We start from the raw sequence: 48,949 nt of genomic DNA, 5'->3' as shown, positions 1-48,949 counted from the left end.
AACTGGAGCTCGGTCTCGATGACAATCGAGACACCTTGATCTCACCCCAGCAGCTGCAGCGGGATCTGGCCTTCTGGATCGAGGGCTACTACAACCGGGAACGGCGCCATTCAACGATCGGTTACCTAAGTCCGATCGACTACGAGCAGCAGTTCATCACTGCCCGTACACTCACTCCTGTGAACCCCTGATCAGTGTCCACGGAATCGGGGGAACCCCAAGTGGTATTCGAAGGGCGGTTCAAGGCTGGTGGATGGAGCGGTGACCAATCGCCGTCCATACAGCTCAGGGTGTTGGTTGGAGAAGGCAATTAGGCGTTCATCCTCTGAGCGGTAGTGCCAGGACAGAGTCCGGACACCTTGTCCAGGTAAGACCGCCTTGACGGCTTCGAGCAGCGACTCCGCTTCATCGACGGCGTCAAAGGAATCGTCCTCTGGGTCATCGTTAGTTGCGATCTCATCCTCGTCCTCTTTTATCGCGAAGAACGAGGTGCTGGTTGGGGAAAGCTGTTTGGAGTCACCCGCGACGATCGTTTGCTTCCCGCGGAGAATTGAGGTGACTGCCTCAAAGGGAACGATCTGACTGGCCTCGTCAAAGATGACGACATCGAAAAAGGCCTTATCTGGAGGGAGTAACTCAGAGACCACAAGGGGACTCATTGCCCAGCACGGTTTTAGTGCTTTGAGTAATTCGGGTATCTCAGCGAAGAGCCGTCTAGCAGATTTACGCTTACGTCTCCTCTTGTGCTGGGTTTCGATTAAGTCGGCCTGCTCAGGATGTGCGTTCCGTACGGCATGAGCCCGCTCAGCGCAGAGACGGCGTATGCGCGATCCATTTGTGCGTATATGATCTGCATCCCGTTCTCTGAAGTCCTCGATGTTTCGATCGAGGTACTGACGCCCAGAGTTACGTAAGGCTGGCGACTGGATGCGAATGGCTTCTTCGACGTAGTTCGACCACTCTTTCTTCAGGCCATCACAAATCGGCTTCGCGGGTTCACCCGCACAAAGTTGGTCGAGCAGCTGATTAAATAATTCCCTTGAGCCAGCGACAAGCTGCTCGAGAACCTCGAGCTTACGATGTAGGTCAGGGGCATAAGGCAATTGAGTTCGAATCCCTTCAACACGGCTGATAACTGCATCGACCTCTTCGATTGAGCAGCTGTCAGGTATCAAGTCCTCGATCAAAGAGTTGAGTCGCGACAACTCCTCAAAGAAATTCGTCAGGGTGTCTCTGAGATCTTCCGGATATGTTCTCGCTTCTGCCTGCAAACCCACTGCATGAAGGGAGCTAAGAGCAGTTATGGCTCGGCAAGCAGCTCGAAGAGTTGCTGCTGATGGCTGCACGCCCTCTTGCAACGCCGACTTCAGGCCAGCCAGTGAATCTCGGTAACTCTTGTCAAAGAGGTATTTGAAGCACCTCAGTAGAAACGGTTGAGCCAGGTCCTTTTTCAGGCGCCTGAGCTGAGCAGCGGCAGGAAGCTTGCGAGGGTCAGGAGCAATGAGTTCCAGGTTTTCGCTGATGACATCGAAGTTGTCAAGGATTGGCTGGATTTGATGAGGCTCTGTATCAACACCTCTTCGCCTCTTAATCGGGCCTTGGCTTCCACCTCTTGGAGCCAGTCTTTGATTGAGCGTTGTGCTCCTTTGAGCTTGTCCACAGCTTCAAGAGCACTGCGGATTGATTGAGGTGTTTGAAGTTGGCCGTTTCTGATCGCCTTTGCTAAAGGTGATCTGCTGGAGAGCAGGTCTTGAGCTGCAAGAGAAATCAGCTCTGCCAAGCACTTCTCGGTGCATCTGATCTGGTCAAGGGTGATCGCATCCAGGCATGACGTACCTAGATCGAAGCCTTGAGACGGTTCATGGCCAGCCTCCATCGCTAGATTCAGAACCTCTATGTAGGAGCAGTTCCAGGGTTCCTGCTTTGTCTGAATGGCTGCGCTTCGGTCAACAAGCTTTTGCCGAATCTCCTCAAGCTCTAGTTGTTGTGCGCTGAAGTCTCTATCGGGGACTGACTTGATTTCTTTGAGAGCTGAGACGAAGGGCTCAGTAGGCCTTTTTCGAACTGCCTCTGAGGAGTGCACATCGAAGAAGCAATCCCCTAGCCCAACACTGTCAATCCGCTTCTTAACTGCATTGATTGCTGCTCGCTTGTCCGCGACGAAGAGAACACTCTTCCCGACTGCGATGTAGCTTGCGATCAAGTTGGCGATCGTCTGGCTTTTTCCTGTGCCAGGTGGCCCCTCAATGATAAGGTTTTGTCCCTGCAGCGCGGAGTTGATCGCCCACTGCTGACTGGAGTCAGCATCGAGTACTAGGAACTCCTGTTTGGGGGGGATGAAATTTGGTGCGTCCTGCCTCGCGTCACTGATGTCCTCCCTTAGGGCGTCCTTGCTGTCAGCGTCTCCAGCGAGTGCTGCGATCAGCGTGTTCTCTTCAAGCGACTCAGTCGCGTTCTGCAGGTCTGCAACCATTGGCAGGTTGGGGTACTTGAGGTTTTTGATCGCATTACCATCAAGCCTTTGAACTTCGAGGTCTGCAGGACACTGCGCTTCAAACAGCTCCCATAGCTTCTCCTCTGTGGGGTCTTCCAGGTCTTCAAGGCACTCGTCCTTGATGCCTACCGCCATCCGGCGTTGCAGGTGGAGGATCAATACGGGGTTGATCTCCGGTTCAGTGTCGACAAGCCTGAGCTTGGTATTGATGAGTGCGCCTCCTTCGTTCTCCAGTTCGATTGAGTAGAGAAATAACGGCGCGTTGGCTTTGCTGATCTTGTCGGTCTTCCAGGTGGCGAATCCAGAAGCAAGCTTGAGCACTTCGATGCCGCGTTGCTCCTTGAACTCGATGGCCATCTTGATGGCGCCCTTCACTGGCTTGATCTGATCGGGATCAGTGAGGTCGCATAGATCTGTGATCGCGACTGTGTCTCCGTTCAGCAGCTTGGAGAGCCCTTTGGGGGCAGGAAGGATCGTTGATGTCTTAGTGAACTTGAAGTTGATCAGGTCGTTTCTCGCCGTGAGGTCAACGAGCTCGTCAGCCCATCGTTGGAAGCGCTCCTGCAGGTCACTCATTTCAGCTGTTTGGGGTTCCCCCGATTTCGTGGACAGAGGTCAGGGGTTCACACGGTTGAGCGTACGGGTAGCGATCAACTGCTGCTCCGTAGTCGATCGGGCTAAGGAAACCGATCGTTGAATGGCGGCGTTCGCGGTTGTAGTAACCCTCGATCCAGAAAGCCAGATCCCGCTGCAGCTGCTGGGGGGAGATCAAGGTGTCTCGATTGTCATCGAGGTCGAGCTCCAGTTTCAGGGTGGAGAAGAAGCCCTCCGCTACAGCGTTGTCCCAGCAGCAGCCCTTGGCGGACCTGCTGCAGACGACCTTCTGCTCCTTCAGCAGATCGCGGTAGTCACTCGCACGGTACTGGCTGGCCTGATCCGCGTGCAGCAGCAGCTGCGTCGGCTCTACCTGACGGTGGCCGAGAGCCCAATTGAGGGCCTCGATCACCAGAACGGCATCCATCCGCTAAATGCGCATCCAGTCGACCATACGGCGGCTTACCAGGTCAATCCAGACAGCCAGGTACCGCCAACAGGCCGTGGTGCGGACATGCGTGATGTCGTCCGCCCTGAAGCGGTTTGGAGCCGGGGGCGGGAAGCCCTGCTGGAGGGCCATGTTCGCCACCATCACAACGGCTCATCTGCTGCCCCCGGAGCAGGGCCTGAACGGCTTGCGAGCCCTGGCCTTGAGCTCAGCCCGTTGCATGAGGCGAGCGACGCGGTGACGACCGGCCTGGAGGCTCGGAGCTCCTGGTGGATCCGGGGGGAGCCGTAGAAGCCTCGGTACTCGCCATACACCACTTGGATCTCAGCGGTGAGCCGGGTGTTCTCGGCCGCCCGCTTTCCCAGAGCGCCAGGTTGGTGGAGGGAACGCCCAACCGCTCGGCCACGGTGTTGCAGGAAAGGCTCTCCTGCAGGCAGCGCTCCACGGCCTCAGCGTTCTGTGGCAGCGTGAACCGGTGTCTGGTTCTGGTGGGATTGGTCATCGATGAACAGTCTGATGGACATGGCGAGACCCTTACCGACTTGTCCTTGAAACCGGGGGAACCCCACATCGATCCCTTCACTCTTTGGGCCTCTTCAACCGCGGCATCACCGATGCCCAGCGCCAGTGATCGGCCCGCGGACAGCCGGTGGGGGGTGGGGTTCACCGCCGTCCTCCAGATGGCTTCCCTCGCTTCCCCTTCCCGCCAGCAGCCTGCTCCTGCGGCATCACCTGCATGATCGGTTGCGGCTGGTGCCTGAGGTGAAGAAGAGGTTCAGGCCTCGTTCAGCAGGCTCAGCGCCTCCATCACCTGGAGTCGGATGCCGCCCAGACGGGTCCAGGCCCGCACCGCGTCTTCTCTGCTCCGGTAGGGGCGCCAGTCGTCCTCAGCGATGCGGCGTTGCAGATAGGCCGCCACGCGCTGAGCGACGGCCACATCGCTGCGCCTTGCTAATCGCAGCGTTTTCCCACCGATCACCACTTCAGCAGGCATGGCATTCGCAGCCACAGCCGGCGTGGCAGGGCTCACCGTTGGGGTGCCCCATGGCGCAGGCGTCGCTGCAGAACAGCAAGACGCCGCTGCGGAAGGGCGTCTCCGGTTTCACCGTGCAGTTGCACCCAGGACAGGCGCAGTTCAACGCGGTTGGTCTCCCCATGGTCGTGGTCATGGCCTCTGCTTGGTCAGCTCATCTGCACCCACTCTGGCGCCGGCGGCGCTGCGCTGGATCGGCCAGTGGCCACAACCAGGGCAGCGCAAGGGAGTCAGTCGCGAGGGAGTCAGATCGGTGCGGGCTCGGCTGCTGCTGAAGGCCGGCGACGCATCGGACTGAACAGCAGCGCCAGGGCAAAACCGGTGAACTGAACGATCACCACGCAAGGCCCTGAGGGCAGGTTGGCGAGGCCTGACAGAAGCAGCCCGATCAGCGCACATCCCCCGCCCAGGATCGCTGAGACGATCATGTAGGTCGGGAAACGGCGGCTCAGAAGCCGGCCGGCACAGGCAGGAATGACCACGAAGGCGCTGATCAGCAGCACCCCCACCGCCTTGATGGACACGGCCACCACCACCGCCAGCAAGACGATGAAGGCCAGGCGGTGCCAGTGGGCGCGAACCCCGAACGCCCCGGCCAGGTCGTTGCTGAGGGTGAGCAGCACCTGGGCCCGCAGACTCAGGCTGAGATAGACCAACGCGCCGAGCAGGAGTGTGCCGATGACGGCCAGATCCAACCAGCCGATCCCGAGGATGTCGCCGAACAGCAGCTGCTGGATTCCGCCCCGGTAGGTGTCCACCAGGCTGAGAGCCACCACGGCGAAGGCCAGGGATGTGGAGTAAACGATGTTGAGCAGGGCATCAGCCGGCAGCTGGCTGCGTTGCACCAGCTGGTTGATCAGCAGTGCAAAGATCACCGCAAAGGGAATCAGCACCAGGGTTGGGTTGACCCCCAGCAGAATGCCGATGCTGATGCCGAGCAGGGCCGAGTGCCCCAGGGCATCACTGAAGAAGGAGAGCTGACGCAACACGGCAAAGCTGCCCAGCAGCCCGCCCAGGCTGCCCGTGAGCAGGCCGCCCAGCATGGCCCGCTGCATGAAGGGCTGGGCGATAACCCCAAGCAGTGCCGAGGGATCAGCCAAGCCTGCCCAGCTCCTTCCGATTGCAGGCGTGACTGTGCTGATAAGGCACCACATTCGGGCCATAGAGCTCAGCCAGCCGAGCCGGACTCAGGGCATGGTCAGGAGCCCCGCTGCAGCGCAGTCGACGGTTCAGACAGAGCACCTGGTCACAGGTGCGTCGCACCATGTCGAGATCGTGCGACACCTGGAGAACGGTCCAGCCTTCCTGGCGGCGCAGCTCCAGCAGCAGCTGATAGAACTGCTCGCAGGCAAGCCCATCAAGACCCGCCTGGGCTTCGTCGAGCACCAGCAGCTGCCGGGGCCGCACGACACAAAACGCCAGCAGCACCCTTTTCAGTTCACCGCCCGAAAGCTCACTCAGCAGACGCTCACCCAGCTCGCTGCATCCAGTGCGCTCCAGGGCCCGCCTCACCGCCTCCCGGCGGCGTCGGCCGCCAGTCCAGGACAGGCTCAAGCCGGGGGGATCGCAGCCGAAGCCCACGAATTCCGCCACGCTGAGCGGAAAGCGCCCTTGCAGGGCGAGGGTCTGCGGCAGATAGGCAACCTGGGCCCGAATCGAGCGGGGCAGCTCCCCTGCCGGCCCCAGGGCGTGGCCGAGGATCCGCACGGTGCCCGCCTGCCTGGGCAGCAAGCCCAGCAGGGCGGCCACCAACGTGCTCTTGCCTGCTCCATTGGGACCAACCAGGGCTGTGTCCGTTTCCCTGGCCAGCTGAAAGTCCACAGCATCCACAGCCAGAGCCCCAGCACGCTGGACGGTCAGGCCCCGCACCTCGAGCACCACTGGGGACACGGGGGCGCTCATTGGCTGAAGGCCTGTCGCAGGTTGGTTGCGTTGCCGCGCATCACGTTGAAGTACGTGCCGGGGTCAAGGGCAGCTTGCTCGCTGGAGGTTTCCATCGGGTCAAACACGCTGATCCGCACCCCCAGATCTTTGGCCAGGGCGTTGAAGGAGCGGTCTCCTTCCTGAGGTTCAGAGAGCAGTGCCCGCAGCTGGGTCTGTTCCACGATCTCGCTCACGCGTTGCAGGTCAGCGGGGGAGGGGTTCATCTCGGGCACATCCACCAGATACTCTGCCTTCAGGCCATAGCGCTCCGCAAAGTAGGGGGCGAAATCGTGGAAGGCCACGAAGGTTTTCCCCTCGAAGGGCTTGAGCTGGCTGGCGATCTCGGTGTTGAGGCCCTTCAGCTCTTCAGTGTAGGCCTCTGCGTTGCGCCGATAACCCTCTGCGCAGCTGGGGTCGGCCTTCACGAGGCCGTCGCGAATCGTCTCCACCTGCTGCACGGCCCGCAGTGGATCCAGCCAGATGTGGGGGTTCACCTCACCGTGGCCGTGTCCATGCTCCTCCGCGTGGTCAGCCTCGTTGTGGTCGTGCTCCTCCTGGGACGCGATCGTGGTGACCCCCTGGCTTGAATCGATCACGACCAGGTCGGGGTTTTCGGCGGAAGCCACGAGCTTGTCGAGAAAGCTCTCCATTTCCAGACCGTTCTTCACCAGCACCTGGGCCTCCCGCAGGGAAGCCAGATCCCCAGGCTTGGCCTGAAAATCGTGGGGGCTGCTGCTGGGGGGGATCAGCGCGTTGACTTCGGCGCAATCTCCCGCCACAGCACGGGTGAACAGCGTGATCGGCAGGAAGGTGGTGACCACCTTCAGCCCCGGCTCGCCGCTCTCGGAATCGGCGGTTTGCTGTGGGGCTCCACAGGCCACAAGCAGGAAGGCCAATCCCAGCAGGCCCGCGCGCCGCAGACAGGACAACAGAACGCTCATCTGGATAGATTGAGAACCATTCTCACCCTACAGGAGATGGTGGGGCCTCTTCGGTGCCGCCAGCCAGGCCGTGTCACCGCCACGCCGGGGCCGCTCCTAGCCGAAACCGGCTCCGCCCGAGCGGCGTTCCCGCTCCCTGCCAGGCCCGGCAACAGGCCACAGCCACCAGCGGCCCTGGTCGCCGCCGGCCGCCAGGTGCAGCCCATCCGGCCGCCAGGCCAGAGCCTGGAACCCCTGGCCTTCGCCTTCAAGGGGTTGCAGCAGGCGGCCCCGGCTGTCCCAGAGAGCCACGCTGCCATCGGCGGACGCGCTGGCCAGCAGGGGGCGGCCGGGTGCGAAGGCCAGGGCCTGGACCTTGCGTTGATGCCACAGCAGGGGCTCAGGCGTCCAACCTCGTTCACCTTGATCGCGCTGCTGCCACAGCACCACCGTGTCGGCAGAAGCCACCGCCAGGGCAGGCGCCAGTCGCCCGGGCTGATCGCTCCAGGCCAGCGCCCTGACCTTGGCCGGGAAGCCGCTGAATTGCCAGGGCCGACCTTGGCCCGCCTCAGGCCAGAGCAGCAGCGAGCGATCCATCTGGCCACTGGCCAGCAGGTCACCGAACGGCGCGTAGGCCAGCACCAGGCCCACCGAGCCGGTGGGGGCGCGCAGGGGCTGGGCTTGGGGCGCTGCATCGGGTTGCCAGAGAGCCACCTCGCCCTGGCAACTGGCGGCCAGTTGTCTGCCATCGGCGCTCCAGGCCAGGGCCTGGACTGTGCCCGGCAGATCCAGGCGATCCGGGCGCCACTGGCGCACGGCCCCATCCCAGAGGCGCACCTGGCGGCCAGCGGCCACAGCCAGCACCAGGCCGTGGGGTTGCCAGGCCGCCGCATCGAGCCAACCGGCCCCCAGTGGCATCGGCTCCAGAGCCATGGGCCGGATGCCGCTGCCGCCCAGCTCCCAGAGCAGCAGCTCTCCCGCCTGGCCCACTGCCATCAGGAACTGGTCATCGGCACTGAAGCCGATCGCATCGAGACTGCTGTCGCGATCCCCCCGCAGCTGCTCTTCACAACCGGCGCCAAAATCGAGCAGCACCAGTTCACCACCGGCGCTCGCGATGGCAAGAAACGCGCCATCGCTCGACCAGCTCAGGCAGGTGATCGCCTGCTGCAGCTCGCCGCAGAGTCGCTCACACACCAGAGCCGCAGGTGTTGCCATCGCCGCTCAGGCCACGCAGGCGTGGAAGCCAGAGCGCAAGGCTTCCGGATCAAGGTTGCGGCCGATGATCACAAACTGCGTTGAGCGCTGCTCGCCGTCGTGCCAGGCACGGTCGAAATCCCCGTCCAGAAGCATGTGCACCGATTGGAACACATAGCGCTTGCCCTCTCCCTTGAGCTGGATGATTCCCTTCATTCGAAACAGATCAGGACCCCGCTCGGCCACCAGATCCGCCAGCCAGCTCCCCAGCCTGTCCAGATCCATGGGCCGCTCCTCCACCAGCGCCAGCGAACCCACGGCGGCGTCGTGTTCGTGCTCGTGCTCCTCCACCAGGAAGCCAGGATCAAGGCTGAGAGCCCGTTCCAGCTCAAAGGCTTCCACCCCGAGAATCTGCTCCATGGGCACAGCGGCGCCGGTGGCCGTCAGCAGCCTGGCCACCGGGTTGATCGCCCGGATCCGCTGCTCGATCAAACGACGCTCGCTCTCGTCCACCAGGTCGCTCTTGTTGAGCAGCAGCACATCGGCAAAGGCCAGCTGCTCCTGCACCTCCTCCGCCTCCCAGTGCTGGAGCACGTGCTTGAGATCCACCAGGGTGACCACCGCATCGAGCCTGAGCTCATCGCGTAAGTCCTCATCCACAAAAAACGTCTGAATCACCGCAGCAGATGCAGCCATTGTTCATCTCGAAGATCTCTTCATCGGCGTTGACCACCAACTGGTTGTCGATGCCCACTTCGCCGAACTCGTTGACGATCACGGCCACCTTCAGGCCGTGTTCATGGGTGAGGATCCGGTTCAGCAAGGTGGTTTTGCCGGCACCGAGGTAGCCGGTGAGCACCGTGACCGGCAGGCGCTGGGAGGCGGGAACCGCACTGGAGAAGGCCATGGCAGGGGCGGGAAGCCGAAGCCTCTGGTGTGAGAATGGTTGTCATTCTAGTAAGAGCACCGGCACCGGCCGGCCCGCATGGCTCGTTCTGAAACCGCTCGTGTTGTCCACCTCAATCCCTCGCCGGGGGCTGGCGATGGCTGAGCTGCTGATCGCCGGAGCCGGCCCCCAGGCCCTGGCGCTCAGCTGCCAGCTGCTGCAGAAGCGGCCCCAGTGGCGCCGCCATCTGCGCGTGGTGGATCCCACCGGTGCCTGGATGGTGCGCTGGCAGCGGCAGATGCAGGCCTTTGAGATCCCCTGGCTGCGGTCTCCCTCCCCCCATCACCCCCACCCCAATCCCCATGCCCTGCGCCGCTATGCCCAGGATCAGCAGCGCATGCGGGAGTTGGAAGGGCCTTACGGCCTCCCCCACACAGGCCTGTTTGCCGACTTCTGCCGCGGCGTCGTTCGGGAGTTTCAGCTGGCTGAGCGGGTGCAGGCGCTGTCAGTAGCCCAGATCCAGCTGGGTCCGGCTTGTCCTGCCTCGCTGCAGGTGACCCTCAGCGATGGGGCGCTGATCCAACCGCGCCGACTGGTGCTGGCCACGGGAATGGGTGAGCCCGTGCTGCCCAGCTGGGTGACGCGCATCGCGTCGCCCTATCCGGCCGAGGCCCTGCAACACAGCCAGACGCTTGATCTGGCCACGTGCCATGGGTTGCTGGGCCAGCACATCCTGATCGTCGGTGCTGGGCTCACCAGCGCCCACCTTGCCCTCGGCGCGCTGAGGCGAGGTGCCCAGGTCACGATGCTCTGCCGGCGGACGCTCCGGAGCAGGCCGTTTGATGCGGACCCGGGCTGGCTGGGCCCGAAGTATCTCAAGGCATTTCACGCCGAAGCCTGTTGGCGTCGACGCCACAGGCAAGTGGTGGCGGCGCGTGACGGCGGCTCGATCACGCCCCTGTTGGCTGCTCAACTCGATCAGATGCGCCGCCGGGACCGCCTGCAGCTTCACGAGCACGGCCAGGTGCAGTCGGCCTGCTGGCAGGCGGGCGGCTGGCAGGTTGACTGCCTTGATGGCTGCCGGCATCGGGCCGATCGCCTCTGGCTGGCGACGGGCCAACGTCAGGGCGTCAGCCAGCATCCGCTGCTGCGCCAGCTGCTGGATCAGAAGCCCATCGAGCTGATCAACGACTTCCCTGTGCTGACCAGCGACTTGCGCTGGCCCGGCACCAACGTGCACCTGATGGGAGGTCTGAGCGCGTTGCAGCTCGGCCCCGCCGCCCGCAATCTGTTCGGGGGGCTCGAAGCGGCAAAACGCATCGCTCGGGCAGCCATGAAGGCCTGAGCACAGGTTCCGGCTGATGGATCGAGGGTCGCTCGTAGGGTCACCACAGCGGCAGAGCGGTGTGCGCATCAGCATCATTGGCTGCGGCTGGTTGGGCACAGCCCTGGCCGGCGTCTGGCAGGCCCGCGGCCAGCACGAGTTGCTGGTCACCACCACCCGCCCGGAACGCCTGGCCGAGCTTCAGGCCCTGGGTCTGCAGGCACGGCTGCTCCGGGGCGGTGACACCGCCGCGATGGCCGACGCCCTGGCGGAGGCGGAGGTGGTTTTGCTCACCCTGGCGCCCGGGGGCGATCGCCAGGTGGACGCCGACGCCTACGCCTCCACCTACCTCCCCACCTGCCGCTCCCTGCTGGAGCTGCTGCCGCAGCTGCCCCTGCTGCGCCAGATCATCTACACGAGCAGCTGCGGCGTCTATGGCGATGCGGGGGGCGACTGGATCGATGAATCCACGCCGCCCCAGCCCCGCGATGACCATGCCGCAGTGCTGCTGCAGGCCGAGGCGTTGCTGGGGCAGGCCGCCCAGCCGGTGGCCCTGCTGCGCCTCGGCGCCCTGCACGGTCCAGGCCGGGAGCTGGCCCCGCGCCTGGCCAGGCTGGCGGGCAGCCGCCGGCCCGGGGATGGCAGCACCTGGAGCAACTGGATCCATCGCGACGATGCCGTGGTCGCCATCGACCGGGTGCTGGAGAGCGGCTTCAGCGGCACGCTCAACGTGGTGGATGGCCAGCCGGTCACCCTGCGTCAGCTGATGGATCGGGTCTGCTCCAGCCAGGGGCTGGAGCCTGTGCAGTGGACCGGCGGCTCCGAACAGACCCCGGCCGCGAACCGGCGCATTCGCAACACGGGCCTGCTGGCCCTGGGCGTGCCGAAGCCACGTAACGTTGCGGGCCCAACGGCCCAGGCATGAGCTTCCGCTATCTCGATCGGGTCGCCAGCGCCGAGTCGATCCAGCAGTTTCTCGATCTGGCTGACCTGGCGGTGGGCGCCGGCCAGTCGGCAGACAACGTGTTCATGCTCTCGCACCGGCTGCGTGCCTCGCGGCCGATGCAGCTCTGCCTCAGCCGCCTGCAGCGCGATCCGGCCAGCTGGGCCTGGGTGGAGCAGCGCCGCCCCATCGCCCCTTACAACCTCGAAGCCCTCAGAGCGATGCCGAAGGGCAGCCTGGGCCACACCTATGGCACGGTGATGGCCACCCTCGGCTACGACATCAACTTCTTCCCCGAGCCGGCCTTCTTCAACAACCTGGAGAGCGACGCCGATTACATCAACTACCGCGTGTACGCCACCCACGACATCCACCACATCGTGACGGGCTTCAGCCTGGATAACTATGGGGAGCTTGGCGTGATCAGCGCCAGCGTGGCCCAGTTCTCCCATCCCGGCCTGGCCTTCACCGATCTCATTGCCCTGCTCACCTCCTGGTTCCGCACCGACACGCCGATCGAGGAGCTCGACAACCCCCGGGAGCAGGCCCGCACCACGGCCTACGTGTTCCGCATGATCAGCCGTGGGCTGGAGCTGGGCCTGGAGGCCCAGCCCCTGTTTCCGGTGAACTGGCCGGAGCGCCTGGAGCAGAACCTCGAAGAGCTGCGGGTGGAACTGGGCATCCAGCCAGTACGGCAGGGCCTGTTCAGCTGGCACAGCGATCAAGACCTGGCGGCGGCCCTGGCCGCCTGAGCTCAGACCAGCAACGGCAGCTGGGCCGGCTCGCTCTGCTGGAAGCGCAGGCGCCCCTCAGCAGCCTCGCTGGCATCGGTGGTCACATCCACCACGATGCTGTGGCCCGGCGTGAACCGGCCCGCCAGGATGCCCTTGGCGATCGGGGTTTCCAGTTCGCGCTGGATCGCCCGCTTCAGCGGCCTGGCGCCGTAGACGGGGTCGTAGCCCACCCCGGCCAGCCAGTCGAGCGCGTCGGCGTTGAGCTGCAGCCCCAGCTTGCGCTCCTCCAGGCGTCGCTCCAGCCGCTGCACCTGCAGTTCCACGATCTCGCGCAGCTCCTCCTGGCGCAGGCTGTGGAAGATGATCGTTTCATCGAGGCGGTTGAGGAACTCGGGGCGGAAGTGGGCCCGCAACGCCTCATTCACCCGCTTCTCCATCTCGCCGTGGCGGGCTGGGTCGCCGGCCAGATCCAGGATCGAGGCGCTGCCGATGTTGCTGGTGAGGATCAGCACCGTGTTGGTGAAGTCCACCGTGCGGCCCTGGCCATCGGTGACGCGGCCGTCATCGAGGATCTGCAGCATCACGTTGAACACGTCGGGGTGGGCCTTCTCCACCTCGTCGAACAGGATCACGGCGTAGGGGCGCCGCCGCACGGCCTCGGTGAGCTGGCCGCCCTCCTCGTAGCCCACATAGCCGGGAGGGGCGCCGATCAGGCGGCTCACAGCGTGTTTCTCCATGTACTCGCTCATGTCGATGCGCACCATGGCGTCGTCGGCATCAAAGAGCTGGGCGGCCAGGGCCTTGGAGAGCTCCGTTTTGCCCACGCCGGTGGGGCCGAGGAAGAGGAAAGAGGCAATCGGCCGGTTCGGGTCGCTGAGGCCGGCGCGGGAGCGCTGGATGGCATCGGCCACGGCGGTCACGGCCTGGGCCTGGCCGATCACCCGGGTGTGGAGTTCGTCCTCCAGGTGCAGCAGCTTCTCCATCTCGCTCTGCACCAGCTTGCTCACCGGGATCCCTGTCCACTTGGCGATCACCTCGGCGATGTCCTCTTCGGTGACCTCCTCGCGCAGCAGGGTTTTTTCGGTGCTGCCCTCAGCACCATCCGGGCCGCTGCCGCCGCTGAGCTCGGCCTCCTTGCTGGCCAGCTTGCGGTGCAGGTCGGCCAGGGTGCCGTACTCGAGTTCAGCTGCTTTGTTGAGGTCGTACTGGCGCTTGGCCTGCTCCACCTGCAGCTGCACCTGTTCGATCTCCTCCTTGAGCGCACCGAGGGACTCGATCGCTCCCTTCTCGGCCTGCCACTGGGCATTGAGACCGCTCTGCTGCTCCCGCAGTTCGGCGAGTTCCCGCTCCAGCCGCTCCAGCCGCTCCTTGCTGGCGGCGTCGGATTCGCGGCCCAGGGAGAGTTTTTCCATCTCCAGCTGCAGGATGCGGCGATCGAGTTCGTCGATCTCCTCGGGCTTGGAGGTGATCTCCATCTTCAGCCGCGCCGCCGATTCATCCACCAGGTCGATGGCCTTGTCGGGCAGGAAGCGGTCGGCGATGTAGCGGCTGCTGAGCACGGCGGCGGCCACCAGGGCGTTGTCGGCGATGCGCACGCCGTGGTGCACCTCGTAGCGCTCCTTGAGGCCCCGCAGGATCGAAATCGTGTCTTCCACGGTGGGCTGATCCACGAACACCTGCTGGAAGCGGCGCTCCAGGGCCGGATCCTTCTCGATGTGCTGGCGGTGCTCATCGAGGGTGGTGGCGCCGATGCAGCGCAGCTCGCCGCGGGCCAGCATCGGCTTGAGCAGGTTGCTGGCGTCCATCGAGCCGCCGGTGGCGCCGGCCCCCACCACGGTGTGGATCTCGTCGATGAACAGCACGATCTGCCCCTCGGAGGAGGTGACCTCCTTGAGCACGGCCTTGAGCCGCTCCTCGAACTCGCCGCGGTACTTGGCGCCGGCGATCAGGGCGCCCATGTCCAGCGACACCAGCTGACGGTTCTGCAGGGCCTGGGGCACATCGCCGTTGACGATGCGCTGGGCCAGCCCCTCCACGATCGCGGTTTTGCCCACGCCGGGTTCGCCGATCAGCACCGGGTTGTTCTTGGTGCGGCGGCTGAGGATCTGGATCGTGCGGCGGATCTCCTCGTCGCGCCCGATCACCGGATCGAGCTTGCCCTCGCGGGCGGCGGCGGTGAGGTCGCGGCCGTACTTCTCCAGGGATTCGTAGGTGCCCTCGGGGTTCTGGTCGGTCACGTTCTGGCTGCCCCGCACTGCCTGCACAGCCTCCTTGAGTTTGTCGGCGCTGGTGCCGGCCTGGGCGAGCAGTTGCTTGCCGCAGCGGTCGTCGATCGCCAGGGCCAGCAGCAGGTGCTCGATGGCGATGTAGCTGTCGCCATAGGTCTGCTTGAGCTGCTCGGCCTGGTCGAGCACGGCGTTGAGCCCCTTGCCCAGGTACACGTTGTCGGGCGGGGCGCTGAGGCTGGGCTGGGCGCTGATGTGGGCCTCCACCTTCTGGCTGAGGCTGCCCACATCCACGCCGGCTTTTTCGAGGATGCGGCCGGCCAGCCCCTGCTGGGCCAGCAGAGCCGAGAAGAGGTGCTCGCTCTCCATCTGCTGCTGGCGCTTCTGCACGGCCAGCTGCTGGGCGGCCACCACGGCGCCCCAGGCCTTTTCGGTGAACAGTTCTGCGGTGGGATGCATGGACGACTCTCCCTGTGATCTTGCGTTGTGATCACGCTATGCACGGCGGTAGCGGTTGAAACCCCTGGGAGCCGAACCGATCGGTACGGCGCTCCGGCAGCTGGTGGGATCTCCGTCGCTCACGGGTGGGGAAGCCGTCCCCCGGGCACCTCCAGCAGCAGTGGCCTCAGGGAGGCTGGCCGTTGGGCCAGGGCCATGGTTGGCCTTCGAGTCCCATCAGTGATTGCTTCAACACCGGCTGCAGAGTGGCCCGCGAGAGGTTTCTGACCATCTCCGAGGCTGCCGGTGCCTGGCTCAGCAGCCATGCCCTGGCCAGGGACGGGTACCGCTTCTCAGGCGGGGCCGGCGACGCCTGGCGTGGCGGTTACCGGGGAGAGCATCCGCTCTATGGCGCCGGGGCCAGGCCCGCCGTGGAGGGTGATCGCTTCAATCGGGTGACCATCAACAACAACTTCTACAGCCGTGACCTCCACGGCTGGAACGACAACTGGCGCGGTGGCGGCTACTGGAACAGCCGGCCCTGGAACCATGGCTGGTATGGCGGCTGGGGCGGCTGGAGCTGGTGGGGGGCCAGCGCTGCGGCCTGGGGTGTGGCGGGCCTGGCCACGGGGGCCGCGATCGGCTCCCTCGTGAATGCTGCGGCAGACCAGCAGTCCACGCTGATCGTGGTGCCCGAGACCGACATCCAGCTTGACTATGGCTCAGTGGAGAGTGTGGGCACCGGCGGAGTGAGCTTCAACTACAACCTGGAGGGCAGCGGTCAGCTCAGCTGCTCAATGCCGTCTGCCAGGTGGCCTACGGCTCTGGCAGCTGAATCACCCCGGCGTTGGGCCCACACAGCCGCAGCGGGCAGCCGTCGGCCCCATAGACCGCGTCATGGGGTGACAGACAGCCGAGTTCGTTTTTGCCCCTCACCTGGTTCGCCGGCAGCCGCTTGGGCTGCAGCTCCCGTTGGCTCTCCGGCACCAGCATGGGGCAACCACCCGTGATCACCCTCTGGGCGCGGGCCGCCTGGCCCAACTGCCCTACCAGGCTCACGGCCAGGCCCAGCATCAAGGCCCGATAGGGGTTGGCCATCGTGGCTCCAGCAATCGCTCCTACTCTGACCCGGTTTCGACGCCGGTACCGTGGCGCTGCAGTGACCCGCCATGGAGATCGGTATGGAAGCACCCGTCTACCCCCAGGAGTTGATCGCCGAGCTTGTCGAGGCTTCCAGGGAATTTGACGCCACCGGGCGTGACCCTGAGCGCAACTGTTGGATGGCGGTGCATCGCCATGTGCACGGGGTGCCGCCGAGTGAATACGACATCCGCGAGGTACCCGAGGATCTGTATCTGGCCGTTCTTGCGCTCCGCAAACAGGATTCGGCTGCGTCCTGAAGGACGACCCTCAGGCTGAGCCAAGGTCACCACCACCAGGAAGACATGAAAAAAGCCCCGGCCTAGACCGGGGCGCTTGCTGTTCGGTGATTGGCCCACCTTTCAGGGTTGGCCAGGCCAGAAACTCAGGCCCAGCCCTTGCCGGCCATGTCTTCCACGTAGGCGGCCACGTCGGCGATGTCGCCTTCGCTGAGCTTGCCGCCGAAGGCGGGCATGGCGTTCTTGCCGTTGGTCACCTGGTAGGCGATGGCGGCTTCGTGGTCGCTGCTGTAATCAGCCAGGTAGGCCTCAAGGGCGTCCTGCTTAAGGGTGCGCTCCGCGTTCACCACATTGCCGCCGCCCATGTGGCAGGCAGCGCAGTTGGCGGAGAAGAGCTGGCCGCCGTGGGCGACATCAGCGGCATAGCTGGGGGCAGCGCCCAGCACCAGGGCGAGGCAGAGAGCGATCAGGGAAAAGAGACGGCGCATGGAGGGGCGCATCAGGCATGGGCTACCCGAAAACTTAAGCGCCGCAGGGGCGGCTGTGCTTGGCGACGCCGAGCTTCGAAACATTTGCGACGTGGCAGCGCATCCCCCTTACTCCCGCCCCGGCGGCGGCGGCAGCGGGCCCCGCTGCGGCAGCCCCGCATCGGCGAAGACCGCCTCCAGGCTGGGCGCGTGGCTCACCTCGCCGAAGCGCTCCGGCGGGCTGATCGGCTGGTGCACGAAATGGCGCTGCCGTATCGAAAAGCGGTCCCAGGGCGTCATCTCGATCCGCAGCAGCTTGATCAGGCCCTCCACCAGCCAGCCACGCAGGTCGAGGCCGAAGGCCGGGATCCAGGTGCCCCGCCAGCGGCCCAGCTGCCGCACGGTCTCATTCACGGTGACGGCGGGTTGGCCCAGCACCAGGCGGCGCAGCGGCCCCTGGGCCGGTTCCGGGTTGGCCTGGTGGGGCTGGGTGGCCAGGTGCACGCACACCCGGGCGATGTCGGCCGCATGGATGAAGTGGAAGGAGGCGTCAGCCCGCAGCCAGCGGGCCAGCCAAAGCCAGCGGGCCGCCTCCCCCAGGCCCGCGGTGAGGTAGCTGGTGGGGAACGGGCCGCCGCCATCGAGCCGGCCGCCGAACACCAGGGTGGGAAACACTGCCACGATGCGCGCTGCCAGGGGGTGGTGCTCCAGCTGCTGCAGGCAGAGGGCCTTGGTCTGGATGTACTCGGTGCCGTAGCGGCTCGCCTCGGGCAGCAGGTGCAGGCGGCGATCCAGCACCGAGGCAGTGGAGAAATAGATCAGCTGCTCCAGCCGCTCCGGATCGGTGAGGTTGAGCAGGATCTTGACGGCTTCCACGTTGACCCGCTGGGCCCGCTCGGGATCCCCCCAGGCCGTGGCCGTGTGGAGGATCCGGCTGGCCGAGCCGATGGCGGCGGCAGCGGCCTCCTGGCCCGGTTTGCCCAGCTCGCGCAGGTCGGTCACCACCAGGGTCACGCGGGGATCGTCCTGGGGCACCGCCGTGAGTTTGGCTGGATCACGCAGCAGCAGTAGCAGCTCGGCGTCGGTCTGGCGGTAGAGCAGCTCTGCGATGTACTGGCCAACGCAGCCGCTGGCGCCGGTGATCAGGATGCGTTGGGGCCGCTGCACCCCTGGGCTCAAACGGCGGCTCCGAGCAGCTCGCTCACCGCCTTGCCGGTTTCAAAGAACACGCGGGCGTTGTCTTCCGGAGTGCCCGGCAGGATGCCGTGGCCGAGGTTGAGGATGTGGCGGCGGCCGCGGGCCTTGCGCACCGTGTCGAGGATGCGCGCGCGGATCGCCTCCGGCGTGCCGAACAGCAGGCCCGGATCCACATTGCCCTGCACGCCGAGGTGCTCGGGCAGCCGGGCGCAGCCGTCGGCCATGTCCACGGTCCAGTCGAGGGAGATGAAGTCCACCCCGGTGCTGGCCATGCGCTCGAGCACACCGGCGCTGCCGGAGATGTAGAGGATCAGGGGGGTGTCGGGGTGGGTGGCCTTCACCTGATCGATCACCCGCTTCTGGTACGGGGCGGCGAACAGGTCGTAGTCGATCGGGCTCAGCTGACCGGCCCAGGAATCGAACAGCTGCACCACCTGGGCCCCCGAATCGATCTGGTAGCGCACGTAGGTGGCGATCGCATCGGCCAGGTGGCCCAGCAGCTGGTGCAGCAGCGCCGGCTCCTGGAAGGCCATCGCCTTGATCACGGAATAGGTCTTCGAGCTCTTGCCCTCCACCGCGTAGGCGGCCAGGGTCCAGGGAGCCCCCACGAAGCCGAGCACGGCGGCGGCGTTGCCCACATCGGCCCGCAGCCGGCCCAGCACCTCGCCCACGAACGGCAGCGCCTCGGCCGGATTGAGGGGCCGCAGGGCATCCACCTGGGCCTGGCTGCGGATGGCGGGCTCGATGACGGGCCCCCTGCTCTCGATGATGTCGAAGTCGATGCCGATCCCCGGCAGGGGCGTGAGGATGTCGGAGAACAGGATCACCCCGTCGGGCTGGAAGGCCCGGTAGGGCTGCATCGAGATCTCGTAGGAGAGATCGGGATTCTCCGAGCGCTCGCGGAAGCCCGGATGGCGGTCGCGCAGGTCGCGGTAGACCTTCATGTAACGCCCCGCCTGGCGCATCATCCACACCGGCGGCCGCTCCACCTGCTCACCTCGGGCGGCGCGCAGCAGCAGGGGAGCGTTCGGGGCCATCGGCAGAGAGTTGAAATGGGGATCTGAAGGGGAACCTACCTGAGCAGGTCTGGGCTTCAGGCGGCTGGCAGGGCTTCAGCGGCCGCTTCGTCACAGACCCTCTGGCTGCGCTTCTCATCCCGCTGGAACACCAGCACGGCCAGGGGGGGCAAGCACAGATCCAGGGAGTGCTCGTAGCCGTGCAGGGCCCAGTCCTCGGTGCAGCGGCCGCCGAGGTTGCCGAGGTTGCTGCCGCCGTAGCGCTCGGCGTCGGTGTTGAACACCTCGTTGTAGTAGCCCTCCACAGGCACACCGATGCGGTAGTGGGAGTGGCTCTGGGGTGTGAAGTTGGCCACCACCACCAGCCAGTGACCCGTGGCACTCTCGCGTCGCATGAAACTGATCACGGAGTGGCGGTTGTCACTGCAATCAATCCACTGGAAGCCGTACTCGTTGAAGTCGTCGCCCCAGAGCGCCCGCTCGGAGCGGTAGAAGACGTTGAGGTCGTCCACGAGGTGCTGGATGCCCTGATGGGGGGCGTGGTTGAGCAGGTCCCACTGCAGGTCACCCCACACGTTCCACTCGGAGCGTTGGCCAAACTCCATGCCCATGAAGATGGTCTTTTTACCGGGGTGGGTCCACATGAAGGCGAGCAGGGCGCGCACGTTGGCGAACTTCTGCCAGTCGTCACCCGGCATCTTGTGCAGCAGATGGCTCTTGCCGTGCACCACCTCGTCATGGCTGAGGGCCAGCATGAAGTTCTCGGTGTAGGCATACCAGATCGAGAATGTGACGTTATTCTGGTGGAACTGGCGATGCAATGGATCCAGCTCGAAATAATCGAGCATGTCGTGCATCCAGCCCATGTTCCACTTCAGGTTGAAGCCGAGACCGCCGATGTCGGTGGGCTGGGTCACCATCGGCCAGGTTGTCGACTCCTCGGCGATGGAAAGGGCGCCGGGGAAGTGCTGGAACAGCACATGATTGGCCTGCTGCAGGAACAGCACCGCTTCGGTGTTCTCGCGGCCCCCCTGGTCGTTGGCCAGCCACTCGCCATCGGGGCGCAGGTAGTCGCGGTAGAGCATCGAGGCCACCGCATCAACGCGAATGCCATCGATGTGGAACTCCTCAAACCAATAGATCAGATTGGCAACCAGGAAGTTGCGCACCTCGTTGCGGCTGTAGTTGAAGATCAGGGTGCCCCATTCCTTGTGCTCACCGATGCGCGGATCGGCATGCTCGTAGAGGTGGGCCCCATCAAAGAACGCCAGCCCATGGGCATCCTTGGGGAAGTGGCCGGGCACCCAGTCGAGAATCACGCCCAGCCCCTCGGCATGGCAGCGGTTGACGAAGGCGCGGAATTCATCCGGTGTGCCGTAGCGGCTGGTGGGGGCGTACCAGCCCGTCACCTGGTAGCCCCATGAGCCATCGAAGGGATGCTCGGAGATCGGCATCAGCTCGATGTGGGTGAAGCCCCGGGCCTTCACGTAGGGAATCAGCCTGTCGGCCAGTTCGGGATAGGTGAGAAGCCGTGCTCCCGGTTTGAGATCTGCGGCCTGGATCGGCGTTCTGGCCCGGCCGTTCTCTTCCAGAAAGGGCTGCTCGGCGCTGCCGTGCATCCAGCTGCCGAGGTGCATCTCGTAAACCGAAATCGGCTGATCCAGCGGATTGCGGCTGTCCCGCTGGCCCATCCAGCCGTCGTCGCTCCAGGCGAAGTGGCCCAGCGGCTCCACGATCGAGGCATTGGCGGGCCGCACCTCGTGGCGGAAGCCGTAGGGGTCGGCCTTCTGGTAGCAGTGGCCGGCCTGGGAGCGCACCTCGTACTTGTAGATGGCGCCGGCGTCCAGACCCGGGATGAACAGTTCCCAGCAGCCTCCCAGCCGCGACTGCATCGGATGGTGGCGACCATCCCAGTTGTTGAAGGGGCCCAGCACCGCCACGCTGCGGGCATTGGGTGCCCACAGGCAGAACATCACGCCGGCGACACCGTCTCGCTCCAGCCGATGGGCCCCCATGCGGTGCCAGATGTGGTGGTGGTTGCCCTCGGCAAAAAGATGGCGATCGAGTTCGCCCATCCACTCGTCGCGGAAGGCCCAGGGGTCGTGGGCCTCATGGGTGAGGCCCCCCCGTTGAACCCGCAGCCGATAGGCCGGGCCGGGGTCGTGGGACAGCTCCGCCTCAAACACCCAGGGGTGGTGGGGTGCGGTCATCGGCAGGCTGAGCTCGCCGCTCAGCAGGCTCACCTGCTCCGCTTCCGGCAGCCAGGCCCGCACCACCCAGCTGCCGCCTCCCAGGGGCTGATGCCCGAGCACGGCAAAGGGATGGTCATGGCGGCACTCCGCCAGGCGGCGGCCATCGTCCACCATCCACTCCACAGTGGGGACCGCCATTGAGACACTGCTTGGGGGACCTGACCTTAGGCGGCCGATCCGCCCTCAAGGACCTGCAGCCGCGCTGGCTTCAGCGGGCTGGAGCCGGGGCTTTCTGCGGGGGGTTGGGATCCTGGGGAAAATCCACGCCCGTGATCTCGTTGTTGCTGTTGAGGATCACGAAGAGGTTGTCGGTGAGGCGGTTGAACTCCGTGTTGACCAGCACCAGCTGACTGTCGTCGGATTGGCTGGCCTCGATCACCCGCACCACCCGCACGAAGTTGCCGGTGCTCCGCTGCAGTTGCATCCAGCGCGATTGGAGCGTGGCCGTGGTGAGCTCCTCCTGCAGGGGAAGGGAGAGGAAGCTGCGGGCACTGATGAAATGCCCCCTGCTGAGGGAGCGCACGAAGTCCGCTGCCACGCGGCTGGCCTTGGCATCGGTGAGGTCGAAGTGGTAGCCGGTGAGCTCGCCCTCGGGGTTGAGCACGATGAACAGGTCGCGTACCCCATCACTGGTGGTGAGGCTGGCCTCCACGGTGGTGGAGGCCAGACCGCCGCGCACGCTGAGCAGGGTCCAGCTCAGCAGATCCGGCTGAGTGCGCATCGTTTCCGCCACCATCTGGGGGCTGCTGATGGCCTTGAGCTCTTCGGAGACTGGGCAAAGCGGAGGTTGGGATCGCGGCTCTGCACCGCCTTCAGGATCCGGTTCGCCGCCGCGCGGGCCTGCTCCACCGTGAGCCCGTTGGAGGCTTCAGCCGCGGCCGCGGCAGCATCGGCCAGGGCCGGCTGAGGGAGCAGGGGGGGCGTGCCGGAGAGCAGCAGGAGGCCCGCAGCGAGGGTGAGGGCCCTGGCCGGCAGGAGCGGCAAGGAACGCGGGGAGCCCGACGGCAGGGAAAACCGCATCAGCAGCGCTGGGATCAATGGCCACAGTTTGCCCCAGCTTCTGTCCAGGCGAAGGGTGCGATGGTCAGCCTGGACTCCGCCGTGGCCAGCCAGTAGGTGATCACCCGGTGGCGGCTGTCCGCGCCGCCCCAGGGTTGCTCCCCCGTTCCCGGGTTCACGGCCAGCTGGGGCCAGGCCGCTCCAGCCAGGGACAGCCGCAGCCGCTCACCCGGCTCCAGGCGGGTCCAGAGGGGCTGCAGGTGCAGGGTCAGGCAGCGGACCTGGCGGCAGTGGGAGCCCCGTTGGCGCAGCACGCCGGTGCAGAGCTGGCGCACCGCCCCGCTGCGCTCCAGCACCGACAGGGCGGCGCAGAGGTCGAAACCGTCCTGATCGGCGGCAACCTGCAGCTCCAGCCGCGGCCAGCCGGCGATCAGCTCAGGGGCCTCCAGGGGGGCGGAGCTGAAGCAGGCCACGTCGGTGCGCCGATCCAGGTCGCTGCGCTCGCAGAGGCCGGCATCGAGGCCGAGATGCCCACCCGCCCCGGCACCGGCCGCCAGGGATCGTGCACCCAGCTCACGGGCTGACGCGGCCGGTCCCCGCCACCGCCACCGCCACCGCCACCGTCGCCGTCGCCAGGGGCGCTGGCCGCCAGCCAGCCCTCCTGCGGGTCCACGGCAGCCAGCCCGGCACTGCCGAGTGCCCAGCTGCGAGGCCCAGGGGTCTGCTCCCGGCCACCTGGCGCTTCGCTCCGGCCCCGCAGCCAGGGGCCTCCGCGGCAGTCCTGGAGGGCCACAGCCTGGGCCAGGTCCTGGGCGGCCTCCACGGCAGGCGTCCCAGTGGGCTCCAGGGGAGCGTCCTGAAGGTGGTGGCGGAAAAAGCGCAGTTGCAGCCCATCGAGGCCACCGTCCCAGCGCAAATGGCTCCAGGCGCCGAGGCGCAACAGGGGCTGGCCGCCTCGACGGCGGGCCTGCTGCCAGAGATCCAGCACTCCTGAGAGATGGGGGTCGTGCCAGCCGCCGATCAGCAGCATCGGCTGGCGCCAGAGGGCATCCGGCGGGCTGTGGCGGCTCCAGGCGGTGGGTTCGCCCGCATCGCTGCGCAACCAGCGCAGGGCCATGCCGCCCGGGTCGTGGCGCTGCAGCAGCTCCGGGCCCGTGCTCAGAAACTGGCCGCTGTCGAGGGCGCCGCGGATCTCGAGCCAGCCCTGGCTGTCGCCGCGGCGACGCAGGCGCTCGGCCGCCAGCTGCAGGCCCCAGCCAAGGCCGAGGGCCCACCAGTGAGCGCCGCCGCTGCTGGCCCAGTGCAGGCGCTCATCGAGTCCGGCCATGGCGGGAGCCAGGCAGTCCGGCAGGGGGCCGTCAGCGTCCAGCAGCAGCTGAGCCAATCCCTGGTAGGAGAAGCCATAGCAACCAAGACGGCCGTTGCTGCCAGGCAGCTGCCTGGCCCACCGCAACGTGTCCGTGCCATCGCGGGCCTCCTGGGCGAAGCCGGCGAAGTCCCCCTCCGAATCGCCCCGGCCCCGCACGTCCTGCACCACCACCAGGAAGCCGTGGCTGGCATACCAGCTGGGATGGGCGTAGGTCACCGTGGAGGCGATGGCGCGGCCGTAGGGCTGGCGCATCAACAGCACGGGCCAGGGGCCCTCCCCCTCCGGTTCCCAGATCCGGCTCACCAGCCGCACGCCATCCCGGCAGGTGAGCCAGTGGTCCTGGGGAGAAGGGGGACCCGAGCCCTCAGCCTGGGGGACCACTCAGCGGACGTCGGGGCAATGGAGGCCCACCACGTAGGTGGTGAGCACCTCGGCATCGCCGGGGCTCAGGTTTTCCTGTGCGGCGATCACCCGGGTGGCCTTGCGGCTGGTGTATGACACGCCCTCGGCATTCATCTGGCGCAGCTGGGCACAGAGCTTCTTGGCCTTGGCTGGATTGCGCTTGACGCTCTCGAGCAGCTGGGACTGGCTGCGGGCGGGTTGGCTCAGCAGCGGCGGCACCAGGGCCAGGGCCGTCAGCAGCAGAGCCACCGCCGGCGCTGCACGGCGATGCCAGGGCTGGCGGGTGAGGGAGAAGGACTGGTTCAAGTTGGACACGGCCATGGATCTGGAGATTTCCCGGCTCCCCTCCATTTGAAAGGGGGTGAGGCGGTCACTCCCCTGGCTGGGGTCAGTTTCTGGTGCGGCGATCCCGGGCCCGCTGGATCCACTGCCTCAAGCGGGCCAGGCTCAGCATCGGGGCTGCCAGGCCGGTGAGACTGCGCTGCAGGCGGCCCATCTGCACCAGCAGCCGCTGGGGGTCGGCCTCGGCCAGGGCGCGCCGATCGGGCACGCCGGCGTACAGCAGCAGGGCGGCTTCGGCAGGCTCCAGGCCCACGTCGATCACCAGCCGCGCCTGGCCGCGCAGGCGGATCAGGCGCGCTTCACTGGCCCCACCGGCCCTGCCCAGTCGCCTCAGGGCGGTGTCGTCGAGCCCGGCCAGCCCGCTCCAGCTGCCGATGCCGGCGGCGCTGAGCTGGCGCTCCTCCCGCGCGAAGTGGGGCGGCAGGCTCCAGCGGGGCTCCCCCTGGGGGCTGGCGTCGCGCTCAGCCAGGGTCGATCTCCACTGTGCCGGTGTTGAGGTTGCGCGTGGCTTCCGCCAGCACCACAGGCGCGTTCAGCCCGGGGCCGATCGCCTCGACCCGGCGCAGCCGCACGTGCACCAGGCCTGTGGGGGTGCTGCGGCCGCTGTTGCGCAGGTTCAGGGCCACCTGCTCCACGCTCGGCAGCGCCGCCTCCAGGGGGAAGTCCGCGCTGGCGGTGGCGATCACCAGATCCCCGCCGTTGTCGTACACCACCGGCACGGCCAGGGCGCCCGGCACGGTGACCCGGGGGCGGTAGCTGATCGCGAAGGCCAGGCAGGAGAGGGCCAGCAAGGCGGTGAAGCTGGTAATCCCCACCAGCCGGAAGCGGATGCCCCAGCGCTGCAGGAAGCCGGCGATGGTCAGCAGGGCCAGAACCCCGCTGGCGGCGCCGAGCCACTCCCCCGCGCTGAACAGGATCGGGTCGGTGGACATGGGGCTGGAGGGGGCTGGGCAACGCCGTTATATTGCGCCCGCACAGCGCGATGGCATCCCCGGGGGAATGGCGGTGGTGCCGGATCAGAACCCTGGGGAGGAGCATTCAGAGGCGGCAGACAAGGCCAGCCAGGCTGACGATCTGCCAGTTGGGAAAAGGCCTCTGCGCTTGGGGCGGCCGACCCCCCTGCTGCTGGCTTCCGTGGCCACGATGGCGGCCACCGGGGTGGCGATCGGCTCCGCCGATGCGCTGCTGGCGGGGGTCTACCGCCGCGTGCAGCCACGCCTGGAATCGACCCTCGGCCGGGCCCTGGGTCACCCCCTTCAGCTCGGCCCCTACCGCGGCCTGGGCTGGTCGGGATTGACGCTGGGTCCCAGCCGGGTGCTGCCCGGCCCCGACGACGCCTCCACCCTGGACGTGCGCCAGCTGTCGCTGAGCCTGGACCCCCTGGCCAGCCTGCGGCTGCGCCGGCCCGTGCTCCAACTCGGGCTGGTCGGTCTGGAGGCCAACCTGCGCCGCAATGCCCAGGGGCGCTACTGGGTGCTGCCGCCCGATGATCCGAACGCCGAACCGCCGCGGCTGGACCTGCGGCTGCGGCTGGAGCAGCCCGCCCAGCTGAACGTCGCCCCCGCTGGCGTGAGCCTGCAGGTGGAGGGCAGTGCCGACCTGAAGCTGCACCTTGAGACGATCAAGTTGCGGGCGCTGGTGCGGCCCTCCGGCCCCGCCGCCGGTCAAGACGGCAGCCTGCGGTTGGTGGGGGAGGGCAACTGGGGCAAGCAGAGCGCCAAAGCCCAGCTGCTGAGCCAGGGGTTTCCGCTGCAGCTGCCTGCCCGGTTCCTGGGATTGCCCGGCTCCCTCAAGGGCGATGGCAGCGGCCGGCTCACGTTCTCCTGGCGGGATGGGGGGCCCCAGTGCGAGGGGGAGCTGCAGCTGCAACGGGTGCAGTGGCAGGCCCCGGGCGCAAACCCGCCGCTGAGCCTCAGGGAGCCCCGCCTGCGCTGCAGGGGTCAGCTGATCTCGCTGCCGGCCACCAGCTGGCGCTGGGGTGACTTCGATGGCCGCGTCGGTCTGCAGGCCCGCTGGCAGCGCCAGCAACTCGCCCTCGACACCCTGGAAGTGCGCCGCCTCAATTCCTGGCTGCGGGTGCGGGGCGAGCTGGGCAAACGCCTGCAGCTCGATGGCTCCTGGCAGCTGCTGCCCAGCGAGTTACCCCAGACCCAGGGCACGCCGCCGGGGCTGCTGGGCGAGGCGTTGCGGGGCCAGCTCCAGGTGCGCGGCAGCTGGCCCAGGCCCCAGGTGGAGGCTGCCCTGAGCCAGGCCAGCAACCCCGTGATCGGCTCCTGGAACGGGCTGCTGCGCTGGAATGGCGAGCAGCTGCGCCTGGAGCGGCTGCGCAGTGCCCACCTCACGGCCAGCGGCAGCCTGCCACTGCGTTTCAATCCCGGTCAGCCGCTGCGCCCCGGCCCCCTGGATCTGCGCCTGGCGATCAGCGATTTCCCGCTGCCGAAGCTCAGCGCCGCCGTGGGCACCGACCTCGAAGGGGTGCTCAATGCCTCCGGCAGCATCCGCGGCCCGCTCACAGGCCTGACTCCGGACTTCGCCCTGACCGTGTCCAGCCCGGGAGCCGGCCCCCTGCGGGTGTCGGAAACGTGGTCTGGCGACTGGTTCGGCAACGCCGCAGGAGGCGGGCGGCTGGCGATGCGCGCCGTGGGAACCACCGAGCCGGCCACGCTGGAGGCGAGCCTGGATCGCCGCTGGGTGCCCGAGTCGGTGCTGTTGCGGCGCAGCGGTGGGGCCCTGGCCCTGAGGGGGTCGCCGCGGCTGTACCGCTGGACCGCCGACGCCTTCCCCCTCGATGGCGTGATGCTCACCCTGGGGCCCCGCAGCCAGCGCCAACCGCTGAAGGGAGCCCTCAGCGGCGCGGGGGAACTGGAACTGCAACCCCTCGCCTTCAGCGGCCAGGCCAGCCTGGATCGGCCGGTGTTGCTCGGTGTCTGGGCCGAGGAGGCCAGCATTTCCGGCCGCTACACCGAGCGCCGCTATCAGGCTCGCGTCGATGTGGTGCCGCTCAGCGGAGGCGGAGTCGCGATCGACTGGAGTGGCCGCTGGAAGGGCCCCTTCCAGGCCACGGTCACGGGGCGGGAACTGCGGGATCCGCTGGTGCGCCAGCTTCTGGAGGCCTGGCCGCTGTGGCAGGGCGAGGGCCAGCTGGCCAGGGGCACGGCGTCAGATCTCGGCACCTTCCTGATCGACACCCTGGGCGGCAGTCTGGATGGCCAGCTGGCGGCCCTTGAGCTGGCGCGCACGGCCCTGCAGGGGGCCCGCCGCGATCCGCTCAGCGGCCTCACCGTGGCCCAACGGCTGGAGAAGCTGGCGGGACGCTTCGACCTCGATGCCACGCTCACCGGCCCCAGGCTGGTGGACACCCGCGCCGACCTCTCCATCAGGGCCCACCTCTGGCTGCCGGGTGAGGACCAGGACCTGGCCCTCACCAGCGAGCCCGTGCAGGTGACGTTGCAGGGCCCCTTCCGCATGGGCCAGGGCCAGCTCTCGCTCTCCGGCCTGCCCCTAGCCCTGGTGGCCCTGCTCACGCCCGTGCCCGAGACTCTGCGGGGCCGGATCGCCGCTCAAGGGCGTTACAGCCTGGGCGGCGCTGATCCGGAACTCAGCCTGGACTTCGCCCTGGAGGATGGGGCTCTCGGAGAGGCGCCCCTGCTGCTCGAGCGCGGCGCGGTGGCCGTGGCCGGGGACGTGCTCAACGTGGATCTGGCTCTGCGCGCCGAGGGGGCGGAGAGCAACGTCGAGCTGGCGGGCCAGGTGCCGCTCAATCCAGCCAGGGAGGGGCTGGAGCTGCGCCTGGCCAGCCGCGACGACGGCCTGCGCTTCCTCACCGAGCTGGCCCGCCCGGAGCTGGAGTGGAACGCGGGAGGCGGCGACCTGCAGCTGCTGGTGCGCGGCAGCCTCGACGATCCGATCGCCAACGGCTTTCTGCGCTTCCGCGATGCCGCGCTCACCCTGGTGGGCCAGAAGGTGGAGAACCTCCAGGCCACCGTGCTCTTCGACTTCGAACAGCTGTTCCTGCAGGAGTTCACCGCCCAGGTGGGCCCGCAGGGGAGCATCAGCGGCAGTGGCAGCCTTGGCCTGCTGGAGCCAGCCGTCATGGAGGACGGTGAGCCCTCCCAGCTCAGTCTGGAGCTCACGGACGTGCCCTTCGCCCTGCCGCGGGTGAAGGCCGTGGCGGCCGGATCCCTGCTGGTGTCAGGCAGCCTGGCGGCCCTGGACATCGGCGGCGACCTGAGCATGTCCAAGGGCACGATCAATGTGCAGCCGGAGGGTGCGGCGCCGGCAGCTGGTGACAGCACCACGACGGTGTCGCGTGAGGCGCTCCAGAACTGGGACTTCAGCAGAGCTCTGGACCTGCTGGGGCCTGGCGTGGAAAGCCGGGCGAGCGCCAACCTGCGCGACCTGCTGCCCGCCGCGAGCGTGATCGGTTTCGACGATCTGCGCCTCAGCCTCGGCCCGGACCTCACCGTGGTGGTGCCCAACCTGGCCAGCTTTGCCTCCGAGGGGATGCTGCGCATCAACGGCCGGCTGGATCCCAGCCTGGAGGCGCGGGGGGTGGTGCGGCTCAAGCGTGGCCGCCTCACTCTGTTCACCACCACCTTCAGCCTCGACCCCGAGGCCCCCAACGTGGCGGTGTTCACGCCCTCGGCAGGGCTGATCCCCTTCGTGGATGTGGCCCTGCGCACCCGGGTGTCCGACACCCTCCAGGTGGGTGGCCTGGGAAGCGGCTCCCTGGGGCCTTCGCTGGCGGAGCTCGAAACCCAGGGGGGCGCCGGCACCCTCGATCAGCTCAACCTGGTGCGGGTGTTTCTGTCCGTGAGCGGGCCGGCCGATCGGCTTGCCGACACGCTCGAGCTGCGCAGCAGCCCGCCGCTGCCCCAGGACCGGCTGCTGGCCCTGATCGGCGGCAACTCCCTGGCGGGCCTCACCGAAGGCGGGGCCGGCGCCGCCCTGGCCACGGTGTTGGGCCAGACCCTGCTCGCCCCCCTGCTCGGTAACCTCAGCGACGCCTTCGATCAGCGGCTCAGCTTCGCCCTCTACCCCGCCTACGTGACCCCCACCCTCAGCAGCCGCTCCGAGCGTCGCTCCCAGCAGGTGCCCCCCCAGCTGGTGCTGGGCTCCGAGATCGGCCTCGACATCAATGAGCGCTTCAACGCCTCGGTACTCGCGGCCCCGAACCGCAGTGACGTGGCCCCCCAGCTCAACCTCAACTACAAGGCCAGCGATCTGATCAACCTGCAGGGATCCGTCGACACCCAGGGGGTGTGGCAAGGCCAGCTGCAGGTGTTCCTGCGCTTCTGAGATGGCGGGCTCCGGACGGCAGGCGATCGGGGTGGATCTGGGCGGCAGTGCCATCAAGCTGGGCCGCTTCAGCGAGGCTGGCGACCTGCTGGCCGAGGCCGTCTGCCCCACCCCCCAGCCGGCCATGCCCGGCGCCGTGACGATGGCGATCCAGGAGGCGGTGGAAGCGCTGGATCCGCAACGGCTGGCCGAGCGGGTGGGCATCGGTCATCCGGGGCCCAGCGACCGCTCCTGCCGCCGCGCCAGCATTGCCATCAACCTGCCCGGCTGGCGGGATGTGCCCCTGGCCGACTGGCTGGAGCCGCTGCTGCAGCGTCCCGTGACCCTGGCCAACGACGCCAACTGTGCCGCCATCGGTGAGCTCTGGCACGGCGCCGCCCGCGGTGCTGCCGACGTGTTGCTGCTCACCCTCGGCACGGGGGTGGGGGGGGCGGTGCTGCTGGGCGGGCGGCTGTTCACCGGGCACGCTGGCGCGGCGGCCGAGCCCGGTCTGATCGGCCTGCAGCCCGATGGCCCGCCCTGCAACAGCGGCAACCGGGGATCCCTGGAGAGCTATTGCAGCATTGCCGGTCTGGGCCGTCTGAGCCCGCTTGATCCGCGGGAGCTCTGCCGTCTGGCCGACGCCGGCGATGCCGAGGCCCTGGCGGTGTGGCACCGCTATGGGCGCCTGCTCGGCATCGGTCTCTGCTCCCTGCTCTATGTGCTCACCCCGGAGCTGGTGTTGCTCGGTGGCGGCCTCAGCGGCGCCAGCCACCACTTTCTGCCGGCGGTGTGGGAGCAGGTTCAGGAGCGGGTGCTGGCCGTGAGCCGCCACGATCTGCGCATTGAACGCTGTGCCCTGGGCAACGGCGCCGGCCGGCTGGGGGCGGCGCGCCTGGCCTTCGAGCGGCTGCAGCCCGGCGGATTGAGATGATGGAGCCATGACCTCCATCGTCTCCAGCTCTCCTGCGGCCTCGTCCACGGCTGATTCGTCCACGGCTGATTCGGCCCGTGCTGCTTCCCCCGCAGCTGCAGCTGTTCCCGATCCCAGCCCTGAGCTGCTGCAGCGGGCGGTCACGGTGCGGCAAAGTGCCATGGACCTGGGCCAGTGCTCCGATCGGCAGCGCCAGCAGGCGGTGCTGGCGATGGCGGAGGCGCTGCAGGCTTCCCGGCAGGCGATCCTGGCCGCCAATGCCGCCGATCTGGAGGCCGCCGCCGCCGATCAGCTGGCGCCGGCGCTCGTGGCCCGGCTGAAGCTCGATGCGGCCAAGCTCGAGGCTGCCATTGAAGGGGTGCGGCAGGTGGCGGCGCTGCCCGACCCCCTCGGCCAGCGTCAGCTGCACACCGAGCTCGATCAGGGCTTGGTGCTGGAGCGGATCACCGTGCCCCTCGGCGTGCTGGGCGTGATCTTCGAGGCGCGCCCCGATGCGGTGATGCAGATCGCCTCACTGGCGATCCGCTCCGGCAATGGCGCCATCCTCAAGGGCGGCCGTGAGGCCAGCCGCAGCTGTGCCGCCATCCTCGACGCCCTGCAGGAGGGCCTGGCCCGCAGCGCCGTGGCGCCCGAGGCCCTGGCCCTGCTGACCAGTCGTGAGGAAAGTCTGGCCCTGCTGAAACTCGATGGGCTGGTGGACCTGATCATTCCCCGGGGCTCGAACGCCCTGGTGCGGTTCATCCAGGACAACACCCGCATTCCGGTGCTGGGCCACGCCGACGGTGTCTGCCATCTCTACGTGGATGCCGCCGCCGACTGCGCGCTCAGCCTGCGGGTGGCTCTGGATGCCAAAACCCACTACCCAGCCGCCTGCAACGCGATTGAAACCCTGCTGGTGCACCGGACGATCGCCGACCGCTTTCTGCCCCTGGCGCTGCCGGCCTTTGCGGCAGCCGGGGTGGAGCTGCGTGGCGATGCGGCCAGCCAGGCCCTCGGAGTGGCCGTGGCGGCCAGCGAGGACGACTGGGGCTGCGAGTACTCCGATCTGATCCTGGCGGTGAAGGTGGTGGAAGACCTCGATGGCGCCCTGGAGCACATCAGCCGCTACGGCTCCCGTCACACCGAGGCCATCTGCACCGCCGACGAGCAGGCCGCCGACCGCTTCCTGGCCGGTGTCGACAGCGCCGGTGTGTTTCTGAACTGCAGCACCCGCTTCGCCGATGGCTTCCGCTACGGCTTCGGTGCCGAGGTGGGCATCAGCACCCAGACCCTGCCGCCCCGGGGGCCGGTGGGACTGGAGGGCCTGATCACCTACCGCTACCGCCTGCGCGGCCAGGGGCAGACCGCCGCCGACTACGCCAGTGGCGAGCGCCAGTTCAGCCACAGAGCCCTGCCGCTGTGAGCGCCACGGGTCAGGGCGCCGTTGCCCCTGGGGATCAGATCCTGGTCCGCGGCCTGCGGCTGTGGGCCCACGTGGGAGTGCTGGAGCAGGAGCGGCAGCTGGGCCAGTGGTTTGAGCTTGACCTCACCCTGGCGGCTGACCTGAGCCGGGCCGCCCGCGAGGACGACCTGGCCGCCAGCCTCGACTACAGCCTCCTGATCACGGCCCTGCAGCAGCTGGCCCGCGCCACGGTCTGCCTCACTCTGGAGCAGTTCAGCGAGCGCATCCTCGAGCGGGCTGAGCAGCTCTATGGCGCCGTGCCGATCCAGCTGGAGTTGCGCAAGTGCTCGCCGCCGGTGCCCGGCTTCGGCGGCCAGGTGGCCGTGCGGCGCCAGCGCCGCTGGCCCGCCGCCGCTGAGAGCGCATCTGGAGCTGCGGGGTTCCCCCATGGCTGATCGCCTCGGCCACTGGCTGCGGGGGCAGGCATGGCTGCGGCGGCAGGCCTGGCTGCAAGGCCTGCCCTGGCTGCAACCCCAGGCTGCGGACCGATCGCCCTGATCTGGTGGGGCAGCTGGCCCCGCGGCGCCACCCTGGGGGATCTGCTGGCGGTGGACAACCTCTCGGCGGCCCTCACCCGGGCCGGGATTGAGCACAGCGTGCTGTCCCACCCCAGCCATGCGGGCCCGGCCCATCGACCCACCCCGGATCCTTCGGCCCTGGCTCCCCAGCTCAGCACCCTGGTGTTCGTCTGCGGCCCCCTGGTGCAGACCAAGCGCATGCGGCGCCTGCTGGCGGCCAGTGGCCACACGCGCAAGCTGGCCGCCGGCGTGTCGCTGCTGCAGAGCCAGCAGGCCCTCAACCGCCAACTCGATGGCGTGGTGGCCGCGACGGCGCGGCGGCCCCTGGCAGCCCAGGCGCAGGAGAGGGCATCAAACCTGGCCGCTTCGATCTGGCCATCAGCCACTGTGAGCCTCCCCTGGAGCGCTCCCGGCCCGCCAGCCTGGCCGAGGCCCGCATCGGCCTCTGTCTCCGCGGCCGCCAGAAGGATTACGGCCTCGGCCGCGATCGCTCTGCGGCCGTGGAGGCACTGTTCACCGAGGTGCTGGAGCGTCAGCCGGGGCTGGTGCAGCCGATCGACACCGTGCTCTCGGCCACCAATCCTCGGGAGCGCATCGAGGCCCAGTTCGCGGCGGTGGACCTGGTGCTCACCACCCGCCTGCACGGCTCCCTGCTGGGCCTGGCGGCTGGCGTGCCGGTGATCGCCGTGGACCAGATCGCCGGCGGCGGCAAGCTCACCGAGGTGCTGGGCCGCATCAGCTGGCCGCTGCTGTTTGCAGCTGAAGATCTCACGCCCGACAGCCTGCTGGCGCTGATGCAGGGCTGCATCGAGGCCTGTCCCCTTGAGGCGATCGCCGCCAGCCAGGCGCGGATGCTGGTGCTCTCGCGCCAGGCCGTGGAGGCCTCGGTGGCGCTGATCAGGGAGCAGGTGCGGAGCGATCCCTCCTGAGCGCCGGCGGCCGCCGCAGGCGGCTGCCCAGCAGGCGGGCCAGCTTCAGGGGCAGGTCGGCCAGCTTGAGGCGCAGCAGCAGCAGCCCCGCCAGCAGCCCATCGCGCTGCCCCCGGGCATGGCGTGCCATCAGCACCTTGAAGCGACCGTGGTAGTGCACGCAGAGCAGCCGCACCCGCTGGCCATTGGCCCTGCGGAACCCATAGGCCTGGCCCTGCTCGAACACCAGCCGTTTCCAGGGGCGCACCAGCAGTGGCAGCGGCCTCACCGCCTCAAAGCCGCGCACGTGCTCGATGCAGCTGTCGTAGAGGGCGTCATCCGCCGGCAGGCGCTCGCGGATCAGCACGGCGTGGCCGGTGCTGCGGCACCAGGCCCGCCACAGCGACATGTCGGAGATCCAGTGGCGGCCATGCTGTTTGCTGTTGCGCGCCATCAGCTCGGCCAGGCGGCTGCCGCTGGCGTAGGTGCGGCTCACCTCACGGCAGAACTCCTCCAGGGCAGCGCGGGCCTGGATGTAGGTGCAATGGGGCAGGGCCCGCTGCTCATCCCAGTGGCTGAGGGCCACGGCATAACGGCTGCAGCGCAGGGCCTCCTGCCGGGCATCGCAGAACAGCAGCACATCCGAATCGAGGGCCAGCACCTGGTCGAGCCCTTCCCGTTCCATCACGGCCAGCAGCACGAACCAGCGCTCAATGCAGAAGCGCTCCCACTCGAGGCTCTGGGAGGGGCTGTGGTGGCGGTAGTCCTGCAGAAAGCGGCGATGCGCGTCGGAGCGGGGCAGGGCGTCGATGGCCACGAAGCGATCCACCGCCAGGGCCTCGTTGCTGGCATCGCCCGCCAGCACGATCGGCACGCCGGGGTTGCAGCGCCGCGCCTGCTGCAGGCACACCGCCAGATAAGGACTGGCGGAGCGGTGCACCACCACGATCCCGAAGCGGCCGCCCAGGCCTTGGCCAGCTGCGGCGTGGGTCATCTCAGAGAGGGCTCGCCTGGGTCCACTGCGGCCTGGCGTGGAAGTCGGCGGCGCCGGCGGGATGGCGCAGGGCCCAGTAGCTGAGCAGGCCACCGCGCTGCTCCAGCACGGCGCTCACCTGCCAGTCGAAGGCCGTGGCCGTGGCCCAGGCCTCGGGCAGCTGGCAGCGCAGGCTGAGGCTCAGGGCTGAGGCGCTGCGCTGGCAGTCGAACGGCAGCGCGTCGAAGCCGGCGGCGGGTTTGAGCCCCTGGCGGTAGCCCTCCAGGGCGTAGACGTTCCAGGCCCCGTCCGGGCAGAGGTTGAACTCCAGATAGCTGGGCTGGCCTGCCGGTGCCACGAAGCACTCCAGGCAGGTGTGCTCCCACAGTCCGTCGCGCCGGGGGGCGCCAGGGGTGGCCTGCGCTTCTGGAATCAGCAGCGCTTCGAGGCCGGGGTGACCGGCTGGGGCGGTGAGCTCGATCAGCAGCTCCAGTGCGGGCCCGCCCTGCTCCCGGGGATCGAGGCTCAGCTGGCCCTGGATCGTCAGCTTGGGGTTGGTGAGCGCGGTCGTGGGGCCCGAGGCCGTGGAGTCTGTAGGCGTTGGGTCCGGGAAGGGGACGAGCTCAAACGGATGGCGGGCCATCAGCGCAGGGCCTCCACCAGGGCACGGATCTCGGCCTCCTGGGCCTCGATGCTCTCGGTGAGCCGGAACTGCACCCTGGCCCGCTGCAGGTTGTGACCCCGATGGGTCACCTTGAAATAGCTGTCCCCAGCCAGGTGGTCGGTGAAGAAGCGCAGACCCAGCTCGAAGCTGATCAGCCGCATCGCCGCGTAGAGGTGATCGAAATCCGCTGGTGTGAGGAAGGCCCTGGCCTGCTCCAGGTAGCCGCCGAGCATCGCTCCGCAGCGCTCCAGGTCGAACACCACCGCCTGGAGATCGCTGGTCTCCTCGCCGGCGGGGTTGCAGCAGGAGCGCAGGCAGTCGCCGATGTCGTAGTGCACCAGGCCGGGCTTCACCGTGTCCAGGTCCACCAGGGCCACGGCGCGGCCGCTGCCGGCGTCCAGCATCACGTTGTTCACCTTGGGGTCACCGTGGATCGGCCGCAGCTGCAGCAGTCCCCGGGCCTTGGCCTCCTCCAGCACCGCCGCCTGGCCCTGGCGCTGCTCAACGAAGGCCACGCACTCCTGCTCGGCCCGATCCAGCCCCGCGGCTGACCGCTCGGCCAGGGCCTGCCGGCACACGGCGGTGTACTGGCTCAGGTAAGCCGGGGTGATGTGGAACCCCTCCAGGGTGTCGGCCAGCTGCTCGCAGGGGAGGTCGTGGATCTGGGCGTGGAAGCGGCCCAGGGCCCGCCCCACCTCGGCCGCATGGGCGAGATCGAGCACGGTGTCGTGGGTGGTGGCCCCCTCCACGTAGCTCAGCAGCCGCCAGCTGCCGCTCGGCTCCGTGAGGTGATGGCTGCCGCCACCGGCCTGGGGCTCTGGTGGCTCCGCCTGGCGCAACGGGATCGCCTCGGGCAGCTGCCAGGGCCGATCCTGCCGCTCAGCGCCGGCTCCCCCGGCGCCTGCCCGCCTGGCCATGTGCCGGTTCAGGGCCACGATGTTGGCCATCACCAGCTCGGGCTGGCGAAACACGGCGGTGTTGAGCCGCTGCAGCACGAAGCGCTGCGCGGCTGAGGTCTCCACCAGGTAGGTGTCGTTGACATTGCCGTTGCCCAGGGGCGCCACGCTGGTGACCGTGCCTGGAATCGCGAAGCGCTGGGCCAGGCGCTGCAGCTGGGGCTGGGGGGGGAGCATGGCCCCATCCTGCCCAGTGGGGTCTTTCGGGCAAGCCCCGGTGGGGCGTCTCGCCGGCTCAGGCGTTGGCCGCCGCCAGCCCCGAATGCCGGATCAGGGCTTCACTGCTGGGCTGGCGGCCGCGGAAGGCCTCGAACACTTCGCTGGGGGAGCGGCTGCCGCCCAGGCTGAGCACGGTGTCGCGGAAGCGGCGGCCGGTGGCCACGATCGCGTCCTCCTGCTCCAGACCCACCTCCTCGAAGGCGCTGAAGGCATCGGCGCTGAGCACCTCGGCCCACTTGTAGGAGTAGTAGCCGGCCGCGTAACCGCCGGCGAAGATGTGGCTGAAGGCGCAGAGAAAGGCGTCTTCGGCGATCGGCTCCAGCACCGTGGTGGTGCGGGCGATGTCGCGGCGCAGCTGGTCAGGGGTCTGGCCGCAGCCGGGGTTCCACTGGCTGTGCAGCCGCAGGTCGGTGAGGGCGAAGTGCACCTGACGCAGGGTGGCGCTGCCGCCCATGAAGGTGCGTGCCGCCAGCAGTTTGTGGTATTCCGCCTCGGGCAGCGGTTCACCGCTCTGCCAGTGGCGGGCCATGCCCATCAGGGTGGCGCGGTCGTAGCACCAGTTCTCCATGAACTGGCTTGGCAGCTCCACCGCATCCCACTCCACGTTGTTGATGCCGGCCGCCTGGGGACGCTCCACCGTGGTGAGCATGTGCTGCAGGCCATGGCCGAACTCGTGGAAGAGCGTTTCCACTTCGTCGAAGGTCATCAGGCTGGGAGTGCTGCCCACCGGCGGGCTCTGGTTGCAGATCAGATAGGCCACCGGCAACACCGGCGTGCCCTCGGGGCTGCGGGAGCGGCCCAGGCACTCATCCATCCAGGCGCCGCCGCGCTTGCTGCCCGGTCGGCTGTAGGGATCGAGGTAGAAGCCGGCCAGCTCGTCGCCGCTGCCGCCGCTGAGCACACGGAAGTAGCGCACATCCGGGTGCCACAGGGGCGCCTCCCCCTCCGTGCTCACGATGCGGATGTCGAACAGGCGCTGGCAGAGGCCGAACAGACCCTGCAGCACCTGCTCCAGGGGGAACCAGGGGCGCAGGGCCTCGGCATCCAGCTCAAAGGTCTCCCGCCGCAGCACTTCGGCCCAGTGGCTCACGTCCCAGGGCTGCAGATCCTCGGCCTCCGGGGCGCCATGGCGACGGGCGCAGGCGCGCAGCTCCTCGATCTCCCGCTGGGCAGCCGGCAGGGCTGCCGCGCGCAGCTCCTCCAGCAGTTGCTCCACCTCGGCCACCGAGCCGGCCATCTTGGTGGCCAGGCTCACCTCCGCCCAGGAGCCGTAGCCCAGGCGCTGGGCCTGCTGCCGCTTGAGGGTCAGAATCCGCTCGATCAGGGGCCGGTTGTCGAGGTCGCCGCTGGAGGCGCGGCTCACCTGGGCCCGGTAGACCGTTTCGCGCAGGTCGCGCCGCTGGCTGAACTTCAGGAAGGGCATGGCCCTGGGCATGTCGAGCCCCATGCGCCAGCCCTCTTCGCCGGCCTCGCGGGCGGCCTGGGCCAGCAGCTCCCTCAGGCTCGGGGGCAGACCAGCCAGGTCGGCCTCACTGCTGAGGCTGAGGCTCCAGTTGTTGGTGGCGTCGAGCACGTGGTTGCCGAAGTCGTTGGCGAGACTGGCCAGCTCGGCGGTGGCGGCATTGAAGGCCTCCTGCTCGGCACCCTCCAGCCCCACCCCGCGCAGCTGCATGTCGCGGCGCTCGGCCTCGAGGATGCGCCGCTGCACGCCATCGAGCGCGCTGCCGGCCAACCGATCCAGGGCCCGGTAGAGCACCTGGCTCTGGCCGGCCCGGCTGCCGAAGGCCACCACGGCCCCCTGCTGTTGCTGGTAGGCCTCGCGCAGCTCAGGGCTGTTGCACACGCCGTTGAGATGGCTCACCGCTCCCCAGCTCCAGCGCAGCCTCTCGCCCAGCCGCTGCAGGGGCTCCATCACCGCCTCCCAGGCCAGGGGCGCGTTCGGGTCGCTGAGCTGCTGCTCCAGGTTGGTCTCGAGGGCACTGAGCTCGCTGTGCAACTGCTCCAGCAGCAGCGGAATCGCCGTGGCCACCTGATCGGCGGTGATCTGGGCGAAGGCAGGCAATCCCTGGCCCTCAAGCAACGGCAGGGTGGCGGTGGCGTGGCCCATCAGCGCGGTTCAGCTGGGCCTATTTCAGCCGATCGATGCGGTGGGCCGTGGTTCAGCCGAGGGCGGGGATCCTGCCCAGGGTGATGGCCGTGACGCTGGCCAGCTGGCTGGAGAGGCCATTGGTGCTGGCCTCGTAGAGATCGATCGCCACCCGCGGCCAGAAGCCGATCACCAGGGTGGGCACCAGCAGGGTGAGGCCGATCAGCAGTTCGCGTGGATTCATGTCGCCCACCACGGCCAGGGCCGGGATCCTGGGCCCGAAGAACACGCGCCGGCAGAGGCTGAGCAGATACACCGGCGTGAGCACCAGCCCCACGGCGGCCAGCACGATGGTGATCACCCGGAAGCCGATCGTGAAGCCGTCGTTGGCGGTGACCCCCAGAAACACCGTGATCTCGCTCACGAAGCCGCTCATGCCCGGCAGAGCCAGGGAGGCCAGGGAGCTGGCCAGGAAGAAGGCGAAGGTGATCGGCAGGGCCTTGGCCAGGCCACCCATGTTGGGAATCGAGAGGGTCTTGGTGCGCTCGTAGAACACGCCGGTCACGAAGAACATGGCGGCGGCGATCAGGCCATGGCTGATCATCTGCAACATGGCGCCACTCATGCCGAGGGCGTCAATGGCGCCGATCCCCACCAGCACGAAGCCCATGTGGCTCACGGAGCTGCAGGCGATCCGGCGCTTGACGTTGTCCTGGGCGAAGGCGTTGAGGGCGCCGTAGACGATGTTGACGATGCCGAGCACGATCAGGGCCGGCGCCAGGGTGAGGTGGGCCTCCGGCAGCATCTGCACGTTGAAGCGCAGCAGGGCATAGCCGCCCATCTTCAGCAGCACCCCGGCCAGCAGCATCGACACCGGCGCATTGGCCTCGCCATGGGCATCGGGCAGCCAGGTGTGCAGGGGGAACATCGGCAGCTTCACGCCGAAGCCGATCAGGAAGCCCACGTAGCAGAGCAGGCCGAAGACCCCGCCGGGGCTGCGGCTGGCCATCTCGCTGAGGTTGAAGCTGAAGGGGCCGCCGTAGAAGGCCAGGGCCAGGCCGCTCACCAGGATCAGCAGCGAGGCGGTGGCGGTGTAAAGGATGAACTTGGTGGCGGCGTACTGGCGCTGCTGGCCGCCCCAGATGGCGATCAGCAGGTACACCGGCACCAGCTCCAGTTCCCAGGCCAGGAAGAACAGCAGGAAGTCCTGGGAGAGGAACACCAGCCCCTGGGCTGAGGCCTGCACCAGCATCAGGGCGAAATAGAGGCGCGTCTTGCGGTTGATGTTCCAGCTGGCGGCCACCGACAGCAGGGTGACGAGGCCGGAGAGCACCACCAGGGGCGCCGAGAGGCCATCGGCCCCCAGCGACCATTCCAGCCCGAGGGCCGGCACCCAGCTGACGCGCTCCACCAGCTGCAGCTCGGCGCTGGAGCCCTCGAAGTGCTGGCTGAAGCACACCAGCATCAGCACCAGATCCACCCCCAGGGTGCCGAGGGCCAGGCTGCGGGGCCAACGGGGATCGCTGCCGTCCCCCGGCAGCAATGGCATCGCCAGGGCGACAGCCGCCGGCAGCAGCACAATCAGGCTGAGCCAGGGGAAACCGGCCAGCCCGCCTGCGATCAGGGCGTCGGGCAGGGCCGCGGCCAGGGGGCCCAGGGGAGGAGAGGAACAGGGGGTCTGCGGAATGGACGCGGCCACAAGCGCCAAAGAGCCGTCCATCCGAGTCCCGTCAAGATCTGGAGCAACTTACCAGTTGCAGCAAGGCGGCTGGGTAGAACTACTCAGCGTTCTCAGGCCGATCCGGCAGCGGCAGCCAGTGACTGCCGCGGTGCTGCACGCTCAGCACCTCCGCCCGCGACTCCACGCCGGCGTAGTACCAGGTGCGCACCATCGCCCGGTACACCGTTTCGGCCACCTCCTGGCGGCAGAGCGCCAGCAGGCTCGGGCCGGCACCGCTGATCACGCAGCCCCAGGCCCCGGCCTCCAGGGCCGCCTCACGCACCTTGCGACCCCCAGGGATCAGCCCCCAGCGGTAGGGCTCGTGCAGGCGGTCGTGCATGCCGTCGGTGATCAGATCGCCGTTGCCGGTACGCAGCCCCTGCAGCAGCAGCGTCAGGGCGCCGAGGTTGGTCACCGCATCGGCCACGGGGATCGCCTTGGGCATGGCCCGCCGTGCCTCGCTGGTGGTGAGCCGCACCGCCGGAATCGCCACCACGGCCACCACCTCCGCCGACCACTCGCAGCGCACCACCCGCCAGCGGTGCGAGGCGGCCTTCGCCGTCATGCACAGCCCGCCCACCAGGGAGGGCACCACATTGTCGGGATGGCCCTCGATATCAATGGCCAGCTCCAGCAGCTTCTCCTTGCTGAGCGGCTCGCCCACCAGGGCGTTGGCGCCCATCAGGCCGGCCACGATCGCCGTGGCACTGCTGCCCAGGCCGCGGGCGGGGGGCACGGCCAGGCGCACCCTGGCCTCCAGCCCCACCGGCTCCTCACAGGCTTCCTTCCACACCCGCTGGGCGGAGCGGTAGACGAGGTTGTCGGGCCCGCCGCGCAGGTGGGCCCCCTCTGGGCCCTCGATGATCAGGTCGAAGCGCTGGCTGCCGCCGGCGATGCAGCGCATCTCGAACACGTTGTCGAGGTCGAGGGCCGCCCCGAGGCAGTCGAATCCAGGCCCCACATTTGCGGTGGTGGCTGGCACATGCACCACCACGCCCTGGCCGATGCGGGGGCGCGCCATCGAAGCTTCCTCGGTTCGGCTCAGTGTCTCAGTTCATCGGCGGCGGTTTGGTTCGTGCCTGGCATCCGGGCTGGTTGGTAACCTCGAGACTCAGCCCAGCAGCATCCGAGCCCGGCAGGCGGCACTGAACTGGCCGATGGCGGGATCCAGCACCGCCGTGATCGGCATGTTGGCCAGAACCCGCCCCAACCGCCCCTTGGCCAGGAAGGCCTCGCGGAAGGTGTTGCCCCGCAGGGGCTCCAGCAACTTGGCGGCGGTGCCCCCCGCCAGCCAGATGCCACCCCGGCTGAGGCTGGTGAGGGCCAGGTCGCCGCAGACACTGCCGTAGGCGCCCAGCCACACCTCCAGGGCCGCTGTCGCCAGGGGATCGCCCTCGGCTGCTGCCGCGGTGGTGGCGGCGGGCAGCTCATCTGGCTGTGTGGCCGCCAGGCTCTGGAGGGGATGGGCGCCGCCCGGGTCCTGGGAGTCCAGCAGCCAGCGGGTCACATGGCCCAGCCCGGTGCCGCTCACCACCCGCTCGATCGAGAGGCGCTCGAGGTCCAGGCTGGCCAGCAGCCACTGCTTGAGCGCCCACTCCTGGGCGCTGCGCGGCGCGAACTCGCCATGGGCTGCCTCGCTGGCCAGGGCAGTGAGCTCCGCTCCATCCCGCGCCGGCAGCCCGATCGCCACCCCCAGGCCGGTGCCCGCACCCAGCACCAGCAGCGGCTCGGCGGCCACGGCCTGCCCCGCCACCACCGGAGCCTGCTGGTGGGGCTCCAGATGCGGCAGACCGTAGACCAGCACGGCGAAGTCGTTCACCAGGTTCACCCGCTCGATGCCGGTGTCCCGGCTGAGTTCCGCCTCGCTGAGCTGCCACGGCAGGTTGGTGAGATGGGCCTCCCCGCCCTGCACCGGCCCGGCCACGGCGAAACAGGCCGCGGCAGGAGGGGAGTCGCTGCCCAGGAAGGCCTGCACCATCGGGGCGAGATCGGGCCACTCGGCCGAGGGGTAGCGCTCACTGCGCAGCAGCTCCAATCGGGGGCCGCACAGGGCATACAGGGCCAGCAGGGTCTTGGTGCCGCCGATGTCGCCCGCCAGCACCGTGAGGCATTGCGTCGCGTCGGCCATGGTCAGCGGGGTGTCCCGTCGCCGCCGGCTGCCTGGGCTGCGGCCTCCAGAGCGTCCACTTCCAGAGCGAGACCTGCCCCCCGCTGCTGGTTGGCCTGGCGGGCTGCCGCCAGCACATCGCCGGCCGCCAGCGTGCCCAGATCGCCGTCGCGGCGGCTGCGCAGGCTGATGGTACCCGCTTCCACCTCCTTGGCGCCGATCACCCCCAGCACGGGGATCTTCATCTGCTCGCCCGTGCGGATCAGCTTGTTGAGCCTGTCGCCGGAGCCATCCACGCTGCAGCGGATGCCCGCCCGGCGGAACTGCTCGCTGAGCGAGGCCGCGTAGGGGCGTACCTCGTCGGTGACGGGCAGCAGCCGGATCTGTTCCGGTGCCAGCCAGAAGGGGAAATCGCCGGCGTAGTTCTCGGTCATGATCCCGAAGAACCGCTCCAGCGATCCGAAGATGGCGCGGTGAATCATGATCGGCCGCTGGCGGCTGCCGTCGGCGGCCACGTAGTGCAGATCAAAACGTTCCGGCAGGTTGAAGTCGAGCTGGATGGTGGAGCACTGCCACATCCTTCCGATCGCATCTTCGATCTTGAGGTCGATCTTGGGGCCGTAGAAGGCACCGCCGCCCTCATCCACCTTGTAGTTCCAGCCCTTGCGCTCCAGGGCCTCCACCAGGCCCTGGGTGGCGAGCTCCCAAACGGCGCTCTCACCGATCGACTTGGCGGGCCGGGTGGAGAGGTTGATCTCGTAGCTGCGGAAGTCGAAGGTGGAGAGGATCTGCTCGGTGAGATCGAGAATGGCCAGGATTTCGTCGCTGATCTGCTCCGGCAGGCAGAACACGTGGGCGTCGTCCTGGGTGAAACCCCGCACCCGCATCAGCCCGTGCATCACCCCGGGCCGCTCGTAGCGGTACACCGTGCCGAGCTCGGCCCAGCGGATCGGCAGCTCCCGGTAGCTGCGCAGGGTGCTGGCATAGGTGAGCACGTGGAAGGGGCAGTTCATCGGCTTGAGCTGGTACTGCCGCTCATCCACCTGCATGGGCCCGAACATGCTCTCGCTGTAGAAGTCGAGGTGGCCGGAGGTCTTCCACAGGCCCAGATCGGCCACGTGGGGGGTGTAAAGCAGCTCGTAGCCGGCCGCGAAGTGGGCCTCGCGCCAGAAGTTCTCGATCTCGAGGCGCATGCGGGCACCGCGGGGATGCCAGAACACCAGGCCGGCGCCGGCTTCGTCCTCGATCGAGAACAGGTGCAGGTCGGTGCCGAGGCGGCGGTGGTCCCGGCGCAGGGCCTCGGCCTTGCGGCGCTTGTGCTCGGCCAGCTGCTCGGGGGTTTCCCAGGCGGTGCCGTAGATGCGCTGCAGCTGGGCCTTGGTCTCGTCGCCGCGCCAGTAGGCCCCGGCCACGCTCTCCAGCTCGAAGGCCTTGGGGTTGAGCTCGCTGGTGTTGGCCACGTGGGGCCCGGCGCAGAGGTCCCACCACTCCTCGCCGAGGGTATAGAGGCTGATCGGCTCCTCGATCGAGGCCAGGATCTCCAGCTTGTAGGGCTCGTTCTGGGCCCGGATGCGCGCCTCGGCCTCGGCGCGGCTCACCTCAAGCCGCTGCAGCGGCAAGCGGCGGCCGATGATCTTGCCCATCTCCTTTTTGATCGCCTTGAGATCGGCCTCGGTGAAGGGTTCCGGGTGGTCGAAGTCGTAGTAGAAGCCGCTCTCGGTCCAGGGGCCGATCGTGACCTGGGCCTTGGGGAACAGCCGCTGCACGGCCATGGCCAGCACATGGCTCATCGAGTGGCGGATGCGCAGCAGTTGCTCGCTCTCGCTGGTCCTGGGCAGGGCCACCGGCTCGGCTGTTCCCTGCTGCTGCCTGGCCACTGCCTCCGGGTGGGGACGGGACGGGGGCGCGGAAGCGGGCACGGGCGGGAGCTGTCAACGGCGAAGGCCGATCCTACGCAGCCCTTCTAGGCTGGGCCCCATGACAGCCTCCCCACCTCCCCAGGAGCCTGCGGCCGATCTGCTGGAGCACCTGCTGGGCTCCCTGCTCGCCGATTTCGGGGTCTGGTTCAGCCGCGGCGAGCTGCTGCTTGACCTCTGCCCCGACCGGGTGATGGCCGAGCCCGAGCGGCTGCAGTTGCGCCAGCGGCTGGACGAGGCCCGCCGCGAGCTGGCCGCCGCCGCCAGCCTGCGCCGGGCGGCTCCGGTGCCGATGGCCCTCGGGCTCGACGCCATGGCCCCCTGGCACCAGCTGGTGCTGCGGGTCTGGTCCCTCTCGGCCAGCCTGCGGCGCAGTGGCGTGGCCCTGCCGCCGATGGACTGGCCCGAACCCCCCGCCATGCCCGCTCTGCTGCCGCCCCCCGAGGCGTCCGCCTGATGGCTCTCACCCAGCCGCGCCACCTCGGGGTGGCCTACCTGCTCTGGGCGCTGGGACTGGTGGGCGTGTGCGGCATCCAGCGCTTCTACAGCCGCCGGCCGATCAGCGGCACCCTCTACCTGTTCACGTTCGGGCTCTGCTTCATCGGCCAGCTGGTGGATCTGTGGCTGCTACCGGATGTGGTGGAGCAGGCCAACGCCGTGTACCTGCTGCGGTCCAGGGGCGCCTCCCTCGAGCGCCAGTTGCTTGAGTTGGCCCGCCGGAACGGTTCTGCCGGCTTCACTCTCAACGATGCCCTGCTGGCCCTCGAGGGGCAGCCTGGGGTCGGCAGTGAGCAGCTGCGCAGCGAGATCGAGCGGCTGCTCCACGGGCATCTTCTGGATGTGGGCAACGACGAGCGCGGCCGGGTGATCTACCGCGAGCCCTAGGCCGGGTTGGCGTTCTCGCTGGAGTCACTGCTGCTGCCCTTGCGCCGGGCCTCGCCCAGGGCAGCCTGGTAGAAGCGGGTGAGCTCCTGGCGGCTCTTCACCGGCTGGCCGTAGTAGCTGCCGCCATGGCGGTAGGGGATCGAGGCCCACTCGGGCGCCAGCCGCGCCATCACCTCGCTGTCGAGGCCCTGGCGGTCGAAGCGGGTCAGGGCGCGGCGGCGCTGGATCAGGTAGAGGGCGGCCTGGTCCTGGTTGTGGGGCTCGAAGCTGCGCAGCCCCAGTCGGCGCGACACCTCGTGCCAGGTGCTGGGTAGAAACTGGTAGGCGCCTGCGGCGGCACTGGTGTACATCCGCCGCACGCTGATTTCGGGGTGGCGTTGAAAGCCTGGAAGAGTTGTCCGCCATACAGAACCCGGTAGCCCTCGGCGCGCCCCCCCTTCCAGGTGCCCTCGGCATAGCGGATGGTGTTGAGCAGGGCCCGCCGCTCCGGCGTGACCGTGAAGGGGCCGTTGGCGGTGCGCACGGCCACCTTTGTGGCGGCAGGCAGCTGGGGGCTCGGGGCCGCCAGCCGTGCAGGGCCTCCAGGCAGCTCGGCCGAGGAGGCCAGGGTGGTGGGCACCGTGGCGGCCAGACACAGGGCGACGGCCAGGGGCCTGCGGGAGAGCTTCTGGAACAAGGGGGTGGTCAGGCAGGGCTTGGGCGAGTCGCCATACCTTGCTGATCAGGGGGTGTTTCCAGCGACCCCACCCGCTGGGGGGTAGACAGGGGCGCCGCCGTGTGCATCCGCTGATGGTGTGACCATGGCGACAGTTCCCAGACCCCTGCCGTGTAAGTGCTTTTACTCAGTTTTGTCGCCAGCGGCGATGGGCTGGCGTGATGCGGTGGCCCATGGCCAGGCATCAGCAGGCCTGATCATTTCTGCAGAGACTGTTAAGACTCAGGCTGCAGGTCTCAGCGCCGCGGCGGCAGGAACCCCAGGCAGTGCTCCACTCGCTGCAGGGTGCTCTCGGCCACGGCGTCTGCCCGGGCCCGGCCGTCGGCGAGCACCTGGTCCAGGGCTGTGGGGTCGGCCCGCCACTGGCGGTAGCGCTCCTGCACCGGGCTGAGCGCCCCGATCAGGGCCTCGGTGAGCAGGGGCTTGAAGCGCCCCCAGCCCATCTCGGCGCATTCCAGGGCAGCGGCGTCGCGGCTCTGGTCGCTGAGCAGGGCATAGAGGCCCAGCAGGTTGTCGGCTTCGGGACGCTCCGGGTTGCCGAATTCCAGCCCCAGGGTGGGATCGGTCTTGGCGCGCTTGATCTTGCGGCTGATCAGCTCCGGCGGATCCAGCAGGGCGATGCGGGAGCCCTCGTTGGGATCGCTCTTGCTCATCTTGCTGCTTCCGTCGCTGAGGCTCATCACCCGGGCCCCCTCAGGCAGGATCAGGGGTTCGGGCACCTTCAACACCGGCTGACGCTCCCCGTCGGGCCCCGGGGGGCCAAAGCGGGCGTTGATGCGCTGCTGGGCAATGTCGCGGGCCAGCTCCAGGTGCTGCTTCTGGTCTTCGCCCACGGGCACCAGATCGGCGTCATAGAGAAGGATGTCAGCCGCCATCAGCACCGGGTAGTCGAGCAGCCCAGCCGACACCTGGTCGCCCTGCTTCACGGCCTTTTCCTTGAACTGGATCATCCTCTCCAGCCAGTTGAGCGGCGTCACGCAGTTCAGCAGCCAGCAGAGGGCGCTGTGGGCGCGCACATGGCTCTGCACGAACACGGTCGAGCGGGCCGGGTCGATGCCGCAGGCCAGATAGAGGGCGGCGGTGCTCAGGGTGGCCTCCGCCAGGGCGGCGGGATCGTGGGGCACCGTGATCGCGTGCAGGTCCACGACACAGAAGAAGGTGTCGTGGCTCTCCTGCAGGTCGACCCAGTTGCGGATGGCGCCGAGCCAGTTGCCGAGGTGCAGGCCCCCGGTGGGCTGAACGCCGGAGAGCACCCGGGGCCGTGCCATCGCGCTCAGCCCCCCTGGGCGCTGGGCTCTTCAGCCTCTGCCGCAGCGCTGGAAGCCTCTGCTGCGGTTGCGGGATCGGCCGGATTGCTGCTGTCGGTGTCGGCCGTGTCGGCGCTGACGGGTTCTGGAGCGGGCTCGGCGGCCACTGGGCTGGGTTTGGGCTTGCTCGGCCGCGCGAAGGGATCGACGCGGTCCTGCCGCTCGGGCCTGGGCCCGCGACCCTCGGAGCCGGGGCGACGGCCAGCGGCGGGCTGGTTGCGCATCTCATTCACCAGGGCGTCGAGTTTGCCTTCCTCGAGCAGCTGGGCCACGGTGCGCAGGCAGAAGCCGAGCACGGCCACGGTTGAGCGCAGGCGGAAGGCCTCCTGCACGGCCCGGGCCGCGCGCATTTCGTTGTCGCTCAGGCGGATCCGGAACCCTCCCGGCTCACGGTTGCCGCCGGGTCTGCCACCCTGGGGCAGGGCCGTGCTCGTCTCGTCAGCCATGAAGGCCATCTAAGCAGTCAGGCGCAAGTGTGCCGCATCGACGGGCGCGGAGGTTTCAGCCACAGGAGCCGATGCGACTCGGGGCTGTAGGGCCGTGCCAGCTGCAGCAGCGGCAGCGATCGCGGCGCGCTGCGCTCCATCTGCTGGCGGTAGCGGGCCAGCAGAGCCTGGTAGGTGGCGAGGGTCCAGCCAGGGCTCCTGGTCTGCTGCTGCCAGTAGGTGCGCAGGGCCTGCTGGCAGGCCAGCTGGCCGAACTCCTCCCAGCAGTGCAGCTCCGCCAGCCATGGGTCTTCCCCGGCCTGCAGCCGTTCGCGGTAACGGCTGAGCTCCGGCGCCTCAGCGCTGCAGTCGGGCGGCCACTGCCGGGCCAGCTGGCCCACGGGCACCGCCCGCAGGCGCAGCCAGCAGCGTTCATGCACCACCACGGGCAGGTCGCCGCTCCAGCCGCCGGCCCTGGCCAGGTCGGCCTGCCAGGCCAGCAGCTGGCGATGCTGGCTCGGCGTGAACGCCTCAGCCCGATGGCCTGTCATGGCCTCGGGTCCGCTGTCGGCGCTGCCCCTGCCACTGGATGGACCTGCCATGGCTGCCAAGCTATTGGTGACGGGTGAGGCGTGACGCCGTGAGGTGAGCTAAACAGATGCAGCTCCGCTGGTCACCCGTTGACGTCGCCCCTGCTGTCCGAGCTTCCTCACACAGCGGCCGCGAACCGGGCAGCCCAGAGCAGCTGGCCGCCTGCGACCCTGCTGTCGAGCTTGGGGCGCCGCTGGTGGCCGCTGGGCGCCGCCGTCGTGACGGGGGGCGTGGTGCTGGATGGGGTGGCTCACCTCTCCAGCGTTCCTGTGGTTTCCGCCGGCACCGGGGTGGCGGTATTGGCCGCCGGGTGGTGGCTCCTGCGCCGGCCCGCCCCTCTGGCGGTGGTCGATCCCGGCGATGTGGCGGGCTGGCTGAAGCGGCTGGAGGCCATGCAGGAGCAGTTTCGACAGCTGGAGGACCCTGGGGCCCAGCGGTTTCCCTTCAGAACAGAGGCTCCCCAGCTGACTGCGCCTCTGGCGTTGGCTGAGGCGAGCCCCATGCCGTCAACAAGGCCTTCAGCTGATCTGCAGCGTGCTGCCGATCGCCGCGCCCATCGGCGTGCCCTGGCCCTGGACAGCCAGCGGGCCCTGCTTGAGCGTTCCGGTCTCACCCTGGGAGTGGCTGCCACCCTGGAGTGCCCCCAGGAGCGCCAACCCCTGCTGGCCCAGGCCCTGCGCGGCTCCGTGCCCCTGACGCTGCAGTGGTCGCGCCCCCTGCCCAGC

49 protein-coding genes and 1 pseudogene (1 of these 50 only partly in view) are annotated in these 48,949 nt (G+C 68.3%); 15 read left to right on the top strand and 35 right to left on the bottom strand.

The window, feature by feature from the left end; all coding sequences use genetic code 11:
- On the top strand, positions 1 to 191 hold a 191-nt coding region (locus IQ220_RS13890; protein ID WP_370566488.1), incomplete at its 5' end, for an IS3 family transposase.
- Here the strand turns inward: IQ220_RS13890 and IQ220_RS13885 are convergent.
- The 11 genes and pseudogenes from IQ220_RS13885 to IQ220_RS16600 form a co-directional block, all read right to left on the bottom strand.
- Positions 192 to 1,271, bottom strand: a complete 1,080-nt coding sequence (locus tag IQ220_RS13885; RefSeq protein ID WP_193915839.1) for an AAA domain-containing protein — start codon at positions 1,269 to 1,271, stop codon at positions 192 to 194.
- Positions 1,272 to 1,450: 179 nt separating this feature from the next.
- A complete protein-coding gene (locus IQ220_RS13880; protein WP_193915835.1) occupies positions 1,451 to 3,070 on the bottom strand; it encodes a DUF4011 domain-containing protein in 1,620 nt (539 codons plus the stop codon).
- Between the two features lies 1 nt (position 3,071).
- Complete coding sequence (locus IQ220_RS13875; RefSeq protein WP_193915832.1) at positions 3,072 to 3,515, bottom strand: integrase core domain-containing protein; 444 nt, start codon at positions 3,513 to 3,515, stop codon at positions 3,072 to 3,074.
- Positions 3,516 to 4,311: 796 nt separating this feature from the next.
- Complete coding sequence (locus tag IQ220_RS13870) at positions 4,312 to 4,530, bottom strand: hypothetical protein (RefSeq protein ID WP_193915829.1); 219 nt, start codon at positions 4,528 to 4,530, stop codon at positions 4,312 to 4,314.
- The gene (locus tag IQ220_RS13865) at positions 4,520 to 4,693 is read right to left on the bottom strand and encodes a metallothionein (RefSeq protein WP_228009238.1); all 174 of its coding nucleotides are present in this window, start codon (positions 4,691 to 4,693) and stop codon (positions 4,520 to 4,522) included. Before IQ220_RS13865 ends, IQ220_RS13870 begins: the two co-directional genes overlap by 11 nt.
- Before the next feature lie 121 nt (positions 4,694 to 4,814).
- On the bottom strand, positions 4,815 to 5,669 hold the full coding sequence (locus IQ220_RS13860) for a metal ABC transporter permease (RefSeq protein ID WP_370561478.1): 855 nt from the start codon (positions 5,667 to 5,669) through the stop codon (positions 4,815 to 4,817).
- Complete coding sequence (locus tag IQ220_RS13855; protein WP_193915823.1) at positions 5,662 to 6,471, bottom strand: metal ABC transporter ATP-binding protein; 810 nt, start codon at positions 6,469 to 6,471, stop codon at positions 5,662 to 5,664. Before IQ220_RS13855 ends, IQ220_RS13860 begins: the two co-directional genes overlap by 8 nt.
- The gene (locus IQ220_RS13850) at positions 6,468 to 7,433 is read right to left on the bottom strand and encodes a metal ABC transporter substrate-binding protein (protein ID WP_193915821.1); all 966 of its coding nucleotides are present in this window, start codon (positions 7,431 to 7,433) and stop codon (positions 6,468 to 6,470) included. The genes IQ220_RS13855 and IQ220_RS13850 overlap by 4 nt, the downstream gene beginning before the upstream one ends.
- Before the next feature lie 96 nt (positions 7,434 to 7,529).
- On the bottom strand, positions 7,530 to 8,630 hold the full coding sequence (locus IQ220_RS13845; RefSeq protein WP_193915818.1) for a WD40 repeat domain-containing protein: 1,101 nt from the start codon (positions 8,628 to 8,630) through the stop codon (positions 7,530 to 7,532).
- 6 nt (positions 8,631 to 8,636) lie between these two features.
- Complete coding sequence (locus IQ220_RS16605; protein ID WP_370566492.1) at positions 8,637 to 8,894, bottom strand: GTP-binding protein; 258 nt, start codon at positions 8,892 to 8,894, stop codon at positions 8,637 to 8,639.
- Positions 8,895 to 9,116: 222 nt separating this feature from the next.
- Positions 9,117 to 9,516: pseudogene (locus tag IQ220_RS16600) on the bottom strand (GTP-binding protein); the annotation flags it as partial.
- A gap of 136 nt (positions 9,517 to 9,652) precedes the next feature.
- Here IQ220_RS16600 and IQ220_RS13835 point away from each other — a divergent pair.
- Genes IQ220_RS13835 through IQ220_RS13825 form a run of 3 tightly spaced genes read left to right on the top strand, consistent with a single transcriptional unit; the run spans position 9,653 to position 12,514 of the window.
- Complete coding sequence (locus IQ220_RS13835) at positions 9,653 to 10,840, top strand: FAD/NAD(P)-binding protein (RefSeq protein ID WP_193915815.1); 1,188 nt, start codon at positions 9,653 to 9,655, stop codon at positions 10,838 to 10,840.
- Positions 10,841 to 10,856: 16 nt separating this feature from the next.
- Positions 10,857 to 11,744, top strand: coding sequence for an NAD-dependent epimerase/dehydratase family protein (locus tag IQ220_RS13830; RefSeq protein WP_228009237.1), 888 nt, complete (start codon positions 10,857 to 10,859; stop codon positions 11,742 to 11,744).
- Positions 11,741 to 12,514 (top strand): Coq4 family protein, encoded by a 774-nt coding sequence (locus tag IQ220_RS13825; RefSeq protein WP_193915810.1) that lies wholly within the window; start codon positions 11,741 to 11,743, stop codon positions 12,512 to 12,514. The genes IQ220_RS13830 and IQ220_RS13825 overlap by 4 nt, the downstream gene beginning before the upstream one ends.
- A 2-nt stretch (positions 12,515 to 12,516) precedes the next feature.
- On the opposite strand, the gene clpB is transcribed toward IQ220_RS13825, so the two are convergent.
- A complete protein-coding gene (gene clpB, locus IQ220_RS13820) occupies positions 12,517 to 15,180 on the bottom strand; it encodes an ATP-dependent chaperone ClpB (protein WP_193915807.1) in 2,664 nt (887 codons plus the stop codon).
- 245 nt (positions 15,181 to 15,425) lie between these two features.
- Here clpB and IQ220_RS13815 point away from each other — a divergent pair, with 245 nt between their 5' ends.
- Positions 15,426 to 16,169 carry a hypothetical protein gene (locus IQ220_RS13815; protein WP_228009236.1) on the top strand — a complete coding sequence of 248 codons (744 nt, stop codon included), beginning with the start codon at positions 15,426 to 15,428 and terminating at the stop codon, positions 16,167 to 16,169.
- A 159-nt stretch (positions 16,170 to 16,328) separates the two neighbouring features.
- Positions 16,329 to 16,559 (top strand): hypothetical protein, encoded by a 231-nt coding sequence (locus tag IQ220_RS13805; RefSeq protein WP_228007512.1) that lies wholly within the window; start codon positions 16,329 to 16,331, stop codon positions 16,557 to 16,559.
- A gap of 125 nt (positions 16,560 to 16,684) precedes the next feature.
- Here the strand turns inward: IQ220_RS13805 and IQ220_RS13800 are convergent, their stop codons facing one another.
- The 11 genes from IQ220_RS13800 to IQ220_RS13760 all read right to left on the bottom strand — a co-directional run bounded on the left by IQ220_RS13800 (position 16,685) and on the right by IQ220_RS13760 (position 25,514).
- On the bottom strand, positions 16,685 to 17,026 hold the full coding sequence (locus IQ220_RS13800) for a c-type cytochrome (RefSeq protein ID WP_186696545.1): 342 nt from the start codon (positions 17,024 to 17,026) through the stop codon (positions 16,685 to 16,687).
- A 108-nt stretch (positions 17,027 to 17,134) separates the two neighbouring features.
- A complete protein-coding gene (locus tag IQ220_RS13795; RefSeq protein WP_186696544.1) occupies positions 17,135 to 18,172 on the bottom strand; it encodes an NAD(P)-dependent oxidoreductase in 1,038 nt (345 codons plus the stop codon).
- An 8-nt stretch (positions 18,173 to 18,180) separates the two neighbouring features.
- On the bottom strand, positions 18,181 to 19,239 hold the full coding sequence (gene hemE / locus IQ220_RS13790; protein WP_193915804.1) for a uroporphyrinogen decarboxylase: 1,059 nt from the start codon (positions 19,237 to 19,239) through the stop codon (positions 18,181 to 18,183).
- Between the two features lie 56 nt (positions 19,240 to 19,295).
- Positions 19,296 to 21,608, bottom strand: a complete 2,313-nt coding sequence (gene glgB / locus IQ220_RS13785; protein ID WP_193915801.1) for a 1,4-alpha-glucan branching protein GlgB — start codon at positions 21,606 to 21,608, stop codon at positions 19,296 to 19,298.
- 70 nt (positions 21,609 to 21,678) lie between these two features.
- Entirely contained in the window at positions 21,679 to 22,191 is a 513-nt protein-coding gene (locus IQ220_RS13780; RefSeq protein WP_228009235.1) for a DUF3887 domain-containing protein, read from the bottom strand.
- Positions 22,167 to 22,454, bottom strand: a complete 288-nt coding sequence (locus IQ220_RS15870; protein WP_228009234.1) for a hypothetical protein — start codon at positions 22,452 to 22,454, stop codon at positions 22,167 to 22,169. Before IQ220_RS15870 ends, IQ220_RS13780 begins: the two co-directional genes overlap by 25 nt.
- A gap of 50 nt (positions 22,455 to 22,504) precedes the next feature.
- The gene (locus IQ220_RS16595; RefSeq protein WP_370566487.1) at positions 22,505 to 22,942 is read right to left on the bottom strand and encodes a CocE/NonD family hydrolase C-terminal non-catalytic domain-containing protein; all 438 of its coding nucleotides are present in this window, start codon (positions 22,940 to 22,942) and stop codon (positions 22,505 to 22,507) included.
- Positions 22,900 to 24,219 (bottom strand): CocE/NonD family hydrolase, encoded by a 1,320-nt coding sequence (locus IQ220_RS13775; RefSeq protein WP_370566486.1) that lies wholly within the window; start codon positions 24,217 to 24,219, stop codon positions 22,900 to 22,902. The genes IQ220_RS16595 and IQ220_RS13775 overlap by 43 nt, the downstream gene beginning before the upstream one ends.
- A complete protein-coding gene (locus IQ220_RS13770; protein WP_370566485.1) occupies positions 24,220 to 24,561 on the bottom strand; it encodes a hypothetical protein in 342 nt (113 codons plus the stop codon).
- 67 nt (positions 24,562 to 24,628) lie between these two features.
- Positions 24,629 to 24,940, bottom strand: a complete 312-nt coding sequence (locus tag IQ220_RS13765) for a DUF4332 domain-containing protein (protein ID WP_370561806.1) — start codon at positions 24,938 to 24,940, stop codon at positions 24,629 to 24,631.
- 103 nt (positions 24,941 to 25,043) lie between these two features.
- Entirely contained in the window at positions 25,044 to 25,514 is a 471-nt protein-coding gene (locus tag IQ220_RS13760; protein ID WP_186696541.1) for a Ycf51 family protein, read from the bottom strand.
- A 169-nt stretch (positions 25,515 to 25,683) separates the two neighbouring features.
- Here IQ220_RS13760 and IQ220_RS13755 point away from each other — a divergent pair, with 169 nt between their 5' ends.
- The 5 genes from IQ220_RS13755 to IQ220_RS13735 all read left to right on the top strand — a co-directional run bounded on the left by IQ220_RS13755 (position 25,684) and on the right by IQ220_RS13735 (position 33,681).
- Entirely contained in the window at positions 25,684 to 29,880 is a 4,197-nt protein-coding gene (locus IQ220_RS13755) for a translocation/assembly module TamB domain-containing protein (RefSeq protein WP_193915798.1), read from the top strand.
- A 1-nt stretch (position 29,881) separates the two neighbouring features.
- A complete protein-coding gene (locus IQ220_RS13750; RefSeq protein ID WP_193915784.1) occupies positions 29,882 to 30,793 on the top strand; it encodes an ROK family protein in 912 nt (303 codons plus the stop codon).
- Between the two features lie 7 nt (positions 30,794 to 30,800).
- On the top strand, positions 30,801 to 32,195 hold the full coding sequence (locus IQ220_RS13745; RefSeq protein ID WP_193915781.1) for a glutamate-5-semialdehyde dehydrogenase: 1,395 nt from the start codon (positions 30,801 to 30,803) through the stop codon (positions 32,193 to 32,195).
- Positions 32,192 to 32,629, top strand: a complete 438-nt coding sequence (gene folB / locus IQ220_RS13740; RefSeq protein WP_193915778.1) for a dihydroneopterin aldolase — start codon at positions 32,192 to 32,194, stop codon at positions 32,627 to 32,629. The genes IQ220_RS13745 and folB overlap by 4 nt, the downstream gene beginning before the upstream one ends.
- A 623-nt stretch (positions 32,630 to 33,252) precedes the next feature.
- Positions 33,253 to 33,681, top strand: a complete 429-nt coding sequence (locus tag IQ220_RS13735; protein WP_193915776.1) for a polysaccharide pyruvyl transferase family protein — start codon at positions 33,253 to 33,255, stop codon at positions 33,679 to 33,681.
- Here the strand turns inward: IQ220_RS13735 and IQ220_RS13730 are convergent.
- The 8 genes from IQ220_RS13730 to thrS form a co-directional block, all read right to left on the bottom strand.
- On the bottom strand, positions 33,650 to 34,654 hold the full coding sequence (locus IQ220_RS13730; RefSeq protein WP_193915773.1) for a hypothetical protein: 1,005 nt from the start codon (positions 34,652 to 34,654) through the stop codon (positions 33,650 to 33,652). The genes IQ220_RS13735 and IQ220_RS13730 overlap by 32 nt on opposite strands.
- 1 nt (position 34,655) lies before the next feature.
- Positions 34,656 to 35,276, bottom strand: coding sequence for a DOMON-like domain-containing protein (locus IQ220_RS13725; protein WP_193915770.1), 621 nt, complete (start codon positions 35,274 to 35,276; stop codon positions 34,656 to 34,658).
- Positions 35,276 to 36,430, bottom strand: coding sequence for a phosphotransferase enzyme family protein (locus tag IQ220_RS13720; protein WP_193915767.1), 1,155 nt, complete (start codon positions 36,428 to 36,430; stop codon positions 35,276 to 35,278). The genes IQ220_RS13725 and IQ220_RS13720 overlap by 1 nt, the downstream gene beginning before the upstream one ends.
- A 58-nt stretch (positions 36,431 to 36,488) precedes the next feature.
- Entirely contained in the window at positions 36,489 to 38,579 is a 2,091-nt protein-coding gene (locus IQ220_RS13715) for a M3 family metallopeptidase (protein WP_193915764.1), read from the bottom strand.
- Between the two features lie 52 nt (positions 38,580 to 38,631).
- Complete coding sequence (locus IQ220_RS13710; RefSeq protein ID WP_370566491.1) at positions 38,632 to 40,206, bottom strand: NAD(P)H-quinone oxidoreductase subunit 4; 1,575 nt, start codon at positions 40,204 to 40,206, stop codon at positions 38,632 to 38,634.
- A 130-nt stretch (positions 40,207 to 40,336) separates the two neighbouring features.
- Positions 40,337 to 41,299 (bottom strand): homoserine kinase, encoded by a 963-nt coding sequence (thrB, locus tag IQ220_RS13705; RefSeq protein ID WP_193915762.1) that lies wholly within the window; start codon positions 41,297 to 41,299, stop codon positions 40,337 to 40,339.
- A 90-nt stretch (positions 41,300 to 41,389) separates the two neighbouring features.
- Entirely contained in the window at positions 41,390 to 42,406 is a 1,017-nt protein-coding gene (locus IQ220_RS13700; RefSeq protein ID WP_193915759.1) for a glucokinase, read from the bottom strand.
- 2 nt (positions 42,407 to 42,408) lie between these two features.
- On the bottom strand, positions 42,409 to 44,175 hold the full coding sequence (gene thrS, locus IQ220_RS13695) for a threonine--tRNA ligase (protein WP_370566490.1): 1,767 nt from the start codon (positions 44,173 to 44,175) through the stop codon (positions 42,409 to 42,411).
- 187 nt (positions 44,176 to 44,362) lie between these two features.
- On the opposite strand from thrS, the gene IQ220_RS13690 reads away from it, so the two are divergent.
- On the top strand, positions 44,363 to 44,758 hold the full coding sequence (locus IQ220_RS13690; RefSeq protein ID WP_186696529.1) for a DUF2605 family protein: 396 nt from the start codon (positions 44,363 to 44,365) through the stop codon (positions 44,756 to 44,758).
- Complete coding sequence (locus IQ220_RS13685) at positions 44,758 to 45,186, top strand: TM2 domain-containing protein (protein ID WP_193915755.1); 429 nt, start codon at positions 44,758 to 44,760, stop codon at positions 45,184 to 45,186. The genes IQ220_RS13690 and IQ220_RS13685 overlap by 1 nt, the downstream gene beginning before the upstream one ends.
- Here IQ220_RS13685 and IQ220_RS16590 read toward each other — a convergent pair.
- The gene (locus tag IQ220_RS16590; RefSeq protein WP_370566484.1) at positions 45,183 to 45,536 is read right to left on the bottom strand and encodes a hypothetical protein; all 354 of its coding nucleotides are present in this window, start codon (positions 45,534 to 45,536) and stop codon (positions 45,183 to 45,185) included. The genes IQ220_RS13685 and IQ220_RS16590 overlap by 4 nt on opposite strands.
- Before the next feature lie 117 nt (positions 45,537 to 45,653).
- Between IQ220_RS16590 and IQ220_RS15865 the strand changes: the two genes are divergently transcribed.
- Positions 45,654 to 45,947 (top strand): hypothetical protein, encoded by a 294-nt coding sequence (locus tag IQ220_RS15865; protein WP_228009247.1) that lies wholly within the window; start codon positions 45,654 to 45,656, stop codon positions 45,945 to 45,947.
- 190 nt (positions 45,948 to 46,137) lie between these two features.
- Here the strand turns inward: IQ220_RS15865 and trpS are convergent, their stop codons facing one another.
- From trpS to IQ220_RS13665, 3 genes are read right to left on the bottom strand one after another with little or no spacing between them, the layout of a single operon-like run.
- On the bottom strand, positions 46,138 to 47,169 hold the full coding sequence (trpS, locus tag IQ220_RS13675) for a tryptophan--tRNA ligase (RefSeq protein WP_186696527.1): 1,032 nt from the start codon (positions 47,167 to 47,169) through the stop codon (positions 46,138 to 46,140).
- Positions 47,170 to 47,174: 5 nt separating this feature from the next.
- The gene (locus tag IQ220_RS13670; protein WP_186696526.1) at positions 47,175 to 47,654 is read right to left on the bottom strand and encodes a hypothetical protein; all 480 of its coding nucleotides are present in this window, start codon (positions 47,652 to 47,654) and stop codon (positions 47,175 to 47,177) included.
- A gap of 17 nt (positions 47,655 to 47,671) precedes the next feature.
- Complete coding sequence (locus tag IQ220_RS13665) at positions 47,672 to 48,235, bottom strand: hypothetical protein (RefSeq protein WP_193915752.1); 564 nt, start codon at positions 48,233 to 48,235, stop codon at positions 47,672 to 47,674.
- Positions 48,236 to 48,406: 171 nt separating this feature from the next.
- Between IQ220_RS13665 and IQ220_RS13660 the strand changes: the two genes are divergently transcribed.
- Positions 48,407 to 48,949, top strand: partial view of a YcjF family protein gene (locus IQ220_RS13660; RefSeq protein WP_228009232.1) — the 5' end (the start) only. The gene runs 891 nt beyond the window's last position; only the first 543 of its 1,434 coding nucleotides appear in the window; it begins with the start codon at positions 48,407 to 48,409; its stop codon lies off the right edge, out of view.

The sequence above is a fragment of the Cyanobium sp. LEGE 06113 genome, assembly GCF_015207615.1.
The sequence above is the reverse complement of the archived record's forward strand: the minus strand, read 5'-3'. Positions and strand labels throughout refer to the sequence as shown.

Bases quoted from the DNA above. Each gene is read 5' to 3' on its own strand.
- glgB (WP_193915801.1), bottom strand. From the start codon at position 21,608: ATGGCGGTCCCCACTGTGGAGTGGATGGTGGACGATGGCCGCCGCCTG.
- IQ220_RS13780 (WP_228009235.1), bottom strand. From the start codon at position 22,191: ATGCGCACTCAGCCGGATCTGCTGAGCTGGACCCTGCTCAGCGTGCGC.
- IQ220_RS13745 (WP_193915781.1), top strand. From the start codon at position 30,801: ATGACCTCCATCGTCTCCAGCTCTCCTGCGGCCTCGTCCACGGCTGAT.
- IQ220_RS13685 (WP_193915755.1), top strand. From the start codon at position 44,758: ATGGCTCTCACCCAGCCGCGCCACCTCGGGGTGGCCTACCTGCTCTGG.
- IQ220_RS13825 (WP_193915810.1), top strand. From the start codon at position 11,741: ATGAGCTTCCGCTATCTCGATCGGGTCGCCAGCGCCGAGTCGATCCAG.
- IQ220_RS13770 (WP_370566485.1), bottom strand. From the start codon at position 24,561: ATGGCCGTGTCCAACTTGAACCAGTCCTTCTCCCTCACCCGCCAGCCC.
- IQ220_RS13720 (WP_193915767.1), bottom strand. From the start codon at position 36,430: ATGCTCCCCCCCCAGCCCCAGCTGCAGCGCCTGGCCCAGCGCTTCGCG.
- thrS (WP_370566490.1), bottom strand. From the start codon at position 44,175: ATGAGCCATGTGCTGGCCATGGCCGTGCAGCGGCTGTTCCCCAAGGCC.
- IQ220_RS13800 (WP_186696545.1), bottom strand. From the start codon at position 17,026: ATGCGCCGTCTCTTTTCCCTGATCGCTCTCTGCCTCGCCCTGGTGCTG.
- IQ220_RS13665 (WP_193915752.1), bottom strand. From the start codon at position 48,235: ATGGCAGGTCCATCCAGTGGCAGGGGCAGCGCCGACAGCGGACCCGAG.
- IQ220_RS13835 (WP_193915815.1), top strand. From the start codon at position 9,653: ATGGCTGAGCTGCTGATCGCCGGAGCCGGCCCCCAGGCCCTGGCGCTC.
- IQ220_RS13855 (WP_193915823.1), bottom strand. From the start codon at position 6,471: ATGAGCGCCCCCGTGTCCCCAGTGGTGCTCGAGGTGCGGGGCCTGACC.
- IQ220_RS13690 (WP_186696529.1), top strand. From the start codon at position 44,363: ATGACAGCCTCCCCACCTCCCCAGGAGCCTGCGGCCGATCTGCTGGAG.
- IQ220_RS13875 (WP_193915832.1), bottom strand. From the start codon at position 3,515: ATGGATGCCGTTCTGGTGATCGAGGCCCTCAATTGGGCTCTCGGCCAC.
- IQ220_RS13730 (WP_193915773.1), bottom strand. From the start codon at position 34,654: ATGACCCACGCCGCAGCTGGCCAAGGCCTGGGCGGCCGCTTCGGGATC.
- hemE (WP_193915804.1), bottom strand. From the start codon at position 19,239: ATGGCCCCGAACGCTCCCCTGCTGCTGCGCGCCGCCCGAGGTGAGCAG.
- IQ220_RS13845 (WP_193915818.1), bottom strand. From the start codon at position 8,630: ATGGCAACACCTGCGGCTCTGGTGTGTGAGCGACTCTGCGGCGAGCTG.
- IQ220_RS13830 (WP_228009237.1), top strand. From the start codon at position 10,857: ATGGATCGAGGGTCGCTCGTAGGGTCACCACAGCGGCAGAGCGGTGTG.
- clpB (WP_193915807.1), bottom strand. From the start codon at position 15,180: ATGCATCCCACCGCAGAACTGTTCACCGAAAAGGCCTGGGGCGCCGTG.
- IQ220_RS13805 (WP_228007512.1), top strand. From the start codon at position 16,329: ATGGAGATCGGTATGGAAGCACCCGTCTACCCCCAGGAGTTGATCGCC.
- IQ220_RS13670 (WP_186696526.1), bottom strand. From the start codon at position 47,654: ATGGCTGACGAGACGAGCACGGCCCTGCCCCAGGGTGGCAGACCCGGC.
- trpS (WP_186696527.1), bottom strand. From the start codon at position 47,169: ATGGCACGGCCCCGGGTGCTCTCCGGCGTTCAGCCCACCGGGGGCCTG.
- IQ220_RS13750 (WP_193915784.1), top strand. From the start codon at position 29,882: ATGGCGGGCTCCGGACGGCAGGCGATCGGGGTGGATCTGGGCGGCAGT.
- IQ220_RS13880 (WP_193915835.1), bottom strand. From the start codon at position 3,070: ATGAGTGACCTGCAGGAGCGCTTCCAACGATGGGCTGACGAGCTCGTT.
- IQ220_RS13700 (WP_193915759.1), bottom strand. From the start codon at position 42,406: ATGGCCGACGCGACGCAATGCCTCACGGTGCTGGCGGGCGACATCGGC.
- IQ220_RS16590 (WP_370566484.1), bottom strand. From the start codon at position 45,536: ATGTACACCAGTGCCGCCGCAGGCGCCTACCAGTTTCTACCCAGCACC.
- IQ220_RS13760 (WP_186696541.1), bottom strand. From the start codon at position 25,514: ATGTCCACCGACCCGATCCTGTTCAGCGCGGGGGAGTGGCTCGGCGCC.
- IQ220_RS13715 (WP_193915764.1), bottom strand. From the start codon at position 38,579: ATGGGCCACGCCACCGCCACCCTGCCGTTGCTTGAGGGCCAGGGATTG.
- IQ220_RS13870 (WP_193915829.1), bottom strand. From the start codon at position 4,530: ATGCCTGCTGAAGTGGTGATCGGTGGGAAAACGCTGCGATTAGCAAGG.
- IQ220_RS16605 (WP_370566492.1), bottom strand. From the start codon at position 8,894: ATGGATCTGGACAGGCTGGGGAGCTGGCTGGCGGATCTGGTGGCCGAG.
- IQ220_RS13865 (WP_228009238.1), bottom strand. From the start codon at position 4,693: ATGGGGAGACCAACCGCGTTGAACTGCGCCTGTCCTGGGTGCAACTGC.
- IQ220_RS13725 (WP_193915770.1), bottom strand. From the start codon at position 35,276: ATGGCCCGCCATCCGTTTGAGCTCGTCCCCTTCCCGGACCCAACGCCT.
- thrB (WP_193915762.1), bottom strand. From the start codon at position 41,299: ATGGCGCGCCCCCGCATCGGCCAGGGCGTGGTGGTGCATGTGCCAGCC.
- IQ220_RS13850 (WP_193915821.1), bottom strand. From the start codon at position 7,433: ATGAGCGTTCTGTTGTCCTGTCTGCGGCGCGCGGGCCTGCTGGGATTG.